Raw genomic sequence first — 55,713 nt, forward strand, 5'->3', positions numbered from 1 at the left:
GCAGACAGTCCCCGATCGAGGGCGCTTCAACGCCCTGAGCGGGAAGCGCAGCGCCGCTACAGCGATTTCCCGCGGGCGTCGACCGGGAGTGCTCCCATGATGGTGCCGGCCGAGGTGATGAAGACGCGGTCGAACAGGTTGGAGACGACGCATGTGTGGTTGGGCAGCACATGCACCCGGTCGCCAACCTTGGGCGGGACGGGGCATCGAGACACATCCACCAGCCCGTGTTCCTCGTTGAGCTGGTAGATGTGGGCTTCGGGGTGCTCGAGGATCACGCCGAAGCCCTCGAGCCCGAGGAGGTCGGAGGTGAGAGCCTTGGTCCCGGCATCAAGGATGGCGCGCTCCGGCGTTGGGCGGCTGACCACGGTGGCCAGCACCGTCATGGCACATTGCTCCAGCGTGGCCGCGCCGCGGGCGACCAGCGATCGGTCATTGTAGATGTAGGTGCCGGCTCGATACTCGGTCACCGGGCCAAGCCCCTCGGGCTTCCACATGTCCGGCGTTCCGCCGGAGGAGACGGCGGGCACATCGATCCCGGCCGCCGTGCAGGCGGCGATGGCCGCGTTGAGCGCCGCCTCGGACTGGAGCCGCTTGCCGGCTGCCGGATAGGTCATCAGGCCGCCGAAGGTCACCCCGGCGGTGCGCCCGATCTCGGCGGCGAGGGCAGCGATGGCCTGCGGATCGGCGAGGCCGCAGCGGGCGCCGCCGGTGTCGCATTCGACGAACACGCGGATGGTCGTCCCGGCATCGCGGGCCGCACCGGCTACGGCGGAGACCACGTCGCTGCTGTCGGCCACAACGGCCATGCCGGCGCGACGCGCCACCGCCCCCAGGCGGGCGAGCTTGGCCGGCCCGAGGACGTTGGTGGTCAGGAACAGGTCGGTGATGCCGGCATCGGCCATGACCTCGGCCTCGCCGACGGTCTGAACCGTGACGCCCCTGGCGCCGAGTTCGATCTGCCTCAGCGCCCAGGCCGAGGCGCGATGGGTCTTGATGTGCGGTCTGTTGGCCAGGCCGAGCTCGTCGCAGTGACGCTGCCAGCGCGCAAGGTTGGCGTCGGCGATATCGGCGTCGACCAGCACCGCCGGCGTTTCGATCGTCTCGAGCGTGCGCTCGATCGGCATGAGCGCCGACTGGATCGATTTGGGAAGCGTCATCTGCGTCTCCGGATGGTTCAATAGTCGGCGTTGACGCCGAGCCCCTGCTCGGTCGCCCGCCTGACGGCGAGTTCTGCCACAACAAGATCCTGCAGCGCCACGCCGGTGCCGTCGAACAGCGTGATTTCATCGGCGCCGCGGCGCCCCTCGATCGCGCCGACGACGACGCTGCCAAGGCTACCGCGGATGTCCGTTTCGCCGATGAGCCCGGCGCCGTAGGCGTGCTGACACTCGCCGATGGTGATGGACTGCGCCGTCTCGTCGACGAAGATGGCGGCCGCGGCAACGAGCGCCGGGTCGAGCTCCTGCTTGCCCCGGGTGTCGGCGCCCATGGCGCTGATATGCGTGCCGGGGCGAATCCAGCCCCGTTCCACGAGGGCCTGCTGGGACGGCGTCACCGTGATCAGCACGTCGGCCGCGCCGGCGACCGCCTCGCGCTCGGCTTTCGGTTCGTAGCCGAGGCCGAGTTCGCGGACGATGGTGCCGAAGCGCTCGAGGTTGTCGGGCGAGGGGTCCCAGGCGACCACGCTCCGGATCGGCCGGACCGCCACGGTGGCCCTGAGCTGGTAGGCCGACTGCGCGCCGGTGCCGATGATGCCGAGCGTCTGTGCGTCGGGCCGGGCAAGGTACTTGGTGGCTATGGCGCTGGCGGCCCCAGTACGAACGCCCGTCAGGTAGTTGGCGCTGACCAGCGCGGAGGCCCGGCCGGTCTCGGGGTCGAACAGGAGGGTGGCCGACTGGTGGTTGGTGAGACCCCGGCTCATGTTGTGCGGCCAGTAGCCGCCCGCCTTGAGGCCGAGGAAGGGCGCGCTCACGTCGGCGCCCGTCTTCACGCCGAACACTGCATCCTGGTAGCCCACCACTTCGCGGACGACGGGGTAGTTGCGCGCCTCGTTGCGCGCCATCGCGGCGAAGGTCTGCTCGACCGCGCCAATGGCGTCCTCGACGCTCACGAGGCGGCGTGCCAGCTCCTCGGATATGATCAGCATGGCTTGCTATCCTGCTCAGTCGTTGCGGGATTCGAGGATGAACTCGTCGATCATGACGTTCATGCCGGCGGTCAGGCCGCCGTCGACGGGCAGCACGGCCCCGGTGATGTACGAGGCCTCGTCGGAGCCGAGGAAGGCGACCGCCTTGGCCACGTCCTCGGGCTCGGCGACGCGGCCGAGCGGGTACCAGCGCGCCAGCTTCTGGAACACTTGCGGATCCTTCTGCTGGCGGATGGCCCACGTGATGTTCTCGGTCCGCACGGAACCGGGACAGACGGCATTGCAGCGGATGCCGTCGCGGCCGAACTCGCTCGCCACGGACAGCGTGAGATTGGTGATGCCGGCCTTGGCGGCGCTGTAGCTGGGGTTGCCGAAGTAGCGCAGCCCATTGACCGACGAGATGTTGACGATGGCGCCGCCGCCGCCGCGCTGTCGCATGGCCGGAACGATGGCGCGGATGCAGTGGTAGGTGCCGTTGAGATTGACGTCGACCTCGTTGTGCCAGGCCTCCAGGGTCATGCCCTTGAGGTCGCCTGCAGCGGTGAAGGCAGCGTTGTTGACGAGCAGGGTAATCGGACCGAGCTGTTCCGCCGCCTCGTCGAAGGCAGCCTGCACCGACGCGGCATCGGCAATGTCGGTCCTGACGAAATGCGCCCTGGCGCCGGCTTGCCTGAGCAGGTCGACGGTCTCGCGGCCGGTCGCCTCGTTGATCTCGGCCACCGCGACGGCGGCCCCTTCGCTGGCCAGTTTCCGGGCGATGGCCCGCCCGATTCCGTGTCCGGCGCCGGTAACGATCGCTGTTGTCTGTGCATGCCGTGTCATCTGGTTACCTTCGAGTCTAGCCGCAGCAGCGAGCGGCGGGGCAGGTTCAGTCTTGTCGCCCCCATGGCCACCTGTCGATCAGCAATACGGTCGAGGCTCCTTCCGCGCCAATGCGCAGCGCACATGGCGGGATCAGGAATCCGCATTCGAAGGACCTGCGCGAGGCGCCTAGTCTGGCAGCCAGATGCTGGGTTGGCCGACGCGTTGTCGCCATCCGGCCCGTTGTTTTTTCAAGCTCAGGAATCGGTGATGAAGAATGTTCTTGTGACCGGCGGCAGCGGCAAGGCTGGCCGAGCCGTTTGCCGGGATCTTGTTGCCCACGGCTATGACGTCCTCAATGTCGACGTGCAGCCGAGCGCGGACCCTGTGTGCCCGTTCTACAAGGTCGATCTTGCCGATATGGGCCAGGTGATGGACGCCATGCAGTGGACGGGCGGCAAGGACCACCCGTTCCGCAAGTTCCGCAGCCCGGACGCGGTGGTGCACTTTGCGGCAGTCCCGGCGCCGGACCTGGTGCCCGAGGAAGTGGCGTTCCGCAACAACGTCACCTCGACCTACAATGTGTTCGACGCCGCCATCCGCGCCGGCGTCAAGCGCGTCGTCTGGGCCTCGAGCGAGACGACGCTGGGCCTGCCACTCAGCCCGCAGAACCCGCCTGCCTATGCGCCGATCGACGAGGATCATCCGATGCGCCCGGAAAGTGCCTACGCGCTTTCCAAGGACCTCGGCGAAGAGATGGCGCGGCAGATGCAGCGCTGGAATCCCGAGACCTCGTTCATCGGCCTGCGGCTCTCCAATGTCATGGAGCCCAAGGACTACGCGCGGTTCGCCGGCTGGCAGGACGATCCGCATGTTCGCGAGTGGAACCTCTGGGGCTATATCGACGCGCGTGACTGCGCGCAGGCGGTGCGCAAGGCGCTGGAGGTCGACTTCAGCGGGGCCGACCACTTCATCATCGCCAATGCCGATACGGTGATGAACGCCGACAGCGCCGAACTGATGCGCCGGGTCTTCCCGGACGTGCCGCTGCGCAAGTCCCTCTCGGGCACCGAGACGCTGCTGTCGATCGACAAGGCTCGTCGCGTGCTCGGCTATGAGCCGGAGCACTCCTGGCGCCCTGGCAAGTAGTCAATCGCAGCCACCCATCCTGCGTCCCCGCAATGGCGCTTCGCCGATGGCGAAGCTGCCACTTTTTTCGCCAGTGGGGTGGGCTGCTCAACTATGCGGCCGCGTCATACCGGCATGCCAGAATAGTATTTCTGCCCAAACGCGTGGCGTCGCAATCTGAAGTCACTGCCGAAGCGGCTGGAAGTCGTTCCGAAATTCGACACCAGAACAGCGGGCGTGGCAGATGGAGAACGGCTAAAGATGAAGTCCCAATCATGGAAGGCAATGGCGACCGCTGCGCTCGCCATTGGCGCCCTGGGAGCAATTGCTCCCGTGCAGGCGCAGACCCGCGTCGACTTTACCGTCGCGGAGTATAGCTCGAAGACCGGTCCCTACTACGAGGAGGTTGCCTCTGCCTTCGAGAAGGAAAATCCGGGCATCGACATCAATATCCAGGTCGTCCCCTGGGACACCCTGTTGCAGCGCCTGACCACCGACATTGCCGGCGGCACCGCCCCGGACATCTCGATCATCGGCACCCGCTGGCTGCTCGACTTTGCCGCGCAGGGCGTGGCCGAGCCGGTGGACGGCTACCTGACACCCGAGTTCAAGTCGACGTTCATCGACACCTTCATGGCTCCCTCGGTCATCGACGGCAAGATCATGGGCCTGCCCGTGGCGGCCTCGGCCCGCGCCATGATGGTCAACATGGACCTGTTCGAGAAGGCCGGCGCCACGCCGCCGACGAACTGGGACGAGTTCTATGCGGCTGCCAAGAAGCTCGCCGCCCTTCCCGATACCTTCGCCTTCGGCTTGCAGGGCAAGGAAATCGAGACCGACGCCTACTACTACTATTCGCTGTGGACGCACGGCGGCGACATCCTCAAGGCGGACGGCACCAGCGGGCTCGATACGCCCGAGGCGCTCGAGGCCGCCAAGCTCTACAAGACGATGATCGACGAGGGTCTGACCCAGCCGTCGCCGACCAACTACAACCGCGAGGAAGTGTTCAACCTGTTCAAGCAGGGCAAGGTCGGCATGATCTTCACCTTCCCCATGCTGATCCCGCAGATCAAGGCCGAGGCCCCCGACCTCAAGTACAAGATCCTGCCCTTCCCCGAAGGCAAGGCCAAGGCCACGTATGGCGTGACCGACACGCTGATGATGTTCGCCGATTCCGACGTCAAGGAAGCGGCGTGGAAGTTCATCGAGTTCGCCTACAAGGACGAATGGCGCACCAAGTTCGACCATGGCGAGGGCTTCCTGCCGGTCACCAAGGGCGTTGCGGCTGAAGACTACTACACGACCGATCCGGATATCTCGGGCTTCGCGGCGGGGCTGCCCTACGCCAAGTTCGCTCCGACCATCGAGTACTGGGAAGAGATCGCCGACACGACGGTTCGCACCATGCAGCAGATCTACCTCGGCCAGGTTACGCCCGAGGATGGCCTGAAGGCGGCTGCGGCAGAGATCAACGCGATCCGCGCCAAGTAAGACGACTTTGAAAGCAGCGGAGGTGGCGTGAGCTGCCTCCGCTCCCTTTTTCGGGCGTGCAGCCCAAACTCCTGGTCCGTTTTATGCGAGCTGCCCTCCGAGCAACGCCCTTCCTGATGATCCTGCCCAGCCTGCTGCTGGCCATGTTCATCATCGGCTACCCAATCATCGACCTGGCCTGGACGTCATTGCAGCAGGTCAGTCGTTTCGGCCAGCTGCGCGGGTTCAATGGCTTCGACAACTTCGCCGAAGTATTCGGCGACCCGCTGTTCTACGACTCGCTGTGGCGCACCTTGATCTGGACAGTCGCCGTCGTCGGCGGTGCGCTGCTGATCTCGCTGCCAGTGGCGATGATGCTCAACGACGAGTTTTTCGGCCGTGGCGTGGCGCGGGTCATCATCATGCTGCCATGGGCCATTTCGCTGACCATGACGGCCGTGGTCTGGCGCTGGGGTCTCAACGGTCGCGCTGGCTTGCTCAACGCATCGCTGATGGATCTCGGGATCATCGCCGAGCCCATCGAATGGCTGGCGACCGCCCCTCTTGCCTTCACCGCCGAGATCCTCATCGGCATCCTCGTCTCGGTTCCGTTCACGACCACCATCTTCCTGGGCGGCCTGTCGTCGCTGCCGCAGGATGCCTACGAGGCTGCCATGGTGGACGGCGCGGGCTGGTGGGGGAGGTTCCGCTACATCACGCTGCCGCTGATGAAGCCGTTCATCAACATCGCGATCGTGCTCAACGTCATCTACGTCTTCAACTCCCTCCCCATCATCTGGGTGATGACGGAGGGCGGCCCGGCCAACGGCACCGATATCCTGGTGACGTATCTCTACAAGCTCGCCTTCCGCTTCGGCCAGTTGGGCAAGGCTTCCGCCATATCGCTGATCATGTTCGGCGTGCTGTTCGCCTTCACCATCCTCTACGTCATCCTGGTGATGCGGGCGGAGAAGGAAGAGGGCGTCAAAGAAGAGGTCTCTGCAAGTGTCGAAGGTTAAGAAGACCATCGTCTACTGGCTGCTGCTGCTGCCGCTGGTGGTCGTCATCCTGTTCCCGTTCGGCGTGATGTTCGTCACCGCCGTGCGCCCGCGCGCCGAGCTCTTTGTCTATCCGCCGCGCTGGACCTTCAGCGAGTTCCGCTGGGACAACTTCGTCGACATGTGGGTCAAGACGAACTTCGGCGGCGCGCTGATCAACAGCCTCTACGTCAGCGTGGCGTCAACGGCCCTCGCGCTCGTGCTCAGCATTCCGGCTGCCTATGCCCTGTCGCGCTATCGGTTCGGTGGCAAGGGCCTCTACCGCAACTTCCTGCTCGTGACCCAGATGATGTCGCCGATCGTGCTGGTCCTCGGCCTGTTCCGGCTGATGGTTCAGTTCGGGCTGGTCAACAACCTGAACTCGCTGGTGCTGACCTACGCAGCCTTCAACATGGCCTTCACCATCTGGATGCTGCAGAGCTACTTCAACACCATCCCGCGCGAGCTGGAGGAGGCTGCGTGGATGGATGGGGCGAACCATTTCGTCAGCATGACGCGCATCTTCCTGCCCCTTGCCGTGCCGGCAATGGTCGTTACCGGCCTGTTCACGTTCATCAACAGCTGGAACGAGTTCGTCCTGGCGCTCACGATGATCCGCAACCAGGATCAGTACACGCTGCCGGTGCAGATCTTCTCGCAGGTGGCCGGCCGCTACCAGGTCGAGTGGCACCACGTCATGGCGGGCACGGTGCTGGCCACGGTGCCGGTGGCGATCGTCTTTTCGTGGCTGCAGCGCTTCCTGATCAAGGGCATGGCGCTGGGCGCGGTGAAGTAAGGCCCGGCCCTCGGCCCCGGCCGGTCACGCGGCTGGAGTCGGAGACCGGGCCCAATGAGAAGCGGCAGCGACAGATTTCCTTCCCGTCGCTGCCGCTTCTTCTCTTTGCAGGCCTGATGTAGCTGCCTACCAGCCGTTGATCCGTGGCCAGGTGGCGACCGGATCCATCCCCGAACCGTCGACCACATGATAGGCCTCGTGCATGGCCGCGGTCATGCACGCATGGTTGGGCAGGATGCGGACCCGCGTCCCCACGGGGAGCTGGTCGAAGGGGAAGGGGCCATCGGAAACGAGCATTCCGTGCTCCTGGTAGACATGGCCGACCGTCACGCCGTCGATGCGCCGGGTCGCGTTCACATCCATGACGAGGCCGAAGCCGATATCCTCGGCCAGTCCCGGCGCGCCTGTGCTGCGGTCCTTGGAGAGGGCGAGCGCGCCGGCATCGACAAGGGCGCTGTTCATGTCGGGCCGGTGGCCGATGATCGTGGCCAGGACGGAAACCGCGATGTCCTCGCGGCTGAGGGAGGCGATTTCGGACTGGAAGACGTCGCCGAACATGTAGACGCCGCACCGCACCTCCGTGATGCCCTCGAAGGACACGCCGTGCGTCGCGGTGGGCGTCGATCCCACGCTGACCACCGGCGCCGGCAGGCCGGCCGCCCGCAGGCGCTCCGCCGCCGTGGTCGCGCAGAGGCGCTCCTCCTCGGCGACCTTGCGGATCGCCTCGAGGCTGCGGCCCTGGTAGGAGTGCCCGGCATGCGTCAGCACGCCGGCGAGCCGCAGCGCGGGCAGGTGGTGGATGACCTTGCCGAGCTCGATCAGCGCGGTGGAGTCGGCCATCACGCCGGCGCGCTTTTCACCCGAGTCGAGTTCGATCAGCACGTCGAGCTCGATGCCCAGCGTGACCGCGCGGCTGCTGATCTCTTCAGCGACTGCGATCTGGTCGGTGATGACCGTCAGCTGCACGCCGCGCCGGATCAAGGCGGCGACGCGCTCCAGCTTGTCGGGGATGATGCTCACCGCATAGGTGATGTCGCCGATGCCGTGGCCGGCAAAATACTCGGCCTCGCGCAAGGTCGAGACGGTGACACCGCCAAAGTTCCCGGCCAGGGCGAGGCGAACGACGTCGATCGACTTCGAGGTCTTGGTGTGCGGCCTCAGCCGCACGCCCAAGGCGCGGAAGCGATCGGTCATGCGGGTGGTATTGCGTAGCAGCGCCGCCCGATCGAGAATCAGGGCGGGCGTTTCAAGTGTATTCAGGCCCAATTCGGTTCCTCCGTGAGGCTGGGTGGGCAGTCCTCAAGAACGAGGCCAGGTGACGTCGCGGTCGATCGGGAAGACCGGCCGCGGCAGGTGCTTGAAATCGAAGCGCGACAGTACCGGGGAGCTCAGTCCGGGCGCATCGACCTCGATCACCTGGTCAGCACGGAAGAACTCGTCGAAGCCGGCCCGGAAGTGGCCACGCGACTTGACGATGACCGATCGCGCCTTCGCGATGTCGATGCCCATCATCTCGAGGAACACGGGATCGGCGCACTGCGTGCGAATGGACACAACGACCACCTGGACGCCGCCCAGGTCGAGCAGCACGGTGGTGCCGAGGTTGAGCCGGCGTCCGGCGTAGAAGCCGCGGCGGCCGACGCAATCGCCGTCGCGAATCCTCAGGACCGTGGCATCGGCCTCGAAACGGCGGGAGAAGCTGTCGGGCTCGACGCGATTGAACACGGCCCTGAACCGGGCGCCTTCGCCACGGTCCATCGCTTCCTGTGCCAGCGCCGGGTCGTTGAAGATGCCAAGCACGGCCCCCTTGGCGCCGGACTTGACGAGCGCCTCGAGAATCCAGGTGGTGTTGCCGTTGGCGCCGCCGCCCGGATTGTCGGCAACGTCGGCAAGGATCACGGGCTCGGAGTCCGCGTCCTGACCCGAGCGCACCGCGCGGGCCACGGCCTCTTCGAGCGTGGTGAGCCGCGGCACGTAGCGCTCGTGATCCTTCCAGGCATAGCGGGCAATGTCCTCGGCAACGCGTTGCGCCGCTTGCTTGCCGCTGCGCGCGGTGACGATGATGGCGAGCCCGTTCTTGGGGGTGTCGGCGTAGGCAAAGCCGCCCAGGATCGAGATGTTGACGATGTCGGGGCCAAGCCGCGTCTGCCCGTAGTTGATGAGGTCGGCGTAAGGGCCCGTCTCGGTCAGCAGCGTCACTGTCGGCGGCGTTACCGGCAGGCGGATGATGGCCGCCGCCGGCCGCAGCCCGTAGAACATCTCGTTGAGTGCGTCGGCGGCGTCCTTGCCGCGCGCCACCATGTCGACGTGCGGGTTGGTCTGGTAGGACACGATGACATTGGCCATCTCGACCATGCGGTCCGAGACGTTGCCGTGCAGGTCGAGCGTGGCGACGACCGGAACGTCCGGGCCGACGATCTGCCTGACCATCGAGAAGATGACGCCGTCGGGGTCCCGCTCCTGCGTGGTGATCATGGCGCCGTGGTTGCAGATATAGACGCCATCCAGCGCCCCCGCCGCCTCCAGGCGGGCACGCATCTCGACCAGCACTTCCTCGAAGAATTCGTGATCGATCGGCCCGCCGGCTTCGACGAGCCCGATGAGGATCGGCACCGGCTCCCATTCGATGGTGCTGTTCATCGTGGCACAGAAGCTCAGCAGCTCCGCCGGGACCTTCGACTCCGAGCGGTTGAGCTCGGCGCGGAACTCCTCGCCGGCGACGTACAGCCGCTTCAGGAAGTCGTCGCGTCCGGTGACCGGCGCGAAGCTGTTGCTCTCCAGCATGAGGCCCAGCAGGGCAACGCGTTTCTTGGGCTCAACTGAGAACATCTGCTGACTCGTGACCTATTGTGACCCACGAGTATCAATGCCTGCCGTTCAAGAACCAATGCCGGCTTCGCCTTGCATGATGCGTCTTTCGCATCGTCACCAGGTGCCCGACTCTTCGGCCTCCAGCAGTTCCCAGAACTCCTCGGCAGTTGCCGGAAGGGGCTCGCGAGGGCGAAACAGGCGGATCTCCACGGGGATGAACCAGGTTTCGTCACCAGCTGCCACGAGCCCCCCGGTGACTAGGTCTTCATGAATGCTGCTCTCCGGCAGCCAGGCCAGGCCACGCCCGCTGCTGCTCATGTTCTTGAGCACGGCAGCCAGATGCGAAACGAAGACCCGGTTGAGGTAGACCGGCGCATCGAGATGGGTGAGCATGTGCTCGACGGCCCGGCCGATGGCCGATGTCTCCGAATAGGCCAGATAGTGCACCGGGTCCTCCGCCGTGCCGGGGAGGCGATCGATCGGTTGGCCTGTCGTGTCGGGCAGGGTGACGGGGATCAGCGTGTCCCGGCCCACCACTTTCGACGTGAAGTGGGTGGGCGGCAGGTGCAGGTCGATGGTCGGGTGGTAGTGACTCAGCATGAAGTGGCAGTCGCCCTTGAGCAGCGACTGCACGCAATCCGCAAACTGGTTGGAATCGAGGCGGGTGTTGAAGGTGTGGCTGCGCGCTTCGATGCCCCGCAGCCAGGTAGGGAAGAAGGTCAGGGAAAGACTGTGGGTCGCCGAGAACCGGACGGTGTTGGCCAGGGTTTCACTGACCTGCTTGGCCTCGTCGCGGCCCTGGTACAGGCGCCGCAGGACATCCTCGGCCACCGGCCGGAACCGCTCTCCCGAGGGCGTCAGCCTGATCGGTTGCGCCGTGCGGTCGAACAGACTGGCGCCGATCCATTCCTCAAGACTCTTGATGCGCCTGCTAAAAGCAGGCTGAGTGGTGTACCGGGCCTCTGCCGAGCGCGAGAAATTGCGGGTGTCGACCAGGCTGAGAAAGTCTTCGAGCCAGCGGATTTCCATTACGAGAGTGCGTCCAGCATCATGATAGGCGTTTGGCAAAGACCACGCCGAGCGACTTGTCCATGCGGTCGATGGTCGCCGTCAATGCCTTGCGCTTGGGCGGCCCGGCCGCGTGACCCTACGCATGCGCCGGTGTCATAGGGGCATACGGTATTCACATTCGCCCTTGCCGGTGACGCAGGGTAGGCTCCGGCGAAATTCTCGCAGCAGATCCGACAGGTGTTCCTTGACTGACAAAGTTCGCGACTACTGGCGCAATTTCGTTGGCGGGGAATGGGTCGACGCGGCTGACGGCGGCCGCATAGCCGTGCTCGACCCGGCGAGCGGGGAGACCATCTGCGAAGTGGCGCGGGGGAGTGCCGCCGATATCGACCGCGCGGTGGCCGCCGCCCGGCAGGCCTTCGAGAGTCGTGTCCTGCTGGCGATGACCCCGGCCGCTCGCGGCGAGCTGATGTTCGAAATCGCCCGCCAACTCGACGGGCTGGCCGACGAGATCGCCCTTGTCGAGATGCGCGACAACGGCAAGACGCTGCAGAACGGCTACAAGGAAGTGGCGCTGACGCAGCGCTACCTGCGCTACTATGGCGGACTCGCCGACAAGCTCGAAGGACGGCAGATCCCGCTGGGCGAGGGCCTTCTCGACTACACGGTCCATATGCCCTACGGCGTCTCGGCGCAGATCGTGCCGTGGAACGGTCCGCTGCCGGTCGGAGCGCGCTCGGTTGCCTGTGCGCTGATCACCGGCAATACCGTTGTGCTCAAGTCGCCCGAGGACTCGCCGCTGAGCCTGTTCCTGTTCGCCGAGGCATGCGAGCGCGCTGGGGTGCCCAAGGGGGCGCTCAGCATCGTGTGTGGTTACGGCCGCGAGGCCGGCGCCGCGCTGGTGGCGCATCCCGACATCGACCACATCGTCTTCACCGGCTCGGTCGAAACCGGCAAGAGCGTGCTTCGTGCGGCGGCCGAGCGGGTGATACCGTGCGTCATGGAACTCGGCGGCAAGTCGGCCGGCATCGTCTATGCGGATGCCGACCTCGATCTCACGGCCCGCAATGCGGCGCGCGGCATCTTCACCCACTCGGGCCAGATCTGCTCTGCCGCCTCACGCCTCATCGTGCACCGCTCGATCCACGACCAGCTGGTGGAGAAGCTCAAGGCGCAGGCAGGCATGCGCACCGTCGGTCCGGGCGCCGAGGGGCGCGACATGGGCCCGGTGATTTCGGACCGGCAACTGCTCCGCATCGAGGGGCTCTGCCAGGCCGGCGTCGAAGAGGGCGCCACCCTCGTAACCGGCGGCAGCCGGCTCGACCAGCCGGGCTACTTCATGCCGCCCACCATATTCTCGGGGGTGACACCTCGGATGCGCATCGCCAACGAAGAGTTCTTCGGTCCGGTACTCGTCGTCATTCCGTTTGATACCCCGGAAGAGGCCGTCGAGATCGCCAACGGCACGGATTACGGTCTCGCCGCGGGCGTCTTCACCCGCGACCTGCGGCTCGCGCATTGGACGGCCGACCGGCTGGTGGCGGGGCAGGTCTATGTCAACGATTGGTGGGTAGGCGGTGTCGAGACCCCGTTCGGTGGCACCAAACGCTCCGGCTATGGCCGGGAAAAGGGGCAGGAAGCGCTCCTCGGCTACGTGCAGACCAAGAACGTCGGCATTCGTTACTGACCGTCAACTGCGGAGATCATCATGTTCGACGAATTCAAGGGCAAGGCGGTTCTCGTCACGGGTGCCAGTTCGGGAATCGGCGCAGCGGTGGCCCGCAGCTTCGGCAGCTACGGCGCGAAAGTGGGGGTGCACTACAACAGCCATCCCGCAGCGGCGGAAGCCGTGGCGGACGAGATCCGCAGCGTGGGCGGCGATGCGTTCACGGTGCAGGCCGACGTCACTGATCCCGCAGCCGTAGCGGAGGCAGTCGAGGCCGTTGCAGCTCGCTTCGGGCGGCTCGACATCCTCGTCAACAATGCCGGATCGATGTTGAAGCGGGTGCCGCTCGTCGATGCCTCCTTCGAGTACTACCAGCAGGTCATCGATACCAACCTCACTTCCGTCTTCGCGATGTGCCGCGTGGCGATTCCGATCATGCGCCGGCAGGGCGGGGGCAACATCATCAACGTGACCTCGATCGCCGCCCGCACGGGTGGTGCGGCTGGCGCCGGCATCTACGCTGCCGCCAAGGCGGCGGTCAGCACGTTGACGAAGAACATGGCCAAGGAGGAGGCGGCACACGGGATTCGCGTCAACGCGGTGTCGCCCGGCGTGATCACCACCCCGTTCCACGACAGCGTGTCGTCCCCGGCGCAGATGGAAGCGGCCCGCTTGGCAATTCCCCTGGGTCGGCTGGGAACCCCTGAGGACTGTGTCGGTACATTCCTCTATCTCGCTTCCGACGCCCTGAGTCGCTACGTGAATGGCCAGGTCATCGAGGTGAACGGCGGCCAGCTCATGCCGTGACCTCCGGTCCGGCAATGGGGCCCCAGCTGCGACGGGAGCTGACGCCGTTGGTGCGCGTGCATGCCGCGCACGAAGCACGTCGGTGCCGCGTCGCCGATTCCGGATGCCTAAAGCGTCGGTCCCTCGCCCGATGAAGTCATCGGCGTGCGCCGTAGCGCATCGAGACGGAAACAGCGCCTCCTTCAATCGCCAGTCGTCACCCTGCGAGCCGAGGACGTGCCAGAGCTGGAGCATTGCGCCCGCGCCGATGTGTATCCCGTTCACTCCGCGCCCAGACCCAGCCTGCCACGCCCAGGCCCGTGCGGCTCCTGCCGAACCTCAGCCGTGTCCGTGTCGATGGTGGAGATCGGGGTAGTGCGGGTGCGTGTGCCGTAGCGGCTCGTGCCGGTGCCAGTGGGAGTGCGGTTCGGTCACTGGCCCATCGTGCTGGTGCTGATGATGCTCGTCATGGACATGGCGATGCGCATGCTCAAGCACGTCATGCGCATGGTCATGGTCGTGGCGTTCGGTCAGGTGCATCCACAGCCCGAACGCCATTAGTGCAGCAGCGCCGAGCAGGCTCGGTGTGACAGGCTCGCCCAGCAGCACCAGCGCCAGGGCAGCGCCGATGAACGGTGCCAGCGAGAAGTAGGCCCCCGTGCGGGCCGTGCCGAGATGCCGCAAGCCCAACATGAACATCACGAGGCTTACGCCGATGCCGAAGAACCCGACTACGCCCCCAGCGAGAAGGAAGCCCGCCGATGGCACGATGGCTCCCGTCGCAAGGGCGAGACCGAGGTTGACCGCTCCCGCTACCAACCCCTTGATCATCGCGATCTGCACGGGGTCCGCGGACGAGAGCTTTCGCGTGAGGTTGTTATCGATGCCCCACGCGAGGCAGGCTCCAGCGATCAGCACGGCCCCTGCGTCGAACCTCACCGACTGGCCGCTCCACGTCAGCAACACGGCCCCGGATAGGATGGCGAGGGCCCCGAGGAGCAATCGTCGGTCCACGTTCTCCCGGAACACAAGCCACGCGATGGCCATGGTGGCGAGCCCCTCAAGGTTCAGCAGCAGGGACCCGGTCGAGGCGGACGTGAGCGAGAGCCCGAACATCAGCAGCAGAGGGCCAATGACGCCGCCGAAGAGGACCACTGCCGCCAGCCATGGGAAGTCCTGACGGGCAAGGGGGGCTTCGACAATCGGCAGCCCAACAGCCCTGCGGAGGACATGGAAGAAGCTCAAGCCGACCCCAGCGCCGAGGTACAGGATACCCGCCAGCATCCATGGGTTCACCGCACCGAGCAGCAGCTTCGACAGCGGAGCTGAGGCACCGAAGAGGACAGCGGAGCCGAGGGCAAGCGGCACGCCCGGCCAGAGGTGGGACTTGGTTGGGGTCGTGGACATGGTGGAGAGGTACTACGTCCCCTCGCTCAAAGTCACCTGCTCACGAAGGAAGAGCTAGCTGGAGAGGTGCACCCCTGCAACCGTAGTGGCGTCATGGGGTACGCAGATGGGGTACATCGCGGGGTACGCACCGGGGCCGTGAGGTTCCGTAAGGTCTTGAAACTGCTTGTCTTATCGGGGTGATCAAAGCGATGGTGGAGCTGAGGGGACGCTCGTCACTCTCGGATTGGCCGTTGAAATACCTTTGCATTTTCTGTCTCTGTTCGTCTTTTGTGTAGCAGTGGTGTGGCGCAATGCAAGCGTCTTCTCCAGTCGTTTGACCGATGGTTGGATAGGTAGCGATCTGAGGATTTTGCGAACGGCAGGACGATCTGATGGAGAAAACGTGCGTTTCAAACTACCCGTTGAGGTGCAACATCTGGTGCACGCCCGGAACCTGCTACGGAAAAGGTATGAGCATCTCGGACTGACATTTACGCCATACGGCAACCTCGTCGACGATCTTGGCGAGGCCGTCACTTCCGAGCTATTCGGGCTGCGGCTCGCACACACGCGGGGCCTTAAAGGTAATCGATGCCGTCATCAGCGGGAGGGGTAGGCACAAGAAATCCGGGCGAGGGCCGCATTCTACTAGCGCAAGAAAGGTTGAGGCGTAGCCGCTGCGCATCGTCAAAGCTGGATCGGCCAACACATCAACGGACAAACCCCCGGCAGATCGCTCCGCTGGGGGCTCATAGTACGTAAATAACGACTGCGTTACGGTCTTGCCGCTCCGCTAGAAGTGGAAGTTGAAACCCGCCCGAACGATAGCAGCGCTCGACGAAACTGCATAGGCGTCAACATCGTCGTCGTAGTCATCGTCAACATAGGTCGTGGGTAAACCGACGTAGAGACCCTCAACTTTGACGCTGACGTTGTCGGAAACCATATATTCAACGCCTACACCAGCGGCCAAGCCGAATTGCAACTCCTCCAAGCAGTATCCGTCATAGTCCCCGCAGTCGTTCTCAGGAGAGTAGTCCCCCTTGAAATTCACTTGAACCGCCGCCAACCCGGCCGTTGCGTAGAACAGAGTCTTGTCCACCGCCAGCCCAGCGCGCAGCCGAACTGTAGAGTACCAGTCCCACATCCTCTCATGGTCGGTGTCGTAGAGATTGTCATAGAAGCTGGCCCCCAAGTTTGACCAGTTCAAGTCAGCCTCAATGCCCACAACCCCAGAGCCGAATTGTGCGTTCATGCCAACCGTGCCACCAGCACTGAAGCCCCAGTCAGACAGATCGACGCTGCCATATGATATGTTCTCGTCGAAGTCTGAGAAGGTGGAGGAGAACAGACCGCCGCCGACCGTTCCGCCCACGTAGAAACCACTCCAATCCTCTACACCGGCTGCGACGTCAGGAACGTAAACCTCGTCCATCAGGTCAGCAGCGTACGATGCTGAAGTGGTAAGCAGCAGCGCTGCGATAGCCCCAGAAAAAGCCTTCATGAGAAACCTCCAGTTCTTTCAATTTGGAATTTAACCCGATCTACGACCCAAAGCTGTAACCAAATAGCCACATGCTGGTCTCATTCGAGGCGACAGCAGCGGAGGCGGGTACGGCGCACGCGGCGCCGTTGGGCAGCAAACGATGCCAAGTCACTGGAGGGCCGGTAGCGACGTCTGAGGTCGTGTGAAACGGACAGACCCTACGTAGGCGGCAGCAGCCAGTGTGGAGTGGGTTGCCGGGAGTAGATTTCTCGCCTTGGCTGCTGGTGCCAGCCAAGATTGAAGGCGTTGTCCCGAGTGAAGAACGTGAGGCGGTGGTAGTTGATGTTGTCATTGATCCACCAAGCCAAATCTTTCCAGCTATCTGCGGATGTCGCTCGGTCATTGAACCCCGGTGCAACAACACAGGCGGCCGCACCCTTGTGACCGTTGGCGTCCACGCGATCCCAGATGTGATAGGAAAAGTTCTTCTCGTTGCTGGCGCACTGGAGCCCATTTTTCGCACCGAAGTCGTTGAGCTTGGCTGAGCGGAAGCCAGATCGCACGACGATCGGCCCAAACTGCTTCACCAGCGGCTCCAGCACCTCGGCGCAGAGCTTGGTGCCAACCTCAATGGCGAGGTCCGGATCGTCGGGGGCGTTCGGGATGCCGAAGGCCACTCCGATTTCCGAATAAAGGAACTGCCGCATGTAGAAGTTCTGCGACAGGCGGATGCGGCCAAGCTTGTCAAGTTTCCAGTACAAATCGTTCATGAACTAGTGTGCGCTAAAATCTTGTCTTTGCTATGTTTTTTCGCCGAACCGCCTACTCACTGCCAAGCTGATGCAGGAAAGGTCGGAAGGTGTTGACCGCCGTGTTGGCGGTCCTGCAGAGCCAATTGAGCAAGGCGTCATCCTCCTCGGCGCGACCCGGATAGAGGATCGACACCGTCGCGCTGAAGGCGGAGGCGGAGTGATCTTCCTCCAGTGCGAGGGGCAGGCCCAAGCGGTCCTCAAGATCGGGCAGAGACTCTTGGATGGCTGCTAGCGCCTTTCGCCCTTCCTCGCCCTTCAGACGAAAGAACAGCCCTGCCGCGCCTTCTCTGGTGCGGTACGCTGTCATGCTGTCAGCCGGGGACGGCAGTGCCATGCGCACCCAACCGGTTCCGCCATGACGCGGCTTGGGCTGGTCGGGATGATCGAACTGGACCGTATCGATAAATCGCTGCCAGAAGCGGCGCTTGGCGTCCTTTTGAGCATTGGCCTTCGGGTCTACGACGGCTTCGGCATCCTCATGGCTGCTCTGCTCGGTATCGAGCAGCACCGGCAGACCCTCCGGCGAGACGATGATGCGATGTTCGATGACCTCAGTGCGGAGGGGGACGCTGGGAACGACGATGGTCTGTCCCTGCCCATCTTCCCAAAGCTGAAACTCCACGAGGGCCAAGCGGGAGGCAAGACCGCTGCTCTGGTTGAGGTGGGTAGCGATGGCATGAACATCGGAGCGAATGCCGTCGCCTGCGATAATCAGGGCAAAGTCACCAAGGGCCAAAGAGCGGGACACACCATCGACGAAGATTGCCTCCTCCAGTTGTGGAAAGGCCTTTCGGGCATGCTCATAGAGGGGGTTGGGTCCGCTCCAGCCGAGAGCGACCTTGAGGCGTGCGGTCAGGTCCGCGTAGGACCACTGGCGCAGCAGGGAGGCGTATTCGAGGATTTGGGCGATCACCTCACGGCGGGCCTGTGGGTTGCGCCACAGCTTGCACTCGACCAAAACGAGCCGCCCTTCGGCACTGACGCCGAAAATGTCGAGATAGACCGTACCGCCCACCTTGGGGATGCTCAGTTCCCGGCAGATCGGCACGTAGCCGAAAGTGCCCGGCGTCACGGCCGCTAGGGGCACCAACTCGGGCTTGGCGAAGAGAAGGCGTTGCAGCCACTTCTCATCGTGTCCGACCTCGGCGGCGGGCTGAAGCGATGACCTTTTCAGCCAAGTGCCATGATCGAAATCGTCGCCGTCGAACACCAGTGAATGCAAGGCCGCCCCCAAATCACGAAACGCTATGCAACATAAAGCGTGACTGCCGGTAAACAGCATTTCTACAAGTCAGGCAAAATGGTGCGACACATCTGCTCCGGCCGATGGTCGTGGCCATGCACAGCAAGCTCGACGTACTCAGAAGCGCAGTCGGCCAGCGGATCAGGTCCGCGCGCCGGTCACGGGACATCAGTCAGGAAGACTTGGCGGCGACAGTTGGCAGGTCAACCGCTGCGCTGTCCAACATCGAGCGAGGCGCGAGCCTGCCACCTCTGGATACGCTGTTTCAGATCGCCGAAGCGCTCGACGTTCCTATCTCAGCCTTCTTCGCGAACATCGACACGTCCGCGAGCCCGAAGCGTGTGGAGCTAGATGCGGAGATGGCCATGCAACTCCGCGCCCTGCGTGACGATCAGATGGCGACGGCGTTGCGCGTGGTGAAGGCACTGCGTGAGCCTTAAGTTATTGCACCCGCTTCGGTCCTTCGGGGACCCACAGGTTCCGCCTATGAAAGTGGCCAAACGTGCACGCGCGGGTGCGCCGCGAACCCGCCAGCAGGTTACGCGAGGGGGCCGGTGACGGCCACTCGCAGCGAAGCAAGCAGACCTTCGTAGGCTGGCGCTACCCCATATGTTCGCCATCTCTCCCGTTGAACGGTTCGCACGCGATGTAGAACGCCATCTAGGACAAGTTGCTCGCATGCTGCTCGAACCGGTCGTGTCGCCGCTTCTGCCACGCGACCCGTTTCTAAGAGTGGCAGCAGAAGCCACGCCAAGGGGAGCCCATGTTCAGCGCATCTACTAGTGACAGCGTTGATGAAGCCGACCATGGCGTAAGGCCCGGAGCGGGGATGTGTCGCCGGGATCGACGCGAGTGAGGCTAGGAGCGTATTCAGACGAACGGACGCTCGCTCATTCACGAAGCGAAGGAAGTCTCCCACGTCACTGAGGGTCCTGTTCGGCAGAACGCTGGTCCGCGCTAGCCGCTGGTATCGCGCACGGATTTTTCCTGTGTGCCGAAGTTCGATCCTCAGTCGTGTGGCCGACTTGGCATACAGACCTAAGGAGACGTTGGATTGCAGGGGCACGGCATAGCTCGTGCTGTTTGCGTGGGTGGTCCTTGCGGTATTCTCTCGCATCTCGGTGAGCCTTTCCCCGACCTCCCTCGCTACCTGCCTTGCGTCGTGCTCCTCAAACTCCCAAGTGCTCTCGGCATGGCGCACGGTCCAATTCGACCAAAGGACTTGCAGGTCTAGCCCCGTATCGCGACAGCGGAGCAATTCCCGTTCGACAAGCAGGGCAACCAACTCAAGGTAGCGGGTCGTCACGGCGACCCAGTCGGCACGCAGCGCATGCTGGACGCGGACAGGGAGGATGAAGTTGTCGTTGCCGTCCAACGTCAGCCGTGAAGCTTCGTGCCGTGTTCTACGGTTCACCCGCAGGTCGCGTTCGGCTGCTTCGATCGTTGGGTCTTCGGCGGGCTGTACTCCGCGATGGGAAAAGAAGCGCAGAGGGTTGAGGTCAAGTTCGATGCCCACATGCCAGTGACCGTCACCACGTGGCCGAAACCAGAGGGTCCCTCCGAACAGCCACTGGTCCGTTCCCCGGAACTTCCTGACCGTGAGACGGAAACCTGAGGCGCCGTATCCTTCCGAATGAACCTGAAACACCTGCCCGTCGGCAGCGGCCTCCAAGGCTACTCGAACCTGTTTGGTGGTAGCGCGCCGAACAAAGGAGCTAGGGAAGGATATTACGAGTTTGTCCGTCCAAGCCCTATCGGGTCGGAAAGTGAACCCCGGTGCAAAATAGGGGAGGGCACGTACTGGCCTGATGCGCGTAGTGCGAGTGTGCAAGTTGGCCCTGACGGCTAGTCTTGTTTACCGTCTATAGAACGGGCCGACGTTGCAGACGCAAGCATGAAGGTGCGGCTACGCTGCGCTGGAGGCGAGAACCCTGTATACCGACGCCCTGCCAACGCCCAGCCGCTTGGCAATCTCAGACGGACTCACGCCCTCCCGGTGGAGCAGGAAAATCTGGGCGGCCTTTGCTTGAACGGTCGGCTTCCGCCCCCGGTACTTCCCCTCCCTCTTCGCCTTTGCGATGCCCTCGCGCTGGCGTTCCAGCATGATGCCTCGCTCGAACTCTGCCATCGCCACCATCATCTGCACGAAGAACTTGTCCTGCGGAGACTTGGTGTTGATGGCCCCCTTTCCAAAGCTGAGAACCCTGAGCGAAACCCCCTTCTTCTCCAGTCGCTGTACTATGTCGTTCAAGTGAGCCGACGACCGGGCCAGCCTGTCCACCTTGGTCACGACAAACTCGTCGCCCTCGCGCACAAACTCCAGCGCTGCCTCTAGCTGGGCGCGCTCGGCCACAGAAGAGACCTGCTCCGAAAACATCCTCTCTACGCCTGCCCCCAATAGATCGCGCTGCTGAGCTTCCAGCCCTGCTTGCTGTTCGGCTGTCGAGGTTCGTGCGTATCCAACGAGCATCTGTCTGTCTCACTAGCATCAAAGACACTATAAGACTTTGTCTCAAAATTGCAACCGGTATTTCCGTGAGACGCCTTGGCGCTCATCGATCGCGTCTCCCTAGCTCCCGCCCGTGTGAGAAGGCAAAGCCGCGGCTAAGCGGTCTGGAACAGAGTTGGTGCTACGCTGCTAGATCAACCGAGACCGCTACATGGCCAGCGGTTATCGACGTCAACATAGAGGCTGTCGCTATGTCACCGGTAACGAGCCGCTGGGCTTGGGAAAGCTCTTCTTTGATACGTATCTTGTCGTCGTCGGGCACAAGAACGACCCGTTGAAGTATGCTCGCAGCATCCAATCCAACGTGTTTGCGCAGAGCTAACTGAAGTAGGTGCTTGTTGGTAAGCCTCTTTCGCGCGCTGAAAATGGCAAACTTATAGGCGAAATCCCGCTCCCTACGAGAAAAAAACACCCGACTTGGGATCGCCCTTTTGAAATTGAGAAGTAGCACTTGAGGAGACTGCTCGGAATGTGTCCGCCAACTCAGCGCAAGAACGCGAGCTAAATTGGCGTAAGTCTGTTCCTTGGCATCCAAAACGATCCAATAATTGGAAAGGAAGGCTCGCTGTCGGGGAGAACTGCGGTCAAAGGAGCGCTCCAGTTCGCCGGTTAAGTGCGCCTTCAAATCATCAAGGTCAGCCAGAGGCTTTCCGTTCCACTTCTTGGCAGAGGCGATCTCGTCCGCTCCGACACCCAACGACCGGAGGGTAGCAGCCACCGCCGCCACGTTGTCTGCACTTCGATGAAAAAGCTGTGTCCATTCCCGCCCGTTCGGCGCATTTAAGTCAGCGACCAGCCCAAAATCCGCCGTCTCAGCGCTGTCCCCGCCGAACAGGTAGACGAGTTCGTCTTCTCCCTCGCCGACCAATTTGGCCTCGGGCGTGCGCACGAGGTCCTGAATGCTGCGATGTATGAACAGCGATGTGTCGCTAAGAGGCATTGCACTCATTCCGCTCACTATACACTACCTTGGATATGGTTACGGCAATGGCAATTGTCTCGTCGTCGATTTCGATCAGCCCCTGTACCCCGTCGCGCCGCTCCCAGTACACGACGCCGTTCGGGAGTTCTGAGGTTGGCTCGACATCGGTCCAGAACTCGATCCCCTCCTTGTCCACACAAGGTAACGGCCCGGAACCGCCATCGCACAGCGGCAGCTTGTAAGCCTTTACCTTGGGGAAGGCGCCGCCGATTTTGATCGCCTTTCCCCAAATCTGACCCGATGCAAGCTGCTTCTTCGCGGTCTCATAATCTTGGGTCTTGCCATTCTTAACCCGATGAAAAGGACCATACCTAAACGGCATTCCGTAGTCCTTCGAACTTACTTGGGCACCCGGACGGCAGGATAGAGATGCGAAAGATCGAGGCCATCATACTCTATACGATTAAGCTGCTCGCGAGAGAGCTTCACTAGGTTGTCAGTGCCGTAGTGGTCACCGAGCCCTTTTGCCGACCAGCCGCCGATCTTCACCGCTACGTCATGGCTCACTTCCGCTCGCCGCATAGCGCTGCGGAACGTGTGTCGAAGGCTGTGAAATACCTTTCGACTGTCCGTTACTCCAGCCTTTTTCCGGTATCTGGAAAACCACCGCGAAACGGGTGCGGCGATGTAACCGTGACGGTCAGGCTTAAGCGAGGGAAACAGTCGCCGACTGGAGCCCTCTGGCAGCCGCTGTGCAAACTCCCAAAATCCCAGCCTGATTAGCTCATCAACGATCGGGATGGCTCTGAGCGCAGCCTCGGTCTTCTGCGAGCGCACGATTTCCTCCTCCTCGCGGTCCGAGTACTCCGTCTCATCCCACACGTCCCACATCGTCACGATGCAAGGAATGCCGCCTATTTTGGTGACTTCCTTTCTCGTTAGCTGACAAATCTCACCCAGCCGCAGCCCTGTGAACAGCGAAACAAGAGGCACCCAGTAGCGCGGATCGTCCGGCAACTCCCCTGAGATTGGCGGTGGTTTCGCCGCCCCGTTCTTCCGGGCTAGCTGCCGGTATTGGCTGCCAAAAACCTTAAGAAGGTCGTGAGGCGCGAACTCCAACCGGCCGGGCCTCCGAGGGCCAGTCGGCTTCTCCGCCAAACCATGTGCGACGCTCTTGCCGACGTAGTCCTCTTTTTCTGCCCACCGAAAGAACGCGGCCAGATCAGACAGATAGCCATATAGCGTGTTTGCCGCGATCGGCTTGAGCCCGAGCCGCGCCGCCTCTGCTGAAGCTTGCGGCGCTGACAGACGAGCCAAGTCAGGCTTCTTCCTCCAGTTGGGAGGCAGGCGCCTGAGCACCTGTTCAAACCGAGCCGTTTCATCACGCGTTACCGCAGACATCGGCTTGGAGACATCGAAACAGTCTTCGATAAGGCTCCAAATGTAGTCGTAGCCGTTGATGGTCTTGGAGCTTCTTGCGTTCTGCTGCTTCTTAGCCTTGTACAGCGTGTGAACGTCCCTCAGCGATACCAGCCGCCGGGGGTTGGTCTCGCTGGGACGGGCAGGCTCAGGATGGGACAGCCGACCAGCAGAACCGACGAACATTGTATCTGTCTCGTCCGGTGGCAGGACCCCAAACACCCGCCGCTCCAACGCCGACTTCTCGGCGCGTCTGAGATAGCCGCCAAGTATGAAAGCGGCGTTCGGATCGCCTATATACCCCGCCTTCTCTAGCGTGCTTTCCGCTAGCGAGAGGAAAGGAGCTTCAGACAACGGGTTTCCGTTAGTCAACTCTATGAGGTCGTCTCGCCAGTTCGACACCATCGTTTCGTGATCGGCCCCCAGCGCTTCAAGCGCGTCGTCGATGGCCGTCTGTCGGCGGCCGAAGTATTGGAGGGCGAGCGCCCTTAGATCATCGTCGGTCGCCTTTGGTTCCTCTGCGCTCATGCGGGACAAGATCGCGTCGAGGACATGGGCAACATCATGAGCGGTTTTCAGATACCGGCGCTCTGCCTCGCGACGATCTCCCGTGCGGAGCGACCGCATGATCAACTCACGCGCTGTTCCATCTTCGTGAAGCAGTTCGCGCCATTCGTGGAACGGTGCACCGGGGTTCACTGACAGCCGACCCCATCGCTCGGGGTTCGAGGTGATGCGGTTGCGCACGTCCTCCGGGACGCGTTTGCGATAATAGAAGACCGACCCTCGGAGCATTAGGCCGGGATACTTGCCCATGTCGTCCATACCCAATGTGTAGCAGGGTTGTGGAGCAGCGAGGACAGAAAATGCTTGGATTTCAGAGGTTTTTGAGCGGGATCAACGCTCTAGTCGGAACTGGTGGAGCTGAGGGGAATCGAACCCCTGACCTCATCATTGCGAACGATGCGCTCTCCCAACTGAGCTACAGCCCCGCTCCGATCGGGGGGCTTGTTAGCCGATCCGATCGGTTTGGGCTAGTGGTTTTTTCTCGTCGCTGGTGGTGCCCGGTCACCGGCATCCGTCCCCATCATACGGGTCTGGGCAACGGGGAGGACAAGTGCGCCGCTGTACGGGAGAAGCGCCGAGGGCCGGGCTAGACGCTGGCCCAGGTGCCGGTCTTCTCGCTGGCAAAGATCGCGTCCAGCACCTTCATGTGCCTGATGGCGTCTTCGACGCCCCATTCGAGGGGCTTGTTGTCGAGGATGGCGCGGCAGAAGGCGTTGGCCTGCTCGGTGTACTGGTCGCAGGGCGGGATGATCTCGCGGCGGGAAAGGCTGCCGTCCTGGGCATAGCCCTGGTCGATGAGGATGGCGGTGGCCTTGTCCTCGGGGGCGTTGAAAGGAATGAGGATTTCGACGCGGCCCCTGGTGCCGATGAGCTCCAGCGACTGGCTGCCGACCGACTGGGTGGAGCAGATGAAGCTCGACTGGCGGCCGCCGCCGAAATCGAGCAGTACCGAGGCGAGGCGGTCGGTCTTCATCTGCGGGTCGCGATCGACGAGCGCGACGGCGCGGGTCGGTTCGGACTCGAACAGGAAGCGCGAGGCGGTGACCGGGTAGCAGCCGATGTCGTAGATGCCGCCGCCGCCGATATCGGCCTGGTTGCGCACGTTCGTTGGGTCGGTGAGGTAGTAGGTGAACACGCCGCGGATGGCGCGCAATTCGCCCAGTTCGCCCGAGCGGGCGATCTCGCGGGCGCGCAGCCATTGCGGGTGGTGGCGCACCATGAAGGCCTCGTAGAACACGATGTCCTTCGGCATCTGGCGCAGCTGCTCGGCCTCCATGGCATTGAGCGCAATGGGCTTTTCGCACAGCACGTGCTTGCCGGCGCGCGCTGCGGCGAGCGTCATGGGGACGTGCAGGTGGTTGGGCAGCGGGTTGTAGATGGCGTCGATGCTGGGATCGGCGAACAGCTCCTCGTAGGAGCCGTAGGCCTTCGTCTTGCCGGTCAGGCCGAGCTCGGCGATGTAGGCATTGGCCTTGTCGAGATCGCGCGAGGCGACGGCGGCAACTTCGCTGAGCGGCGATTTCATGATCGCCGGGGTAACCTTCTTCAGTCCGATATTGGCGGTGCTGAGGATGCCCCAGCGAATTTTCCTGTCGGCCATGATGCCCTCCCTCGATCGTGCGTCGAACCTAGCGGATGGTCAGCCCCGCTGCCATACTACTTCCGCGACTTCGCCACGCCGATGAACGGATCCTGAACCGTCGTCAGGCGGCCTGCCCGGCGGCCCAGCCGGAGGCCCAGGCCCACTGGAAGTTGTAGCCGCCGAGCCAGCCGGTGACGTCGACGCACTCGCCGACGAAATAGAGGCCGGGGACGGTGCGGGCCTGCATGGTGGTCGAGTCGAGGCCGGCGGTGTCGATGCCGCCGAGCGTGACCTCGGCGGTGCGGTAGCCTTCCGAGCCGGTGGGCTTGATGGTCCAGCGGCGCAGCGCGTCCTCGATCTTTCCGAACGACTTGTCCGAGATGTCGCCCATCATCGTGGTGATGCCGATGTCCTCGGCCAGGATCTGGGCCAGGCGCTTGGCGAAATGCTGCGACAGGACGGTCTGGAGTTGTACCTTGGGCGTGCTGGTGCGGGCGTCGCGGAGGATTTCGGTGAGGTCGCCATTGGGGAAGAGGTCGATGACGATGGCATCGCCCTCACGCCAGTAGCTCGAGATCTGCAGGATCGCGGGGCCGGAAAGACCGCGATGGGTGAACAGCAGCGCTTCCTCAAAACTCCTCTTGCCGACCGAGATGCGGGTCGGGTCGACGGCGATGCCGCTCAGTTGCGCCATCCACTCGAGGATGCGCGGCTCGAAGGTGAGGGGAACAAGGGCCGGGCGCGTCTCGGTGACCTTCAGCCCGAACTGGGTGGCGAGCTGGTAGGCGAGGCCGGTGGCGCCCATCTTGGGGATCGACTTGCCGCCGGTGGCGACGATCAGCGCGCCGGCGGTGAACGAAGCGTCCTCGGCGGTGACGGTGAAGGTGGCGTCGGCGTGGCTGACGCCGGTGATCACGGTCTCGAGCCGGAGGGTGGCTCCGGCCTTGCGCAGCTCGGCGAGCAGCAGGTTGACGATCTGCTGGCTCGAGCCGTCGCAGAACAGCTGCCCGAGGGTCTTTTCGTGGAAGGGGATGGCGTAGCTGTCGACGAGCGCGATGAAGTGCTCCGGGGTGTAGCGGGCAAGGGCCGACAGCGCGAAGCGCGGGTTCTGGCTGATGAAGCGGTCGCGGCCGGCCTTCACCGTGGCGTTGATGTTGGTGAAGTTGCAGCGCCCGCCGCCGGAGATGCGGATCTTCTCGCCGGCGGCCTTGGCGTGATCAAGCACAAGCACCTTGCGGCCGCGCTTGCCGGCCTCGATGGCCGCCATGAGGCCCGCGGCGCCGGCGCCGAGGACGATGATGTCGTAGTGGGTCATGGCGCGGGGATACACCGGGACGCGGGTGGTGGATAGGGGCGATGGGATGGACACTATCGAGCCCCAAGCTCGGATGACATCCCGGCTTTCGCCGGGATGACATCGAGTTTTTGGGGGCGTCGAGCTCCTACTGCCGACGTAGGCAATTTCCTATACCCGATTGACTATTTGCGATTTCGGCGTAGATAACGCGGCGCCGTAGAGACAAGGATCGGGCGCGATGCGCAGCGAACTGGACATGACCGTGACTGCCGGGGTGGCGAAAGCCGCCGGCACGGTCATTGCAGCTCTCATGGCGGCGACCAAAACCACCAAAACCCCCTGAGCCGATCCCCGGGCCTCTCCCGCCGGGGAGCGGCCTGAGCCATGCGTGCCGCGGACCGATCCGGTCCAGCGCGGGGGACTGAAGGCAAAGAGGACCAAGTTCAAATGGGTTATCGCGTCGCTGTCGTCGGGGCCACGGGCAATGTGGGCCGTGAAATGCTCAATATCCTCGCCGAGCGGAAGTTTCCCGCTTCCGAGGTGATCGCGCTGGCGTCGGCCCGCTCGCAGGGCCAGGAAATCAGCTTCGGCGACAAGCGGCTCAAGGTGCAGAACCTCGAGAACTTCGACTGGACCGGCGTCGACTTCGCGCTGATGAGCGCCGGCTCGACCGTCGCCAAGGAGTGGGGCGAAAAGATCGGCGCCACCGGCACCATCGTCGTCGATAACTCGAGCTTCTGGCGCTACCATGCCGACGTGCCGCTGGTGGTGCCCGAGGTCAACGCGCACGTGCTCGACGAATACATGGCGCGCAACGACCGCAAGAACATCATCGCCAACCCGAACTGCTCGACGGCGCAGATGGTGGTGGCGCTGAAGCCGCTGCACGACCTCGCCAGGATCAAGCGCGTGGTGGTCTCGACCTACCAGTCGGTGTCGGGCGCCGGCAAGGAAGGCGTCGACGAGTTGTGGGCGCAGACCAAGGGCATCTTCGTCAACGACAGCCCGACCCCCAAGAAGTTCTCCAAGCAGATCGCCTTCAACGTCATTCCGCATATCGACGTGTTCATGGAAGACGGCTCGACCAAGGAAGAGTGGAAGATGGTGGTCGAGACCAAGAAGATCCTCGACCCCAAGATCAAGGTGACGGCGACCTGCGTGCGCGTGCCGGTGTTCGTGGGCCACTCGGAGGCGATCAACCTCGAGTTCGAGACCCCGATCTCGGCCGACGAGGCGCGCGATGCGCTGCGCGAGGCGGACGGCGTGTCGGTGATCGACAAGCGCGAGACCGGCGGCTACGCCACCCCGATCGAGGCGGTGGGCGAGTACGACACCTATGTCAGCCGCATCCGCGAGGACGTGACGGTTGAGAACGGGCTCAACATCTGGGTGGTGAGCGACAACCTGCGCAAGGGCGCGGCGCTCAACACGGTGCAGATCCTCGAGACGCTGATCGCGCGCAACCTGGTGGAGCAGAAGGCGGCGTAAGGCTGTCGCCTTCGACCATCGTGCTCCCACCCCTCATCCGGCGCTACGCGCCACCTTCTCCCCGACGGGGAGAAGAACAGAGGTGGCTCGATGGGGCCGCAGCGTATTCCTCTCCCCGTCGGGGAGAGGGTGGATCGGCCGCAGGCCGAGACGGGTGAGGGGTTAAGCCACTGACCTCGCTGTAGAGATCGTTGCATGCCCATCCGCCACATCCTGCTCGCCATTGCCGTCGCCGTCGTCTGGGGACTGAGCTTCATTGCCATCCGGTGGGGGGTGGACGAGGTGGCGCCGTTGCTGCTGACGGCGTTGCGCTATGTGTTTGCGGCGTTGCCGGCGGTGTTCCTGGTCAAGCGCCCGGCGGTGCCGCTGCGCCTGCTGGTCGGCTACGGCCTCGCCATCGGGGTGGGGCAGTTCGGGCTGCTGTTCATTGCGGTCAAGCTGGGCATGCCGGCCGGGCTCGGCTCGCTGGTGATCCAGCTGCAGGTGTTCTTCACCATCTTTCTCGCCTTCGTCTTCTTCGGCGAGCGTCCGGGCTGGGCGCAACTGGGCGGTGCAGGCGTGGCGCTCGCCGGCATCGGCGTCATCGCACTCGACCGGCTCGAGGGTGCGGCGCTGCTGCCGCTGCTCATGACCATCGCGGCGGCGGTATGCTGGGGGCTGGGCAACACGGCCGGCAAGAAGGCGGGGCGGGTCGACATGCTCGGGCTCGTCGTGTGGTCGGCGCTGGTGCCGCCGATTCCGCTGCTGCTGGCTTCGCTGCTGCTCGACGGGCCGGGCGCCATCCCGCTGGCGCTCGAGCATATCAGCTGGCGCGGGATCGGGGCGATCGCCTTCATGTCCTATGTCGCGACGCTGTTCGGCTTCGGCGCCTGGGCCTGGCTGCTCAGCCGCTATCCGGCGAGCCAGGTGACGCCGTTCGCGCTGTTCGTGCCGGTGGCGGGCATCGCCAGCGGGGCGCTGCTGCTCGGCGAGGCGATCACGCTGCCTGAGATCATCGGCAGCGCGCTGGTGTTCGCGGGCCTGCTGATCAACGTGTTCGGGCCGCGCCTGAGCAAGCGGGCGGCGGCGTGATCAGCCTGCGGCCGGCGACACCGGCGGATGACATGCAGATCGCGGAGCTGTTCGCGGTATCGCGGCGGCTGCTGACCTTCCTGCCCGATCTCCACACGATCGAAGAGGACCGGGTGTTCGTGCGCGATCACATGCTGCGCGACTACCAGGTCACGGTGGCCGAGCGTGACGGCAGGATCGTCGGCTTCATGGCCGAGCTCGAGGGGTGGATCGAGCATCTCTACGTCGATGCGGGCCAGCTTCGCTCGGGCGTGGGGAGGACGCTGATCGAGGCCGCCCAATCGCGCAACGAGACGCTGCAGCTGTGGTGCTTCGCCGACAACCTGCGTGGCCGGGCGTTCTACGAGCGGATGGGGTTCGAGGCGGTGAAATTCACCGACGGCGCCGCCAACGAGGCCAAGGCGCCGGACATCATGTACCTGTGGGAGCGGGATTCGGTCAGTGGCTGAAGCGGAGCCGATGGTGTGCTGGGCTGGTCTCGGCGGCAGAGCGCGGACCCCGTGCCTCGGCTTGGCCTTCCCGCTGGGTAGCTGGCCGCCTCAATGAATGCGCAGCTCCGGCGCGCCAGGAACGGTCCGTAGCGCGGTCAGGGGGCCAATCGTAGAATCAGACGTCCGGCCGATAGAAGTCGCCGTCGTCGTTCATGACCCAGAGCTCGCCAGTCGAGATGTCGAACCAGGCGCCGTGGACGGCGAGCTTGCCCTCTTCCTCGAGCTTCTTGACGTAGGGGAAGGTCCTGAGGTTGGCGATCGAGTTGCGGATCGAGAAGCGCTCGAGCATGGTCTGGCGCTCCTTGTCGGTGAGCAGCGTGTATCGCGACACCGCGTCGGCAACCGGGGACAGCATGTTCATCCACTTGCCGATGAAATCGCCCTGGGCCAGCGGGCCGGCGGCGGGATCGAGGGCGGCGCGGATGCCGCCGCAGCGGCCGTGGCCCATGACGACGATGTTCTTGACCTTGAGCGCGTTGACGGCGAACTCGATGCCGGCCGAGGTGCCGTGCTGGCCGCCGTCGGGCTGGAAGGTCGGCACGAGGTTGGCGACGTTGCGCAGCACGAACAGTTCGCCCGGGCCGGCCGAGAAGATGGTCTCCGGCGCCGCGCGGCTGTCGCAGCAGGCAATGATCATCGTGGTCGGCGACTGACCCTGGTCAGCCAGCTCCCGGTAACGGCCCTGCTCCGCGTCGTAGCGGTCGGACATGAACGACTTGTAGCCGTCGAGCAAAAATGCTGGAAACCGATGCATGCCGCAGCGATTAGCTGTTTGCCGCGGCATTTTCAACGCCCGGCATTATCGGGCAGGGGGGCATAGGAGTATTGCATGCTGATTTATCGATTCCTCTCGGGCGAGGACGACTCTAGCTTTTGCCACAAGGTGACCAAGGCGCTCAGCGAGGGCTGGGTGCTGCATGGGTCGGCCACCTATGCGTATGACGCACTGACCAAGACGATGAAATGCGGCCAGGCCGTCACCAAGGTGGTGTCGGACCAGCCCTACGATCCGGACAGGAAGCTGGTCGACTACGTCTAGCCATCGGGTTCCTGCGGGCGATGCGGCGTCCGCGGGGGCATAAATGCAGGATGAACGTCCGGTTCAAGGCCGGTTCCGGGGGCACTCGGTAGAACGAACCCATGACGCGCAGGGATGCGCCACGCTTGAGGTTCGAAAATGCAGATCAAGACCGTTGTCGCCGCCGTCGGACTTGCCGCCGTAGCCCTGCCGCTGGCGGTGCTGGCGAGCCAGCCGCGCCTGCCGGTGCGGCCCTCGCTCGATACGGCGAAAGTGCTGTCGCTGCTGGTGCTCGATCCCTACGCGGAAACGGACATGAAGGTGCGGCTGCCGCAGGGATACGCGACGCTGGATGTGGATGGGGATCCGTTCGGGGAGTGAGGCGGGCTACTGCCCCTCACCCCGGCGCTTCGCGCCACCCCTCTCCCTCAAGGGGAGAGGGGAGACTCACACGATCCCCTTCAGCCGCACGTGCTGCAGCAGCATGATGGTCTTGGCGTCGGCGATCTCGCCGGTGGCGATCATGCCCAGTGCATCGTCGATAGCCAGTTCCAGCACTTCGATGTCCTCGCCCTCGTCCTCGAGGCCGCCGCCGGCCGAGCGCGGGGTGTCGGCGTCGTACTCGGCGATGAACAGCGACAGCTTTTCGGTGACCGAGCCGGGGCTCATGTAGGCGGACAGCACCAGTTCGACGTCGTTCACGTGGTAGCCCGATTCCTCTTCCGCCTCCTTGCGGGCGGTCTCGACCGGGGTGTGGCCGTCGAGCTTGCCGGCGACGACCTCGATCAGCCAGCCGGGCTCGCCATGGGCAAAGACCGGGAAGCGGAACTGGCGGGTGAGGATCACGGTGCGCCGGGCGCGGTTGTAGAGCAGGATGCCGGCGCCGTCGCCGCGATCGTAGGTCTCGCGCACCTGGCGCTGCCACTCGCCGGTGGAGCGGCGCAGCTCGAGCGTGGTCTTCTTTACGAGGCCCCAGTTGTCGGACAGGACCACCTCGTCGAGCACCCGTACCCTGCTGTTCACCCTACCCCCCGCTGCCGGAACCCGCGCCGGAACCGAAGCTCTTGCCACGCGTTGCTGAACCCAATGTGAACACCGGCTTCACGGCAGGGCCAGCGAGCCGGGAATAGACATAACACCAAGCAGCGGAACCCGGGGACATGACCTCCACCGGGCGCCCGCACCAAGGACGAAAGATGGACCAACTCGCAGCACGACCTATCAAGCCGCCCGTGCCAAGGGTGTGGCGGGACAGGTTCGAGCGAAATGGTCCGTCCGAACGGCAAGACGTGCCGTCGGTGCTTTCGTCCGCCACGACAGCGTCCGGCTACCGCAGCGCGCGGGTGTTGAGCCTGGTGCTCGCACTCGAGGCGCTGCGGGCCGCGCCGGACGCGTTCGAACCCCGCCCCTGATCCGGATGACCCCGGTGGGGGCGAGACCGGTGGAGCCCTAGAACGAAAGCCCAATCGAAGGCATAGGCTGGGCCTTTGACCTTCGGGCAAAGCGCCGCTAGAAGTCTCGAACCATTCCAAAACTGGAACGCCCGCCATCCTCCCTCCGGCGGGCGAGGCGCGAGATCAGCATGGCTCCCACTTCACGGCCGCTTTCGCCGCATCTGTCGATCTATCGGTTCACCCTCACCATGACGATGTCGATCGTGCACCGCGCGACCGGCATCGCGCTCTATGGCGGCACGCTGCTGCTGGTGCTGTGGCTGGCCGGGGCGGCGCTGGGCGGCGGATTCTTCGACTTCGTCACATGGCTGTTCGGCACCTGGCTCGGGCAGCTCGTGCTGTTCGGCTACACCTGGGTACTGTTCCACCACATGCTGGGCGGCGTCCGGCATTTCGTCTGGGACCTGACCAAGGCGATGGACCCGGCCGGGCGCGAACTGGCGGTGCGGCTGCAACTGGGCGCCTCGATCCTGCTGACGCTCGTCGTGTGGGCAATCTTCGTGTGGTTCAAATGAGCGCAGAAAAGCCGACCCAGGCGCAGATCCAGACGCCGTCGACGCACTATGGCAATGCCAGGGCCTCGACGCGGCACTTCATCACCCAGCGCGTCACCGGCGCGCTGAACATCGTCTTCACGCTGTTCGTCGTGTGGTTCGTCGTGTCCCTCGCGGGCAAGGCGCCGGCCGAAATGATCGGTCTCGTGCGCAACCCGTTCGTCGCGATCGGGCTGGCGCTGCTGGTGGTCAATGTCGCGATCCACATGCGCAACGGCATGCGCGACGTGATCGAGGACTATTTCGACAAGGGCGAGCACGGGCCGGAAATGCTGGCCAACAACGTGTTCACCGGGTTCTTCGTGGTGGCGGCGCTGGGCGCCCTCATCAAGCTCGTCTTCTGGGGTTAGCCGCATGGCCGCTTACGAGATCATCGACCACGAATTCGACGTGGTCATCGTCGGTGCTGGCGGCGCCGGCCTGCGCGCCACGCTCGGCATGGCCGAGCAGGGGCTTAACACCGCCTGCATCACCAAGGTGTTCCCGACCCGCTCGCATACCGTCGCGGCGCAGGGCGGTATCGCCGCTTCGCTTTCCAACATGGGCCCCGACAACTGGCAGTGGCACATGTACGACACCGTGAAGGGGTCGGACTGGCTGGGCGACAATGACGCCATGGAATACCTGGCGCGCGAGGCGCCGGCCGCGATCTACGAGCTCGAGCACTACGGCGTGCCGTTCTCGCGCACCGAGGAAGGCAAGATCTACCAGCGGCCGTTCGGCGGCCACATGACCGAATTCGGCGACGGCCCGCCGGTGCAGCGCACCTGCGCCGCGGCCGACCGCACCGGCCATGCCATCCTGCACACCCTGTACGGGCAATCGTTGCGCAACAACGCGCAGTTCTTCATCGAGTATTTCGCGCTTGACCTGATCATGGGCGCCGACGGCTCGTGCCAGGGCGTGATGGCGTGGAAGCTCGATGACGGGACGCTGCATCGCTTCCGTGCCAAGCTGGTGGTGTTGGCGACGGGCGGCTATGGCCGCGCCTATTTCTCGGCGACCTCGGCCCATACCTGCACCGGCGACGGCAACGGCATGGTGGCCCGGGCCGGGCTGCCGCTGCAGGACATGGAGTTCGTGCAGTTCCACCCCACCGGCGTCTATGGCGCGGGCGTGCTGATCACCGAGGGCGCGCGCGGCGAGGGCGGCTATCTCACCAATTCCGAGGGCGAGCGCTTCATGGAGCGCTATGCACCGAACGCCAAGGACCTGGCGTCTCGCGACGTGGTTTCACGCTGCATGACGATCGAGATCCGCGAGGGCCGGGGTGTCGGGCCGAAGAAGGACCACATCTTCCTCCATCTCGACCATCTCGACCCCAAGGTGCTGCACGAGCGGCTGCCGGGCATTACGGAATCGGCCAAGATCTTCGCCGGCGTCGACCTGACGCGCGAGCCGATCCCGGTGCTGCCGACGGTGCACTACAACATGGGCGGCATCCCCGCGAACTATCACGGCGAAGTGCTGAACCCCGTCGCGGGCGATCCGGATCGCATCGTGCCCGGCCTGATGGCGGCGGGCGAAGCGGCCTGCGCCTCGGTGCACGGCGCCAACCGGCTCGGCTCGAACTCGCTGACCGACCTCGTGGTGTTCGGGCGGGCGGCAGCGCTGCGTGCCGCCAAGGTGGTCGACAAGGGCGCAATGGTGCCGGCGGCGAGCAGGTCCGAGGACGAGCGCATCCTGGCCCGCTTCGACCGGTTGCGGCACGCCAATGGGGGCTCGCCGACGGCGGTGGTGCGCGAGAAGATGCAGCGCATCATGCAGGAAGACGCGGCGGTGTTCCGCACGGCCGAGACGCTGCAGTCGGGCGTGCGCCGGATCGGCGAACTGTGGGGGGCGCTCGATGACCTCAAGGTCTCGGATCGCTCGATGATCTGGAATTCGGACCTCGTCGAGACGCTGGAACTCGAGAACCTGATGGCTTGCGCCGCGACCACGGTGGTTTCGGCCGAGGCCCGGCACGAGAGTCGCGGCGCCCACGCGCGCGAGGATTTCCCGAGCCGCGACGACGTCGAGTGGCGCAAGCACACGCTGAGCTGGGTCGACGCAGCGACGGGCAAGGTGACGCTCGGCTACCGGCCGGTGCACGTCGATCCGCTGACGCCGGAGAGCGAGGGCGGCATCAGCCTCAAGAAGATCGCGCCGAAGGCCCGGGTGTACTGATGTCGTCGGCGCCCGGCTATTCCGGCACGCCGCTGCCGCAGAAGCTTGGGCTCAAGGATGGGCAACGGGTGCTGTTCGTGGGGTTGCCGGCGGAACTGGGTGAGCTCAAGGGCTCGCGAGCGTTTGCGGAAGTACGCGATGCTGGTTGGGACGGCTGGCGCGGGTCAACGGGCTGGGATTTCGTCCATGGCTTCACCGCGTCGCGCGGGGTGCTCGAGGACAATGCGCGGCCGCTGATGGAAGCGATCGACCGGAACGGGACGATCTGGATCTCGTGGCCGAAGAAGGCAAGCAAGGTGCCGACCGACATCACCGAAGATGTGATCCGGGAAGTGGTGCTGCCGATCGGGCTGGTCGATATCAAGGTGGCCGCGGTCAGCGACGTGTGGTCGGGTTTGAAACTGATGATCCGCAAGGAGTTGCGGTGAGGAACGGGGCGAAGGCGATGAAGCAGGTTCTGGTGGCGCTGATGGCGCTGGGCGTGATGGCGGGCGGGGCGCTCGCGGCGGCGCCGACCGAGGCGCAGAAGGCAGAATTCTACAAGACCTGCATGGGGATCGCACAGGACAATGCGCTCTGCACCTGCAAGGCCGACGCGGCGATGACGCTGATCGATTCGGAATTCATGGCGCTGGTCATCGCCTCGATGAAGGGCAAGTCGCCGCCGGAGGACAGCTACAAGGCCTATAACGCCTACGTCGCCAAATCCAACCAGGTCTGCAAGCCGAACTACTGAGGCGTAACGTGTCGAACCCCCTGCCCAAAGCCACGGGACTGATCGCCGGAGCCCTTGCCACGCTCATGCTCGGCGCCTGCGGCCTGTCGCCTGAAGCGCAGCAGGTGGCCGATGCCTGTGCCAAGATCCCGCACACCACGGCGGAGAGCTGCCAGTGCTATGCGAAGGAACTGCAGAGCAAACTGAAGCCCGAGCTGATGCGGCTCGCGGCCTATGCGCAGACCGACCCGGCCAAGCTGCTCGACCCCGCCGTCATCGGCAATGTGAGCGCCAACGACGTGATCGCCGTCACCCAGACGTCTGCAGCGGCGCTGCAGACCTGCAAGATCGTGTAGGAGCCAGCCAATGGCCGAACTGACCCTCCCCAAGAACTCGCGGATCGTGCCCGGCAAGACCTGGGCGAAACCGGCGGGCGCAACGCGGCTCAAGGAATATCGGATCTACCGGTTCGATCCGGACAGCGGCGAGAACCCGCGGCTCGATACCTATTTCGTCGATCTCGACGATTGCGGGCCGATGGTGCTCGACGGACTGCTGTGGATCAAGAACAAGGTCGACCCCACGCTGACGCTGCGCCGCTCGTGCCGCGAGGGCATCTGCGGCTCGTGCTCGATGAACATCGGGGGCGCCAATACGCTCGCCTGCACCAAGGGCATGGACGATTTTGCGGGCCACATCAGCGTCTATCCGCTGCCGCACATGCCGGTGGTCAAGGACCTCGTCACCGACCTCACCACCTTCTACGACCAGCACCGCTCGATCCAGCCGTGGCTGAAGACGACCTCGCCGACCCCCGAGAAGGAATGGCTGCAGTCGCGCGACGACCGGGCCAAGCTCGACGGCCTCTACGAATGCATCCTGTGCGCCTGCTGCTCGACTTCGTGCCCCTCGTACTGGTGGAACGGCGAGAAGTATCTCGGCCCCGCCGTGCTGCTGCAGGCCTATCGCTGGCTGATCGACAGCCGCGACCAGGCGACCGCGGAACGGCTCGACAACCTCGAGGATCCGTTCAAGCTCTATCGCTGCCACACGATCATGAACTGCGCCAAGGTCTGCCCCAAGGGGTTGAACCCGGCCAAGGCGATTGCCGAGATCAAGCAGATGATGGTCAAGCGGGAGTTCGCATAAGCTGTACGTCACCATTGCCGAGATCGAGGACCCGTCCGTCGCGCGCGTGCTGATTCCGGCACTGAGGGCGCACGGCTTCCATCCCAAGGAGGGTGGCGAGAGCGGCCTGCCGGGGCTGCCGGGAGTGTACGGACCCAGGGGCATTGCCGTGGAACTGCCGGAGGAAGAGGCGGCCGACGGCAAGGTGCTGGCCGAAGCGCTGATCGCGGAGATGCTGCGGCGGTAGGCTTTCCGTCGTTCGCAACACACAGGGAGTCATTCCCGCGAAAGCGGGAATCTCCGTTTTCGGAGCGCGCGGCCAACAGAGATCCCCGCTTTCGCGGGGATGACCCGGTGGGAGTCACGTGAACTCGAGGCAACCTCATGCCATGTTGCCCCGGCCCGGACCCTAAACCTGCCACATTGGTATCGCTCAAGGGGAAGCTGGGCTTTGGCGGTTGACGGCTTCGGTATCGAGGCTGTATCGCCGGTCACTCCATCTTAACCATTGGCGGAGCAGGGCCGATGATCAGTTCGAAGCGCGCCAGCGTTTCCCTCGCGATGTTCGCCGCAGCGGCTCTGGCGTTGAGCGGCTGCGCGTCGAGCGGCGTGACGACCGCCAGCACCGCCTATACCGAGAACATCACCCCGATCCAGAACACGCCGGTCGCCAGCACCGACCTGAACGCCCTGCCGGGCACGCAGGTGCAGCCGGGCTCGCTCGGCGCGCCGGCCCCGCTGGTGCCGGGTCAGGCCGGTGCGGCCGCGCCGGGGACGATCGGACAGCCGGTGCAGGTGGCCAATGCCGACGGCTCGTTCGCGACGCTCGATGCGCCGGGCGCGGTGCCGACCAGTTCGGTGCGCGACCTGACCACCGGATTGACGGTGGAAAAGCTCCTGGGCGGCTGGACCGTGGTATCGGGCGCCGCGCAGTGCAAGCTCAACCTGACGCAGACGACCAAGTCCGGGACGTCGCGCTATCGCGCCTCGACGCCGGGCTGCGCCATGCAGGGGCTGAACGTGGTCTCGAGCTGGCAGCTGGTCGGCAGCCAGGTGCAGCTGTTCGACGAGAACGGCGACATCGTCGCCTCGCTGATCCTGTCCGGCAACCGCTTCATCGGCACCCTGGCCGGGGGCCAGGGCATCTCGATGGTCGGCTAGGTCTTGTCCAGCCGGCGGAAGGGGCCCGCAGGCACACCGGTCACCGACAGGCTGAAGGCGCTGACCGCGAGCGGGGCACTGGCGCCCGATCCCTTGCAGCTGCGCGCGGCGGCGGCGCTCGACCGGGTGGCGACCGAGCTCGGCGCGCAAGGATCGCGCGGGCTGCTGTCGGGGCTGTTCGGCGGGCCGGAGCCGGTGCGCGGGGTGTACCTGGTCGGGCAGGTCGGGCGCGGCAAGACCATGCTGATGGACCTGTTCTTCTCGCTGGCGCCGACGGAGCGGAAGCGGCGCGTGCACTTCCATGAGTTCATGGACGAGATGCACGCGGCGATCGCCGCGTTCCGCAAGTCGCGCAAGGGCCGGGCGGAGGACGCCGACCCCGTCGCGGCGGTGACCAAACCGCTGCTCGAAGAGGTGCGGCTGCTCTGCCTCGACGAGTTCCAGGTACAGGACATCACCAACGCCATGCTGCTCGGCCGGCTGTTCGACCGGCTGTTCCGGGCCGGGGTGACGATCGTTGCGACCTCCAACACGCGGCCGGACGATCTCTACGAGAACGGGCTCAACCGCCAGCTGGTGCTGCCGTTCATCGCCGAGCTCAAGCGCCATGCCGAGGTGGTTGAACTCGACGGGCCGACCGACTACCGGCGGCTGAAGTTCGAGGGCGAGGCGGTCTATCGCTTCGGGACCGGGCCGGAGGTGGATGCGGCGATGGACCGGCTGTGGCTGAGGCTCACCGGCGGGCTCGCGGGCAAGCCGACCGAACTGGTATCGCTGGGACGCCGGATCGCGGTGCCTCACGCGGCGATGGGGGCGGCGCGGTTCGACTTCGCCGACCTGTGCGACAGGCCGCTGGGGGCGCGCGACTATCTCAGGCTCAGCCATGCCTACGAGGCCGTGATGGTCGAGCACGTGCCGCAGTTCGACCGGCTGCAGTCGAACGCGGCCAAGCGCTTCATCCTCCTGGTCGATACGCTCTATGATCGCGGCGTGAAGCTGGCGGCGAGCTTTGCCGTGCCGCTCGACGAACTCGGGCAGGACGACAAGACGAAGGCCGAGTTCGCGCGCTGCGTGTCGCGGCTGATCGAGATGCAGTCGGCCCAGTACCTAGCCGCGGCGCCGCGGAACGAGCAGTCGCCTGCAGCTCCCTCACAAACAGGCGCGTTACCGCCAAACGGCTGACTTGCCCCCGTCACCCTGGAGGGTTAATAGGGGCGCGCAATTTCCAGCATAAGCAAAACGGGGTTCGTGGATGGCGCGCAAGAAGATCGCTCTGATCGGTGCGGGGCAGATTGGTGGCACTCTGGCGCTCCTGGCCGCCACCAAGGAGCTGGGCGATGTGATCCTGTTCGACATCATGGATGGCGTGCCGCAGGGCAAGGCGCTCGACCTCAGCCAGTCCGGCCCGGTGGAAGGGTTCAACTCCACCCTCAAGGGCACGTCGGAATACAAGGACATCGTCGGCGCCGACGTGGTGATCGTCACCGCCGGCGTGCCGCGCAAGCCGGGCATGAGCCGCGACGACCTGCTCGAGATCAACCTCAAGGTGATGGAGCAGGTGGGTGCCGGCATCGCCAAGTACGCACCCGATGCCTTCGTCATCTGCATCACCAACCCGCTCGACGCCATGGTGTGGGCGCTGCAGAAGTTCTCGGGCCTGCCCGCCAACAAGGTGGTCGGCATGGCCGGCGTGCTCGACTCGGCACGCTTCCGCTTCTTCATCGCCGAGGAAGTGAACGTGTCGGTGCAGGACGTCAGCGCGTTCGTGCTGGGCGGCCATGGCGACACCATGGTGCCGCTGCCGCGCTACTCGACCGTCGCCGGCATCCCGCTCCCCGACCTCGTCAAGATGGGCTGGCTCAGTAAGGAAAAGCTCGAGCAGATCATCCAGCGTACCCGTGACGGCGGCGCCGAGATCGTCGGCCTCTTGAAGACCGGCTCGGCCTTCTACGCCCCGGCCGCCTCGGCGATCGAGATGGCGGAGAGCTACCTCAAGGACAAGAAGCGCATCCTGCCCTGCGCCGCCTTCCTCAAGGGCGAATACGGCGTGAAGGGCACCTATGTCGGCGTGCCGGTGCTGATCGGCGCCGGCGGCGCGGAGAAGATCGTCGAGATTTCGCTCTCGGGGTCCGAGCAGAAGCAGTTCGACAAGTCGGTCGCGGCCGTGAACGGCCTCGTCGAGGCGTGCAAGAAGATCGCGCCGAAGCTGGCGTAACACGGTCCGCCCATGTGGCAGGTCAAGGCCCCCTCACCCGACGCTTCGCGTCGACCTCTCCCCCAAGGGAGAGGTGGTGAAGGGGCAAGCACCTGCCACAGCCTCACCTCTCCCTCGGGGGAGAGGTCGGATTGCGCAGCAATCCGGGTGAGGGGGCCTTCTTCCAATCTGTCCCTGGAGACGGCGCAATGAACATCCACGAACACCAGGCCAAGGCCCTGCTTGCCACCTATGGGCTGCCGGTGGCCAAGGGCGTCGCGATCTTCAAGCCCGAAGAAGCCGAGGCGGCGGCAGCCAAGCTGCCGGGGCCGCTCTATGTGGTAAAGAGCCAGATCCATGCCGGCGGGCGCGGCAAGGGCAAGTTCAAGGAGCTGGGCCCCGACGCCAAGGGCGGCGTGCGGCTCGCCAAGTCGGTGGCCGACGTGGTTGCCAACGCCCGCGAGATGCTGGGCCACACGCTGGTGACCAAGCAGACCGGCGCGGCCGGCAAGCAGGTCAACCGGCTCTATATCGAGGACGGCGCCGACATCGCGCGTGAACTCTACTGCTCGCTGCTGGTCGACCGCACCGTCGGCCGCGTCGCCTTCGTGGTTTCGACCGAGGGCGGCATGGACATCGAGGCGGTGGCCGAGCATACGCCCGACAAGATCGTGACCGTGCCGATCGACCCGACGACCGGCGTCACCACCGACGATGTCGAAAAGCTCGCAGATGCGCTGAAGCTCGAGGGCGCGGCGCGCACCGATGCGGGCCTGGTGTTCCCGGCGCTGTATCGCGCCTTCGTCGAGAAGGACATGAGCCTGCTCGAGGTCAACCCGCTGATCGTCATGACGAACGGCCATGTCCGGGTGCTCGACGCCAAGGTGAGCTTCGACAACAACGCCGCCTTCCGGCATCCGGAATGGGCCGAGCTCCGCGACCTCAGCGAGGAGGACGCCAAGGAGATCGAGGCGTCCAAGTACGACCTCGCCTATGTGGCGCTCGACGGCAATATCGGCTGCATGGTCAACGGCGCCGGCCTCGCCATGGCGACGATGGACATCATCAAGCTCTACGGCGCGGAACCGGCCAACTTCCTCGACGTGGGCGGCGGCGCCAGCAAGGAGAAGGTGACGGCGGCGTTCAAGATCATCACCGCCGACCCGGCCGTCAAAGGCATCCTGGTCAACATCTTCGGCGGCATCATGCGCTGCGACATCATCGCCGAAGGCGTGATCGCGGCGGTGAAGGAAGTCGGCCTCAAGGTGCCGCTGGTGGTGCGCCTCGAAGGCACCAACGTCAAGGAAGGCAAGGCCATCCTCAATTCGTCCGGCCTCGACGTGATCAGCGCCGACGACCTCGACGACGCGGCGCAGAAGATCGTCGCGGCGGTGAAGGGTCGCGGCTGATGCAGCAACGGGCCGCGATCGCGATGGGTGTGGTGGCGCTGTGCGCCACAGCCACGCCCGCGCTCGCGGTGCCGACGGCCTATGACACGGCGTTCGTGAAGGCGTTCGAGGCGGCGTGCGTGCCGGGACGCCTGAGCTATCAGGCGAGCCGGGATGCGGCGCTGGCGGCGGGCTGGACCGAGGTGGCGCGCGACGTCCATCCGGAACTGGCGGCACTGCTCAAGCTGAGCGAAGCGGCGGCCCTCGATCCCGAATTGCAGGCCACCTACGAGATGACGGTCTATGGCAGAGACCTCGGCGGACTGCCGCACCATCTCGTGGTGGCGCGCACGAGCGCCGTGATCTCCGAAGGCAGCGACCCGTTCGTGCAGGTCGGGTGCTACCTCTACAATCTCGATGCCACCGCCCCGCTCGATCCCGAGCCGGTGACGGCCCTGATCGGCCAACCGATCAGCGCGACGCGCGAGGAAGGCGGAGCGATCAGCCACGTCTGGGGGCCGCCCTGTCCGATGCCGCGCACCGGCGACACCTATCTCAGCTTCGTTGCCGAGGGCAGCGAAGTCGCCGCGACGGTCCCGTTCACCGGGATCGTGCTGAACTTTTCGACCTCCGAGCTGCCGGCCGGCGAGCCGGCGCCGGAACCCTACTGTTGATTGCCGACAGCCCCCTGTAGCGAGCGAGTCCGAAGAACATGTCCATCCTCGTCAACAAAGACACCCGCGTTCTGGTGCAGGGGCTGACCGGCAAGACCGGCACGTTCCATACCGAGCAGGCGCTCGCCTACTACGGCACCCGGATGGTGGGCGGCGTGAACCCCAAGAAGGCCGGCGAAATCTGGACGTCCGGGTTCGATGCCTCGGCGACGCTGCCGGTGTTCGCCTCGGTGGCCGAGGGCAAGGAGCGCACCGGGGCGACCGCTTCGGTGATCTACGTGCCGCCGCCGGGCGCGGCCGACGCGATCATCGAGGCGATCGATGCCGAGATCCCGCTCATCGTGTGCATCACCGAGGGCATTCCGGTGCTCGACATGGTCCGGGTGAAGGCCAGGCTCGACAAGTCGAAGTCGCGGCTGCTCGGGCCGAACTGCCCGGGCGTGCTGACGCCGGAAGAATGCAAGATCGGCATCATGCCGGGCTCGATCTTTTCCAAGGGCTCGGTGGGCATTGTTTCGCGCTCCGGCACGCTTACCTATGAGGCTGTGTTCCAGACCACCAACGAGGGCCTCGGCCAGACCACTGCCGTCGGCATCGGCGGCGATCCGGTAAAGGGCACGGAGTTCATCGACGTGCTCGAGATGTTCCTCAAGGACGAGGCCACCAAGTCGATCATCATGATCGGCGAGATCGGCGGCTCGGCCGAGGAAGACGCGGCGCAGTTCCTGATCGACGAGGCCAAGCGTGGCCGCAAGAAGCCGATGGCCGGCTTCATCGCCGGGCGCACCGCTCCCAAGGGTCGCACGATGGGCCATGCTGGCGCCGTAATTTCGGGCGGTAAGGGCGGCGCCGAGGACAAGATCGCGGCGATGGAGGCAGCAGGCATCAAGGTGTCAAGTTCCCCTGCCAGAATTGGCCAAACCCTCGCAGAAGTTCTAAAAGGCTGAGCGAGGGTTACGAACGGATGGCGAGGCGCGGGCAGACCCCGCGCCTTAACGTCAAACAAAGGACTTAGCGGGCATCTAGGCCCGTGCGCGCAAGGCCCGGTCGAGCACTCCCGGGCACCATGAGAAGGATGGCGGGGCCCAACGCCCTGCGACGGACATGACCCGACAAGAAAAGAACGAACAGTTCTTGCTCTCTTCTTTCCTCTACGGCGGCAACGCCGACTATATCGAAGGGCTATATGCCCGCTACAAGCAGGATCCGAATTCGATCGACCCGACTTGGGCCAGCTATTTCGGACGCCTCGAGGATACCCCCCAGGACATCGAGAAGAACGCGCAGGGCCCGAGCTGGGCGCGCAGCGACTGGCCGCAGGCCGCCAATGGCGAGCTGGTGTCGGCGCTCGACGGCAACTGGGGCGAAATCCAGGTGAAGGTGCAGAAGGCCGTGGTCGAGAAGGCCAGGGCCGAGCAGGCGCCGGCGCCGAGCGCCATCGACGTGCTGCAGGCGACGCGCGATTCGATCCACGCCATCATGATGATCCGCGCCTACCGCATGCGCGGACACCTGCATGCCGACCTCGATCCGCTGAAGATGAAGGAAGACGAGCCGGCGCCCGAGCTCGATCCCGGGACCTACGGCTTCACCGAGGCCGACTACGGCCGCAAGATCTTCATCGACAACTACCTGGGGCTCGAATACGCGACGATCCCCCAGATGCTGGAGATCCTCAAGCGCACCTACTGCTCGACGGTCGGCGTCGAGTTCATGCACATCTCCGATCCCGAGGCCAAGCAGTGGATCCAGGAGCGCATCGAGGGCCCGGACAAGTCGATCACCTTCACGCCCGAGGGCAAGAAGGCGATCCTCAACAAGCTGGTCGAGGCCGAGGGCTTCGAGAAGTTCATCGACGTCAAGTATACCGGCACCAAGCGCTTCGGGCTCGATGGCGGCGAAGCGCTGATCCCGGCGCTCGAGCAGATCGTCAAGCGCGGCGGGGCGCTGGGCGTCAAGGACATCGTGCTCGGCATGGCGCATCGCGGGCGCCTCAACGTGCTGACGCAGGTGCTGGCCAAGCCGCACCGCGCGCTGTTCCACGAGTTCAAGGGCGGGGCGTTCTATCCCGAGGAAGTCGAAGGCTCGGGCGACGTGAAGTACCACCTGGGTGCTTCGGCGGACCGCGAGTTCGACGGCAATTCGGTGCACCTGAGCCTGACCGCCAATCCCAGCCATCTCGAGATCGTCGATCCGGTGGTGCTGGGCAAGGCGCGCGCCAAGCAGGACCAGCGCTCGGCGGTCAACGGGCATTTCCTCGTCGACACGCGCCAGACCGACCGCTCGGTGGTGCTGCCGCTGCTGATCCATGGCGACGCGGCCTTTGCCGGCCAGGGCGTGGTGGCCGAGTGCCTGGGGCTTTCCGGCCTCAAGGGGCACCGCACCGGCGGCTCGATCCATTTCGTCATCAACAACCAGATCGGCTTCACCACGGCGCCGATGTATTCGCGCTCCTCGCCGTACCCGACCGACGTCGCCAAGATGATCGAGGCGCCGGTGTTCCATGTGAACGGCGACGATCCGGAAGCGGTGGTCTATGCCACCAAGGTGGCGGTCGAATACCGGCAGCGCTTCGGCAAGCCGGTGGTCATCGACATGTTCTGCTACCGTCGCTTCGGCCATAACGAAGGCGACGAGCCGAGCTTCACCCAGCCGCTGATGTATTCCAAGATCCGCGGCCACGAGACGACGCTCGACATCTACTCCAAGCGCCTCGTCGCCGAGGGCCTGGTCACCGCCGACGAAGTCGACCGGATGAAGGCCGACTGGCGCGCCAATCTCGAGAAGGAATTCGAGGCGGGGCAGGACTTCCGCCCCAACAAGACCGACTGGCTCGACGGCGTGTGGAAGGATCTGAAGCGCGCCGATGCCGAGGGCCCGCGCCGCGGCGACACCGGCGTCGAGGTGGCCGAACTGGCGCGCATCGGCCAGCGGCTGACGACGGTGCCGGCCGGCTTCAACGTGCACAAGACGGTGAAGCGGTTCATGGACAACCGGCTGGCCGCGATCGAGTCGGGCGAAGGCATCGACTGGGCGACCGGCGAGGCGCTGGCGTTCGGCACGCTGCTCGCCGAGGGCCATCCGGTGCGGCTGTCGGGCCAGGACGTGGAGCGCGGCACGTTCAGCCAGCGCCACTCGGTGCTCAACGACCAGGAGCGCGACGGCGAGACCTACACGCCGCTCAACAACGTGGCCGAGAACCAGGAGCGCTACGAGGTCATCAACTCGATGCTCTCGGAAGAGGCGGTGCTGGGCTTCGAGTACGGCTATTCGCTGGCCGAGCCGAACACGCTGACGCTGTGGGAGGCGCAGTTCGGCGACTTCGCCAACGGCGCCCAGGTGGTGGTCGACCAGTTCATCTCGTCGGGCGAACGCAAGTGGTTCCGCATGTCGGGCCTCGTGATGCTGCTGCCGCATGGCTATGAAGGCCAGGGGCCAGAGCACTCGTCGGCGCGCCTCGAGCGCTACCTGCAGCTGTGCGCCGAGGACAACATGCAGGTCGCCAACTGCACGACGCCGGCGAACTACTTCCACATCCTGCGCCGGCAGATGAAGCGCGACTTCCGCAAGCCGCTGATCCTGATGACGCCCAAGTCCCTGCTGCGCCACAAGAAGGCGGTCTCGGGCCTGGTGGAGTTCGGGCCGGATTCGACCTTCCATCGCCTGCTCTGGGACGATGCCGAGTCGCCGGGCGTGCCCAAGACGACGATCAAGCTCGCGCCCGACGCCGATATCCGGCGCGTCGTGCTGTGCTCGGGCAAGGTCTATTACGACCTGCTCGAGGAGCGCGAGAAGCGCGGCATCAACGACGTGTACCTGCTGCGGGTCGAGCAGCTGTACCCGTTCCCGGCCAAGGCCCTGCTGGACGAGCTCAACCGGTTCAAGAACGCCGAGATCGTCTGGTGTCAGGAAGAGCCCAAGAATATGGGCGCCTGGGCCTTCGTGCAGCCCTATATCGACTGGGTGCTCGACCAGATGGGCCGCGGCGGCGACCGCCCGATCTATGCCGGTCGCGCGGCGTCGGCGGCAACGGCCACGGGCCTGATGCGCAAGCACCTGCAGGAACTGCAGCAGTTCCTCGAGCAGGCGCTGGGAAAATGACGACGACGGCGGGGCGCCAGGGCTCCGCCACCGAGATTAATGGGTCGCGGGAGCGCGCGGCAAGTTGAAGGACCAGAACTGATGGCGACTGACATCCGGGTGCCCACGCTGGGCGAGAGCGTCACCGAAGCGACGATCGGCCAGTGGTTCAAGAAGGTTGGCGACACCGTCGCGGCCGACGAGCCGGTGGTGGAGCTGGAGACCGACAAGGTCACGATCGAGGTGCCGGCGCCGAGCGCCGGCGTGCTCGAGTCGATCACCGCAAATCCGGGCGACACGGTCAATGTGGGGGCCCTGATCGGGGCCATCGCCGCTGCCGGTTCGGCCGTTGCCGCGGCGCCGGCACCGGCCAAGCCGGCCGAGGCAGCGCAGCCGGCCGCCGTCGCGGCGCCGGCGTCCAAGCCGGCAGGCGGCAACGGCGCGTCCGTACCGCCGGCCCCGAGCGCTGCCAAGCTGATCGCCGAGGGCAACCTGAACGAAGCCGACATCAGCGGCTCGGGCAAGCGCGGCCAGATCCTCAAGGAAGACGTGCTGGCCGCGATGGCGAGGCCGGCGCCTGCGGTCGCTCCGGCCGTGGCGGTCGCCGCCCCGGCGGTCGCGCCCGCCGCGAAGCCCGCACCGGCCCCGGCGCCCGTGCCGGCCCAGGCGCGCGGGCCCGTCGCCGCCGCCGACGAAGGCCGCGAGGAGCGGGTCAAGATGACCCGCCTGCGCCAGACCATCGCGCGCCGGCTGAAGGAAGCCCAGAACACCGCCGCCATGCTGACCACCTTCAACGAGGTGGACATGAAGCCGGTGATGGACCTTCGGGCCCAGTACAAGGACCTGTTCGAGAAGAAGCACGGCGTGAAGCTCGGCTTCATGGGCTTCTTCACCAAGGCGGTGACGCACGCGCTGAAGGAAATCCCGTCGGTGAATGCCGAAATCGACGGCGACGACCTGATCTACAAGAACTACGTCCACATGGGGATCGCCGTGGGCACCGACAAAGGCCTCGTGGTGCCGGTGGTGCGCGACGCCGATTTGAAGTCGATCGCCGAGATCGAGAAGGAAATCGGCCGGCTCGGCAAGCTCGCCCGCGACGGCGCGCTGTCGATGGCCGACATGCAGGGCGGCACCTTCACCATCACCAATGGCGGCGTCTACGGCTCGCTGATGTCGACGCCGATCCTCAACGCGCCGCAGTCGGGCATCCTGGGCATGCACAAGATCCAGGAGCGGCCGGTGGTCGTCGGCGGCCAGATCGTCATCCGCCCGATGATGTACCTGGCGCTGAGCTATGACCACCGCATCGTCGACGGCAAGGAAGCGGTGACGTTCCTGGTGCGCGTCAAGGAAAGCCTCGAGGCGCCGGAGCGGCTGGTCCTCGATCTCTGAGACGAGGCCGCAGGACGACGTTCAGGGGGCTCGCCGGTGGCGGGCCCCTTTTGCTGTCAGATGACTACGATGGGCGAGCCCGACGGGACGCGCTGGTAGAGGTCAATGACATCCTGGTTGAGCAGCCGCACGCAGCCCGACGAGATCGCCTTGCCGATGGTGCGGGCGTCCATGGCCCCGTGCACGCGGTAGATCGTGTCGCGACCATCCTTGAAGATGTAGAGCGCGCGGGCCCCGAGCGGGTTCTCGAGGCTCGGCTGCATGCCGTGGCGATAGGGTTCGAGCTCGGGCTGGCGGGCGATCATCTCGCTGGGCGGCGTCCAGGTCGGCCATTCGCGCTTGAACTGGACGACGCCGCGGCCCGACCAGGTGAAGCCGTCGCGGCCGATGCCGACGCCGTAGCGCATCGCCATGCCGTCGTCGCGGACGAGGTAGAGGAAGCGGTTCGCCGTATCGACGACGATGGTGCCCGGACGCTCGCCGGTCGGGTCGGGCACGACCTGGCGCCAGAACTGCGGCTCGACGAGGTCGATGCGGGCGGCCGGGATCGGGAAGCGCTCCTCGGGCAGCGCCGCATACATGGCGAGCACGTCGTCCGGGATGCGGGCGGTCTCGGCCTCGAGCCGGGGCGCGCCAGTGGCGGCGCAACCGGCGAGGGCGAGGGCGGCGAGGCTGGCGGCACCGGCGAGCAGGGCGCGGCGGCCGAGAACGAGGTCAGTCATGGCAAATGTCTCTCGGGCGGCACGAGGCCGCTTTGGGTCAGGGAGGAGGGTGGTGGCGGGCGGCTAACCCAGACGGGGCGGGGGAAGTTCCGTCGCCGCGGCGAGCCCGTCGCGCAGGAGCTGGTCGGCGAGGCCGCGGGCCCATTGCGAAACCGTGGCCCGGGTCAGCTCGACGGCGATGCGATCGAGATGCGGCCGATCGGGCAAGACGCGCTTGCCGCCCTGCATGTCGCAGGGGTTGGGCAGGGGAACGCTGGCGTCATCGGCAGCAACGCTCACGGCCTGGGGGCCGCCATGGGCGACGCACAGGCCGGTGGCGACGCTGGGGCTGACAAGAGCCAGCAGCGCCACGAGAATCGCGAGCAGGGAGAGCAATCGATGCATGACCAGCGCGATAACCCTGCGAATGCGGCAGGCAAAGGGCGCCTCACGCGCGCGTGAGCGGGCACGGCGCCGTGAGCCGGCGGGTGATGCATATTGGCAACAGATGCGTTTGCCGAATCCTAACCGGGACGGGCGCACGTTCGCGCCATGACCTACGCCGCGCACGCCGACGCCGAACTCTCCGCCCAGATCGCCAACTGGCAGCGTGAGCTCATGGCGGTGCGGCGGCTGGCGCCCAGGACGCTCGAGGCCTATGTCGGCGACCTCGGGCAGTTCGTGCGATTCCTGTCGCGCCACATGGGCGGGGAGGTGTCGGTCAGGATGCTCGGCGAACTGCGGGCGGCCGATGTGCGGGCGTTCCTGGCGGCGCGGCGGAACGAGGGGCTGGGGTCGCGCTCACTGGCGCGGGAACTGTCGGCGCTGAAGAGCTTCTTCGGCTTTCTCGAGCGCGAGGGGGTGCTGGCCACCGAGGCGCTCAACACCATCCGCACCCCGCGGCAGGCGCGAGGCCTGCCCAGGGCGCTGACCGTGATCGAGGCCAAGGCGACGATCAGCGCTACGGACGAGCTGGAAGATACGCCGTGGGTGGCGGCGCGCGACATGGCAGTGATCTCGCTGTGCTACGGGGCCGGCTTGCGCATCTCCGAGGCGCTGGCGGTGACCCGGTCGGACCTCGAGGCGAGCGCGCTGCGGGTTACCGGCAAGGGCGGCAAGACGCGGATCGTGCCGCTGATCGCAGCCGTCCGACGGGCGATCGACACCTATCTCGGGCTCTCGCCCTACACGCCGGGGCCGGACGAACCGCTGTTCCGCGGCAAGAAGGGCGGCGTGCTGTCGCCGCGGCTGATCCAGCTCAGGATGCAGCAGTTGCGCGGCGCGCTGGGGCTGCCGCCGTCGGCGACGCCGCACGCGCTGCGGCACAGCTTTGCCACCCACCTGCTCGGCCGGGGCGGGGACCTCAGGACGATCCAGGAACTGCTGGGCCACGCGTCGCTGTCGACGACGCAGATCTATACGGCCGTGGATACCGAGCGGCTGCTCGAGGCCTACCGGGCGGCGCACCCGCGGGCGTGAGGACTGGCAGGCGTGCGCCATGTCGCTCGGCGCTTCGCTTCGAGCGCGCATCGCGTCGCGATGCGGGACCCCTCATCCGGCGCTTCGCGTCACCTTCTGCTCAAGGGAAGAAGGAGGCCCCAACCCCCCATTGAGCGGACAACGAACGCAGCGTTCACTGTTCGTCGCCCTTTACTGGGGCAGGGCGGCGGCGTACCTATCGCGGCATGTCCGCTTGCATCCTAATTATCGGCAAAACCTGCCTTCGGCCCTTCGGGGACCGGGACGCGACGGCTCGTATCTGACCCTTCGACGCTCACCGGCCCCGCCATCAGGCGCGGGATGAACCGGTGATCTGATGGCAGGGCCAAAACCGGACCCGCCAAGATGTCTTCCGACGCCGCCTCTTCCACTCGCTTCGACTACCGCAACCATGCCTGGGCCGGCTTCGCGCTTGCCCTCGCGGGGGCGGCGTTCTTTGCCACCAAGGGCATCGTGATCAAGCTGGCGCTCGCCGAGGGCATCGACCCGGTGACGACGCTGACCTGGCGCATGATCGTCGCGGTGCCGATCTTCCTTACCGTCGGCATCATCACCTACCGGCGCAAGCTCGCCGCGACGCCGGCCGGCGCGCCGCCGGCGCTGACCCTGCCGGTGCTGGCCCAGACGCTGGGCGTCGGCGTCATCGGCTACTACGTCGCGAGCTATCTCGATTTCGCGGCGCTCGGCTACATTTCGGCGCAGCTCGACCGGCTGATCCTGCTCACCTATCCGTTCTTCGTGGTGCTGTTCGGCGCGGTGTTCTTCCGGCGCCGGATCACCGGGCCGATGGCCGGGGCGCTGGTCGTCAGCTACGCCGGCATTGCCATGATCTTCGCGCACGACATGGCGATCGAGGGCGACGACGTGCTGCTCGGGGCCGGCCTGGTGTTCGGCTCGGCGGTGGCCTACGCGGCCTACCAGATCATGGCCAAGCCGCTGATCGACCGGCTCGGGGCGGAACTGTTCACCTCGATCGCGATGAGCGCGGCCGGGCCGGCGGTGGTGACGCACTTCCTTGCCACACACCCGGTCGGCGCACTGGCGGTGACCGGCAACGGCTTCCTGCTGATGCTGGCGATCGGAACGATCTCGACCGTGGTGCCGGCCTATTGCATCTCGGGCGCCATCGGGCTGATCGGGCCGGAGCGCACGGCGATCATCGGCAATATCTCACCGCTGGTGACGGTGGGGCTCGCGATCTTCATCCTGGGCGAGGCGTTCACGCCCTGGCACGCGCTGGGCACGGTGCTGGTGCTGGGCGGGGTGTGGCTGTTCACGCGCCGGGAGAAGCCGAAGGTGAAGGTGCTGGAGGAGAGTACCGCCTGAAGCCCGCGGCGACCGGCCTAGTTGTCGCGCTCTGGTGTGTTGTGTGCTGCGAGCATGGCATCGATGACTAGCTCAAGCGGCGTGAGGTCGTTCTTGTATACCTCCCAGAGCATCCTTGCGTCGGTGCGATGATAGGCGTGCCGCAGGACGTTGCCGAGGTCCCCTACCTGGCGCCACGGTATGGCCGGGCCGTATTCGTGCTTCCACTGATCCGGGATAGATCGCGACGCCTCACTGAGGATTTCGAGAAACCGTTCGAAGGCAGCCCTGACGACGACGTCGGCGTACATGGAGTCGAATGTCTGGTTCTCCAGGAGCTGCCGGATTGCCAGAATGCTCTGCTTCACGTCGCGGACGCGGAATACAGAGCGATCGGCCATCAGAACACCGGAACCTGTTCGCGGGCGGCTTCGGCTGCGAAGCCTGGTTCGAGGCTGCGTCGAACAAACAGGTTGGCAGGAAGCCCAAGCCGGTCCTCGACCTCATGGGTCACCCCGACGAGGTCGATCAAAGAGAAGGGAAGCCGTTCATCGATGTCGACGATGAGGTCGACATCGCTGTCGGGTCGGTTGTCGCGCCGCGCGCGCGAGCCGAACAATGCGATGTGCACCACCCCGCGACGCTCGAGCCGAGGCCGGAGCGCCCGCAACTCGTTCAGCAATGCGTCGCGGGCGATGTTCCTCATGGGCGTCAGATGTGGATCGCCCCGTCTCCGCACATCAGCGCGGCTTCCTTGATCGCTTCGCTGAGCGTGGGGTGGGCGTGGGTGGTGCGGCCGAGGTCTTCGGCGGAGCCGGAGAACTCCATCAGCACGGCGATCTCGTGGATCATCTCGCCGGCGTTCCTCGAAATGATCTGGGCGCCGAGCACGCGGTCGGTGGCGACGTCGGCGAGAATCTTCACGTAGCCCTGCGTCGCCAGCATGGCCTTGGCGCGGCCGTTGGCGGTGAAGGGGAACTTGCCGGTCTTGTACTCGATGCCGGCGGCCTTGAGCTCGTCCTCGGACTTGCCGACCCAGGCCACTTCCGGGCTGGTGTACATGACCGAGGGGATGAGGCCGTAGTTCACGTGCGGCTTCTGGCCGGCAATGATCTCGGCGACGGCATGGCCCTCGTCCATGGCCTTGTGGGCCAGCATGGGGCCGGCGACGACGTCGCCGATGGCGTAGATGCCGGGCACGTTGGTCCGGAACTGGGCATCGATACGGACGCGGCCGCGCTCGTCGAGCGCCACGCCGGCGCCCTCGAGGCCGAGGCCCTCGGTGGTCGGCTTGCGGCCGACGGCGACCAGCACCGCATCGGCCTCGGCATAGCTCGCCTCGCCGCCGGCGGCGGGCTCGAGGCGGGCGCGCAGCGAGCCGTCGGCCTGCTTGTCGATGGCGGTGACCTTGGTCGAAAGCCTGAACTCGATGCCCTGCTTCTGCAGCGTGCGCTGCATCTGGCGGGCGGCCTCGCTGTCGAGGCCGGGCAGGATGCGGTCGAGGAACTCGACGACCTGCACCTTGGCGCCGAGGCGGCCCCAGACCGAGCCGAGCTCGAGCCCGATGATGCCGCCGCCGATGACCAGCAGGCGCCGGGGTACGTCCTTGAAGGCGAGCGCGCCGGTCGAGGAGACGACCCTGTCCTCGTCGATCTCGATGCCGGGCAGGCTGACCGGCGCCGAGCCGGTGGCGATGATGATGTTGCGGGCCTCGATGGTGGTGGGTGCGCCGGTCTCGGGCGTCACCAGCACCTTGCCTGCGGCAGGGATGGAGCCGGTGCCGCGGAAGGTGGTGATCTTGTTCTTCTTGAACAGGAATTCGACGCCGCCGACGTTGGCGGCAACGGTATCGGCCTGGTGCTGCAGCATCTGCTTGAGGTTCAGCTGCGGCGTCACGTCGATGCCGAACTGGCGGAACTGGTGGCCCGCCTCGTCAAAGAGCTCGGAGGCATGCAGCATGGCCTTGGACGGAATGCAGCCGATGTTGAGGCAGGTGCCGCCGAAGGTCGGCCATTTCTCGACCACGGCGACCTTCATGCCCAGCTGCGCGGCGCGGATGGCAGCGACATAGCCGCCGGGGCCCGAGCCGATTACCGTGAGGTCGAAAATGTCCGCCATGATGTCTCCGAGAAGCTCTGTGCGGCCTCCCAGCCCCGGGCGCCGTCCGCTGCCGATATAAGGCCCAAGAACGGGTTAAACCACCCGGCTTGCGGATGAAACCCCTCGTGGCGAGGCGCCATGCAAAATCCGCATGAATCGTCGGGTGGTGCATTGGGTCACGGTACGACGGCGCGGCCGCCGGTGACGGCGAGGGTGGTGCCGGTGACGTAGGAGGCGTCCTCGGAGAGCAGCCACAGGATGGTCTGCGCCACCTCATCCGCCGTGCCGGGGCGGCCCATCGGGATGGTGGAGGCGAGGCGCTGGACCCGGTCGGGCTCGCCGCCCTGGGCGTGAAAGTCGGTATCGATGATGCCGGGGCGCACGCCGTTGACACGGATGCCTTCTCCCGCGACCTCGACGGCGAGGCCGACGGTGAAGGTATCGATGGCGCCCTTGGACGCGGCGTAGTCGAGATAGGCGCCAGGAGCGCCGAGCTTGGCGGCGGCCGAGCTGAGGTTGACGATGCCGCCGCCCTTGCCGCCGTGTCGGGTCGACATGCGTCGCACCGCGGCGGCCGAGCAGAGCATGGTGCCGAGCACGTTGACGCGCAGGATCTCGGCGATGCGGTCGGGCTCCATGGCATCGAGGCGGGCGACGGGGGCGATCATGCCGGCATTGTTGACCAGGGCCCTGAGCGGCCCCATGCGGTCGGCGGCGCGGAAGATGTGCTCGATGTCCTCCTCGCGCCCGACATCGCCGCGCACGGCCACGGCCTCGCCGCCGGCGGCATGGATGGTGGCGCAGACGGCCTCGGCCGCCGCGACGTTGCCGAGATAGTTGAGCACCACGCCATAGCCGCGCGCGGCGGCGAGCCGGGCGACGGCCGCGCCGATGCCGCGGCTGCCGCCGGTGACGACAAGGACCTGTTCGGCCATGATTTTCCTCCCGTTTGGGAGAGCTTACGACGGGTGGGGTGGCCCAGAAAGACCAATTGCGCGCGATGACCCGGTGGCGGTTTCAGCAATGCCAGGGGTTCGCGCCAGTTTGCCCTTGCAATTGCCTCTGCACGCGTGAACAAAGCGGGCACAGATGGAAGAGCTTCCGGACATCGTGGCGGTGATGGTGAGCGTGTCGGTCGAGGGGCCGTACAGCTACCGGGTGCCCTACGGGATGAAGGTCCGGCGCGGCTCGATCGTCGCCGTGCCGCTGGTCGGGCGGCTGACGCTGGGCGTCGTCTGGGGCGTGCCCAGGGACAATTATGCGCACAACCGACTCAAGGACATCGCGCAGGTCTACGACACGCCGCCGCTGTCGGAAGAGCTGCTGAAGACGGTCGACTGGGTCAGCAAGTACACCCTGGCGGCGCCGGGGCTGGTGCTGCGCTCGGTGCTGCGCTCGACCGAGGCGCTGGAGCCGGAGCGGCCGATCACTGCCTTCCGGTCGACCGGGATCGAGCCGGACAAGCGGACGAAGTCGCGCGAAAAGGTGCTCGAGCTGCTGATGGACGGCGAGGCCTGGGCCAAGGCGGCGATCATCGGGGCGGCCGGGGTGTCGGCGTCGGTGGTCGAGGGGCTGGAGAAGGCGGGGGCGATCGCGCGGATCGAGCGCCCGCCGCCGCCGATCGCACTGCCGCCCGATCCGGATGCCGATCCGGCCGTGCTCAGCCCGGAGCAGGCCGGGGCGCTGGCGCAGCTCAGGCAGATGCCGGTCGACCAGTACGGCGTGGCGCTGCTCGACGGCGTCACGGGCGCCGGCAAGACGGCGGTGTTCTTCGAGGCGGTGGCCGACACGATCCGGGCCGGGCGGCAGGCGCTGGTGCTGCTGCCGGAGATCGCGCTGACCTCGACCTTCGTCGAGCGCTTCACCCGGCGCTTCGGCACGCGGCCGGCCGAATGGCACTCGGACATGACGCCGGCGCAGCGGATGCGAACGTGGCGGGCGGTGCTGAACGGCGAGGTGCGGGCGGTGCTGGGGGCGCGCTCGGCGCTGTTCCTGCCGTTCCGCGAGCTGGGCCTGATTGTCCTCGACGAGGAGCATGACGGAGCGTTCAAGCAGTCCGACGGGGTGAACTATCACGCGCGCGACATGGCGGTGGTGCGAGCCAGGTTTGCCGAGGCGCGGGTGATCCTGTCGTCGGCGACGCCATCGGTGGAGTCGCGGAACAACGCCAATATCGGGCGCTACAAGCACGTGCTCCTGACCTCGCGCTTTGCCGAGGCCGGGATGCCGGACATCACACCGATCGA

At 65.4% G+C, this 55,713-nt stretch carries 55 protein-coding genes and 1 tRNA gene (1 of these 56 cut by a window edge); 31 read left to right on the top strand and 25 right to left on the bottom strand.

The window, feature by feature from the left end:
- Positions 1–56: 56 nt before the first annotated feature.
- From J0I99_RS14835 to J0I99_RS14845, 3 genes are read right to left on the bottom strand one after another with little or no spacing between them, the layout of a single operon-like run.
- Positions 57–1,160: an alanine racemase gene (locus tag J0I99_RS14835; protein ID WP_291398442.1), complete on the bottom strand. Its 1,104-nt coding sequence runs from the start codon at positions 1,158–1,160 to the stop codon at positions 57–59.
- A 17-nt stretch (positions 1,161–1,177) separates the two neighbouring features.
- Positions 1,178–2,149 carry an ornithine cyclodeaminase family protein gene (locus tag J0I99_RS14840; protein ID WP_291398443.1) on the bottom strand — a complete coding sequence of 324 codons (972 nt, stop codon included), beginning with the start codon at positions 2,147–2,149 and terminating at the stop codon, positions 1,178–1,180.
- Positions 2,150–2,164: 15 nt separating this feature from the next.
- Entirely contained in the window at positions 2,165–2,971 is an 807-nt protein-coding gene (locus J0I99_RS14845; RefSeq protein ID WP_291398444.1) for an SDR family NAD(P)-dependent oxidoreductase, read from the bottom strand.
- Between the two features lie 249 nt (positions 2,972–3,220).
- Between J0I99_RS14845 and J0I99_RS14850 the strand changes: the two genes are divergently transcribed.
- The 4 genes from J0I99_RS14850 (at position 3,221) to J0I99_RS14865 (ending at position 7,384) form a co-directional block, all read left to right on the top strand.
- Positions 3,221–4,099, top strand: coding sequence for an NAD(P)-dependent oxidoreductase (locus tag J0I99_RS14850; RefSeq protein ID WP_291398445.1), 879 nt, complete (start codon positions 3,221–3,223; stop codon positions 4,097–4,099).
- Between the two features lie 240 nt (positions 4,100–4,339).
- Positions 4,340–5,572, top strand: a complete 1,233-nt coding sequence (locus tag J0I99_RS14855) for a sugar ABC transporter substrate-binding protein (RefSeq protein ID WP_291389766.1) — start codon at positions 4,340–4,342, stop codon at positions 5,570–5,572.
- 83 nt (positions 5,573–5,655) lie between these two features.
- Positions 5,656–6,570: a carbohydrate ABC transporter permease gene (locus J0I99_RS14860; RefSeq protein ID WP_291389767.1), complete on the top strand. Its 915-nt coding sequence runs from the start codon at positions 5,656–5,658 to the stop codon at positions 6,568–6,570.
- Positions 6,551–7,384, top strand: a complete 834-nt coding sequence (locus J0I99_RS14865; RefSeq protein ID WP_291389789.1) for a carbohydrate ABC transporter permease — start codon at positions 6,551–6,553, stop codon at positions 7,382–7,384. The genes J0I99_RS14860 and J0I99_RS14865 overlap by 20 nt, the downstream gene beginning before the upstream one ends.
- A gap of 126 nt (positions 7,385–7,510) precedes the next feature.
- On the opposite strand, the gene J0I99_RS14870 is transcribed toward J0I99_RS14865, so the two are convergent.
- The 3 genes from J0I99_RS14870 to J0I99_RS14880 all read right to left on the bottom strand — a co-directional run bounded on the left by J0I99_RS14870 (position 7,511) and on the right by J0I99_RS14880 (position 11,224).
- On the bottom strand, positions 7,511–8,650 hold the full coding sequence (locus J0I99_RS14870; protein ID WP_291398446.1) for an alanine racemase: 1,140 nt from the start codon (positions 8,648–8,650) through the stop codon (positions 7,511–7,513).
- A 33-nt stretch (positions 8,651–8,683) separates the two neighbouring features.
- Complete coding sequence (locus J0I99_RS14875) at positions 8,684–10,213, bottom strand: M81 family metallopeptidase (protein ID WP_291398447.1); 1,530 nt, start codon at positions 10,211–10,213, stop codon at positions 8,684–8,686.
- A 96-nt stretch (positions 10,214–10,309) separates the two neighbouring features.
- Positions 10,310–11,224, bottom strand: a complete 915-nt coding sequence (locus J0I99_RS14880) for a LysR family transcriptional regulator (RefSeq protein ID WP_291398448.1) — start codon at positions 11,222–11,224, stop codon at positions 10,310–10,312.
- Between the two features lie 226 nt (positions 11,225–11,450).
- Between J0I99_RS14880 and J0I99_RS14885 the strand changes: the two genes are divergently transcribed.
- Together J0I99_RS14885 and J0I99_RS14890 are read left to right on the top strand one after the other, a co-directional pair.
- The gene (locus tag J0I99_RS14885; protein ID WP_291398449.1) at positions 11,451–12,893 is read left to right on the top strand and encodes an aldehyde dehydrogenase family protein; all 1,443 of its coding nucleotides are present in this window, start codon (positions 11,451–11,453) and stop codon (positions 12,891–12,893) included.
- Between the two features lie 21 nt (positions 12,894–12,914).
- The gene (locus tag J0I99_RS14890; protein ID WP_291398450.1) at positions 12,915–13,679 is read left to right on the top strand and encodes an SDR family NAD(P)-dependent oxidoreductase; all 765 of its coding nucleotides are present in this window, start codon (positions 12,915–12,917) and stop codon (positions 13,677–13,679) included.
- A 318-nt stretch (positions 13,680–13,997) separates the two neighbouring features.
- Here J0I99_RS14890 and J0I99_RS14895 read toward each other — a convergent pair whose 3' ends face one another.
- The 4 genes from J0I99_RS14895 to J0I99_RS14910 form a co-directional block, all read right to left on the bottom strand.
- Entirely contained in the window at positions 13,998–15,065 is a 1,068-nt protein-coding gene (locus J0I99_RS14895; RefSeq protein ID WP_291398451.1) for a DMT family transporter, read from the bottom strand.
- Positions 15,066–15,840: 775 nt separating this feature from the next.
- Entirely contained in the window at positions 15,841–16,551 is a 711-nt protein-coding gene (locus J0I99_RS14900) for an outer membrane beta-barrel protein (RefSeq protein WP_291398452.1), read from the bottom strand.
- Positions 16,552–16,751: 200 nt separating this feature from the next.
- On the bottom strand, positions 16,752–17,303 hold the full coding sequence (locus J0I99_RS14905) for a hypothetical protein (RefSeq protein WP_291398453.1): 552 nt from the start codon (positions 17,301–17,303) through the stop codon (positions 16,752–16,754).
- Positions 17,304–17,355: 52 nt separating this feature from the next.
- Positions 17,356–18,567 (bottom strand): hypothetical protein, encoded by a 1,212-nt coding sequence (locus J0I99_RS14910; protein WP_291398454.1) that lies wholly within the window; start codon positions 18,565–18,567, stop codon positions 17,356–17,358.
- A 116-nt stretch (positions 18,568–18,683) separates the two neighbouring features.
- On the opposite strand from J0I99_RS14910, the gene J0I99_RS14915 reads away from it, so the two are divergent.
- Complete coding sequence (locus J0I99_RS14915; protein WP_291398455.1) at positions 18,684–19,028, top strand: helix-turn-helix transcriptional regulator; 345 nt, start codon at positions 18,684–18,686, stop codon at positions 19,026–19,028.
- Positions 19,029–20,494: 1,466 nt separating this feature from the next.
- On the opposite strand, the gene J0I99_RS14920 is transcribed toward J0I99_RS14915, so the two are convergent.
- The 7 genes from J0I99_RS14920 to J0I99_RS14950 all read right to left on the bottom strand — a co-directional run bounded on the left by J0I99_RS14920 (position 20,495) and on the right by J0I99_RS14950 (position 26,902).
- A complete protein-coding gene (locus J0I99_RS14920; RefSeq protein ID WP_291398456.1) occupies positions 20,495–21,058 on the bottom strand; it encodes a recombinase family protein in 564 nt (187 codons plus the stop codon).
- A gap of 160 nt (positions 21,059–21,218) precedes the next feature.
- On the bottom strand, positions 21,219–22,037 hold the full coding sequence (locus tag J0I99_RS14925) for a hypothetical protein (protein ID WP_291398457.1): 819 nt from the start codon (positions 22,035–22,037) through the stop codon (positions 21,219–21,221).
- Entirely contained in the window at positions 22,027–22,401 is a 375-nt protein-coding gene (locus tag J0I99_RS14930; RefSeq protein WP_291398458.1) for a hypothetical protein, read from the bottom strand. Before J0I99_RS14930 ends, J0I99_RS14925 begins: the two co-directional genes overlap by 11 nt.
- Before the next feature lie 17 nt (positions 22,402–22,418).
- Complete coding sequence (locus tag J0I99_RS14935) at positions 22,419–24,254, bottom strand: site-specific integrase (RefSeq protein ID WP_291398459.1); 1,836 nt, start codon at positions 24,252–24,254, stop codon at positions 22,419–22,421.
- Between the two features lie 100 nt (positions 24,255–24,354).
- Positions 24,355–24,430, bottom strand: a tRNA-Ala gene (locus J0I99_RS14940).
- Between the two features lie 161 nt (positions 24,431–24,591).
- The gene (locus J0I99_RS14945) at positions 24,592–25,605 is read right to left on the bottom strand and encodes a Gfo/Idh/MocA family oxidoreductase (RefSeq protein WP_291398460.1); all 1,014 of its coding nucleotides are present in this window, start codon (positions 25,603–25,605) and stop codon (positions 24,592–24,594) included.
- 103 nt (positions 25,606–25,708) lie between these two features.
- Positions 25,709–26,902, bottom strand: a complete 1,194-nt coding sequence (locus tag J0I99_RS14950) for an NAD(P)/FAD-dependent oxidoreductase (protein ID WP_291398461.1) — start codon at positions 26,900–26,902, stop codon at positions 25,709–25,711.
- A gap of 429 nt (positions 26,903–27,331) precedes the next feature.
- Here J0I99_RS14950 and J0I99_RS14955 point away from each other — a divergent pair, with 429 nt between their 5' ends.
- The 3 genes from J0I99_RS14955 to J0I99_RS14965 all read left to right on the top strand — a co-directional run bounded on the left by J0I99_RS14955 (position 27,332) and on the right by J0I99_RS14965 (position 29,892).
- Positions 27,332–28,372: an aspartate-semialdehyde dehydrogenase gene (locus J0I99_RS14955; RefSeq protein WP_291398462.1), complete on the top strand. Its 1,041-nt coding sequence runs from the start codon at positions 27,332–27,334 to the stop codon at positions 28,370–28,372.
- A 195-nt stretch (positions 28,373–28,567) separates the two neighbouring features.
- Positions 28,568–29,443: an EamA family transporter gene (locus J0I99_RS14960; protein WP_291398463.1), complete on the top strand. Its 876-nt coding sequence runs from the start codon at positions 28,568–28,570 to the stop codon at positions 29,441–29,443.
- A 32-nt stretch (positions 29,444–29,475) separates the two neighbouring features.
- Positions 29,476–29,892, top strand: coding sequence for a GNAT family N-acetyltransferase (locus tag J0I99_RS14965; RefSeq protein WP_291389779.1), 417 nt, complete (start codon positions 29,476–29,478; stop codon positions 29,890–29,892).
- Positions 29,893–30,049: 157 nt separating this feature from the next.
- Here the strand turns inward: J0I99_RS14965 and J0I99_RS14970 are convergent, their stop codons facing one another.
- Positions 30,050–30,688 carry a carbonic anhydrase gene (locus tag J0I99_RS14970; protein WP_291389780.1) on the bottom strand — a complete coding sequence of 213 codons (639 nt, stop codon included), beginning with the start codon at positions 30,686–30,688 and terminating at the stop codon, positions 30,050–30,052.
- A 75-nt stretch (positions 30,689–30,763) separates the two neighbouring features.
- Here J0I99_RS14970 and J0I99_RS14975 point away from each other — a divergent pair, with 75 nt between their 5' ends.
- A complete protein-coding gene (locus tag J0I99_RS14975; protein WP_291389781.1) occupies positions 30,764–30,973 on the top strand; it encodes a DUF1737 domain-containing protein in 210 nt (69 codons plus the stop codon).
- Positions 30,974–31,111: 138 nt separating this feature from the next.
- Positions 31,112–31,333, top strand: a complete 222-nt coding sequence (locus J0I99_RS14980) for a hypothetical protein (RefSeq protein WP_291398464.1) — start codon at positions 31,112–31,114, stop codon at positions 31,331–31,333.
- A 66-nt stretch (positions 31,334–31,399) separates the two neighbouring features.
- On the opposite strand, the gene J0I99_RS14985 is transcribed toward J0I99_RS14980, so the two are convergent.
- Entirely contained in the window at positions 31,400–31,975 is a 576-nt protein-coding gene (locus tag J0I99_RS14985; protein ID WP_291389783.1) for an NUDIX domain-containing protein, read from the bottom strand.
- 559 nt (positions 31,976–32,534) lie between these two features.
- On the opposite strand from J0I99_RS14985, the gene sdhC reads away from it, so the two are divergent.
- From sdhC to odhB, 16 genes are all read left to right on the top strand, one after another.
- Positions 32,535–32,921, top strand: coding sequence for a succinate dehydrogenase, cytochrome b556 subunit (gene sdhC / locus J0I99_RS14990; RefSeq protein ID WP_291398465.1), 387 nt, complete (start codon positions 32,535–32,537; stop codon positions 32,919–32,921).
- A complete protein-coding gene (gene sdhD, locus J0I99_RS14995; RefSeq protein ID WP_291398466.1) occupies positions 32,918–33,310 on the top strand; it encodes a succinate dehydrogenase, hydrophobic membrane anchor protein in 393 nt (130 codons plus the stop codon). Before sdhC ends, sdhD begins: the two co-directional genes overlap by 4 nt.
- A 4-nt stretch (positions 33,311–33,314) precedes the next feature.
- Positions 33,315–35,126 (top strand): succinate dehydrogenase flavoprotein subunit, encoded by a 1,812-nt coding sequence (sdhA, locus tag J0I99_RS15000; protein ID WP_291398467.1) that lies wholly within the window; start codon positions 33,315–33,317, stop codon positions 35,124–35,126.
- Positions 35,126–35,554 (top strand): DUF3052 domain-containing protein, encoded by a 429-nt coding sequence (locus tag J0I99_RS15005; protein WP_291398468.1) that lies wholly within the window; start codon positions 35,126–35,128, stop codon positions 35,552–35,554. Before sdhA ends, J0I99_RS15005 begins: the two co-directional genes overlap by 1 nt.
- A gap of 17 nt (positions 35,555–35,571) precedes the next feature.
- The gene (locus J0I99_RS15010; protein ID WP_291398469.1) at positions 35,572–35,862 is read left to right on the top strand and encodes a hypothetical protein; all 291 of its coding nucleotides are present in this window, start codon (positions 35,572–35,574) and stop codon (positions 35,860–35,862) included.
- 8 nt (positions 35,863–35,870) lie between these two features.
- On the top strand, positions 35,871–36,197 hold the full coding sequence (locus tag J0I99_RS15015) for a hypothetical protein (protein ID WP_291398470.1): 327 nt from the start codon (positions 35,871–35,873) through the stop codon (positions 36,195–36,197).
- A 10-nt stretch (positions 36,198–36,207) separates the two neighbouring features.
- Complete coding sequence (locus tag J0I99_RS15020; protein ID WP_291398471.1) at positions 36,208–36,990, top strand: succinate dehydrogenase iron-sulfur subunit; 783 nt, start codon at positions 36,208–36,210, stop codon at positions 36,988–36,990.
- 46 nt (positions 36,991–37,036) lie between these two features.
- The gene (locus J0I99_RS15025) at positions 37,037–37,216 is read left to right on the top strand and encodes a hypothetical protein (protein WP_291389655.1); all 180 of its coding nucleotides are present in this window, start codon (positions 37,037–37,039) and stop codon (positions 37,214–37,216) included.
- 278 nt (positions 37,217–37,494) lie between these two features.
- Complete coding sequence (locus J0I99_RS15030) at positions 37,495–38,130, top strand: AprI/Inh family metalloprotease inhibitor (protein ID WP_291398472.1); 636 nt, start codon at positions 37,495–37,497, stop codon at positions 38,128–38,130.
- Positions 38,131–38,133: 3 nt separating this feature from the next.
- Entirely contained in the window at positions 38,134–39,312 is a 1,179-nt protein-coding gene (gene zapE / locus J0I99_RS15035) for a cell division protein ZapE (protein WP_291398473.1), read from the top strand.
- A 70-nt stretch (positions 39,313–39,382) separates the two neighbouring features.
- Positions 39,383–40,345, top strand: coding sequence for a malate dehydrogenase (gene mdh / locus J0I99_RS15040; RefSeq protein ID WP_291398474.1), 963 nt, complete (start codon positions 39,383–39,385; stop codon positions 40,343–40,345).
- Positions 40,346–40,533: 188 nt separating this feature from the next.
- Positions 40,534–41,733, top strand: coding sequence for an ADP-forming succinate--CoA ligase subunit beta (gene sucC / locus J0I99_RS15045; protein ID WP_291398475.1), 1,200 nt, complete (start codon positions 40,534–40,536; stop codon positions 41,731–41,733).
- On the top strand, positions 41,733–42,386 hold the full coding sequence (locus J0I99_RS15050) for a hypothetical protein (RefSeq protein ID WP_291393349.1): 654 nt from the start codon (positions 41,733–41,735) through the stop codon (positions 42,384–42,386). Before sucC ends, J0I99_RS15050 begins: the two co-directional genes overlap by 1 nt.
- 38 nt (positions 42,387–42,424) lie before the next feature.
- The gene (gene sucD, locus J0I99_RS15055; RefSeq protein WP_291398476.1) at positions 42,425–43,333 is read left to right on the top strand and encodes a succinate--CoA ligase subunit alpha; all 909 of its coding nucleotides are present in this window, start codon (positions 42,425–42,427) and stop codon (positions 43,331–43,333) included.
- Between the two features lie 157 nt (positions 43,334–43,490).
- Positions 43,491–46,487, top strand: a complete 2,997-nt coding sequence (locus J0I99_RS15060) for a 2-oxoglutarate dehydrogenase E1 component (protein ID WP_291398477.1) — start codon at positions 43,491–43,493, stop codon at positions 46,485–46,487.
- Between the two features lie 81 nt (positions 46,488–46,568).
- Positions 46,569–47,861, top strand: a complete 1,293-nt coding sequence (gene odhB, locus J0I99_RS15065) for a 2-oxoglutarate dehydrogenase complex dihydrolipoyllysine-residue succinyltransferase (RefSeq protein WP_291398478.1) — start codon at positions 46,569–46,571, stop codon at positions 47,859–47,861.
- A 56-nt stretch (positions 47,862–47,917) separates the two neighbouring features.
- Here the strand turns inward: odhB and J0I99_RS15070 are convergent, their stop codons facing one another.
- Both J0I99_RS15070 and J0I99_RS15075 read right to left on the bottom strand, forming a co-directional pair.
- A complete protein-coding gene (locus J0I99_RS15070; RefSeq protein ID WP_291398479.1) occupies positions 47,918–48,583 on the bottom strand; it encodes a L,D-transpeptidase in 666 nt (221 codons plus the stop codon).
- A 63-nt stretch (positions 48,584–48,646) separates the two neighbouring features.
- Positions 48,647–48,967, bottom strand: a complete 321-nt coding sequence (locus tag J0I99_RS15075) for a hypothetical protein (RefSeq protein ID WP_291393354.1) — start codon at positions 48,965–48,967, stop codon at positions 48,647–48,649.
- Between the two features lie 147 nt (positions 48,968–49,114).
- Here J0I99_RS15075 and J0I99_RS15080 point away from each other — a divergent pair, with 147 nt between their 5' ends.
- Positions 49,115–50,041, top strand: a complete 927-nt coding sequence (locus J0I99_RS15080; protein WP_291393356.1) for a tyrosine recombinase XerC — start codon at positions 49,115–49,117, stop codon at positions 50,039–50,041.
- 366 nt (positions 50,042–50,407) lie between these two features.
- Entirely contained in the window at positions 50,408–51,388 is a 981-nt protein-coding gene (locus J0I99_RS15085) for a DMT family transporter (protein ID WP_291393358.1), read from the top strand.
- A 17-nt stretch (positions 51,389–51,405) separates the two neighbouring features.
- Here J0I99_RS15085 and J0I99_RS15090 read toward each other — a convergent pair whose 3' ends face one another.
- From J0I99_RS15090 to J0I99_RS15105, 4 genes are all read right to left on the bottom strand, one after another.
- Positions 51,406–51,768 (bottom strand): HepT-like ribonuclease domain-containing protein, encoded by a 363-nt coding sequence (locus J0I99_RS15090; RefSeq protein WP_291393360.1) that lies wholly within the window; start codon positions 51,766–51,768, stop codon positions 51,406–51,408.
- On the bottom strand, positions 51,768–52,049 hold the full coding sequence (locus J0I99_RS15095) for a nucleotidyltransferase domain-containing protein (protein ID WP_291398480.1): 282 nt from the start codon (positions 52,047–52,049) through the stop codon (positions 51,768–51,770). Before J0I99_RS15095 ends, J0I99_RS15090 begins: the two co-directional genes overlap by 1 nt.
- Before the next feature lie 29 nt (positions 52,050–52,078).
- Positions 52,079–53,485, bottom strand: coding sequence for a dihydrolipoyl dehydrogenase (gene lpdA, locus J0I99_RS15100; protein ID WP_291398481.1), 1,407 nt, complete (start codon positions 53,483–53,485; stop codon positions 52,079–52,081).
- A gap of 158 nt (positions 53,486–53,643) precedes the next feature.
- Positions 53,644–54,402 (bottom strand): SDR family oxidoreductase, encoded by a 759-nt coding sequence (locus J0I99_RS15105; protein ID WP_291398482.1) that lies wholly within the window; start codon positions 54,400–54,402, stop codon positions 53,644–53,646.
- A 154-nt stretch (positions 54,403–54,556) separates the two neighbouring features.
- Here J0I99_RS15105 and J0I99_RS15110 point away from each other — a divergent pair, with 154 nt between their 5' ends.
- On the top strand, positions 54,557–55,713 hold the 5' portion of the coding sequence (locus J0I99_RS15110; RefSeq protein WP_291398483.1) for a primosomal protein N'. It continues 1,012 nt past the right edge of the window; the window shows 1,157 of its 2,169 coding nt (coding positions 1–1,157); the start codon lies at positions 54,557–54,559; its stop codon lies off the right edge, out of view.

The organism is Devosia sp., assembly GCF_017307495.1.
Classification (GTDB): domain Bacteria; phylum Pseudomonadota; class Alphaproteobacteria; order Rhizobiales; family Devosiaceae; genus Devosia_A.

Bases quoted from the DNA above. Each gene is read 5' to 3' on its own strand.
- J0I99_RS14835 (WP_291398442.1), bottom strand. From the start codon at position 1,160: ATGACGCTTCCCAAATCGATCCAGTCGGCGCTCATGCCGATCGAGCGC.
- J0I99_RS14840 (WP_291398443.1), bottom strand. From the start codon at position 2,149: ATGCTGATCATATCCGAGGAGCTGGCACGCCGCCTCGTGAGCGTCGAG.
- J0I99_RS14845 (WP_291398444.1), bottom strand. From the start codon at position 2,971: ATGACACGGCATGCACAGACAACAGCGATCGTTACCGGCGCCGGACAC.
- J0I99_RS14850 (WP_291398445.1), top strand. From the start codon at position 3,221: ATGAAGAATGTTCTTGTGACCGGCGGCAGCGGCAAGGCTGGCCGAGCC.
- J0I99_RS14855 (WP_291389766.1), top strand. From the start codon at position 4,340: ATGAAGTCCCAATCATGGAAGGCAATGGCGACCGCTGCGCTCGCCATT.
- J0I99_RS14860 (WP_291389767.1), top strand. From the start codon at position 5,656: ATGCGAGCTGCCCTCCGAGCAACGCCCTTCCTGATGATCCTGCCCAGC.
- J0I99_RS14875 (WP_291398447.1), bottom strand. From the start codon at position 10,213: ATGTTCTCAGTTGAGCCCAAGAAACGCGTTGCCCTGCTGGGCCTCATG.
- J0I99_RS14880 (WP_291398448.1), bottom strand. From the start codon at position 11,224: ATGGAAATCCGCTGGCTCGAAGACTTTCTCAGCCTGGTCGACACCCGC.
- J0I99_RS14890 (WP_291398450.1), top strand. From the start codon at position 12,915: ATGTTCGACGAATTCAAGGGCAAGGCGGTTCTCGTCACGGGTGCCAGT.
- J0I99_RS14895 (WP_291398451.1), bottom strand. From the start codon at position 15,065: ATGTCCACGACCCCAACCAAGTCCCACCTCTGGCCGGGCGTGCCGCTT.
- J0I99_RS14900 (WP_291398452.1), bottom strand. From the start codon at position 16,551: ATGAAGGCTTTTTCTGGGGCTATCGCAGCGCTGCTGCTTACCACTTCA.
- J0I99_RS14905 (WP_291398453.1), bottom strand. From the start codon at position 17,303: ATGAACGATTTGTACTGGAAACTTGACAAGCTTGGCCGCATCCGCCTG.
- J0I99_RS14915 (WP_291398455.1), top strand. From the start codon at position 18,684: ATGCACAGCAAGCTCGACGTACTCAGAAGCGCAGTCGGCCAGCGGATC.
- J0I99_RS14920 (WP_291398456.1), bottom strand. From the start codon at position 21,058: ATGCTCGTTGGATACGCACGAACCTCGACAGCCGAACAGCAAGCAGGG.
- J0I99_RS14925 (WP_291398457.1), bottom strand. From the start codon at position 22,037: ATGCCTCTTAGCGACACATCGCTGTTCATACATCGCAGCATTCAGGAC.
- J0I99_RS14930 (WP_291398458.1), bottom strand. From the start codon at position 22,401: ATGCCGTTTAGGTATGGTCCTTTTCATCGGGTTAAGAATGGCAAGACC.
- J0I99_RS14935 (WP_291398459.1), bottom strand. From the start codon at position 24,254: ATGGGCAAGTATCCCGGCCTAATGCTCCGAGGGTCGGTCTTCTATTAT.
- J0I99_RS14945 (WP_291398460.1), bottom strand. From the start codon at position 25,605: ATGGCCGACAGGAAAATTCGCTGGGGCATCCTCAGCACCGCCAATATC.
- J0I99_RS14950 (WP_291398461.1), bottom strand. From the start codon at position 26,902: ATGACCCACTACGACATCATCGTCCTCGGCGCCGGCGCCGCGGGCCTC.
- J0I99_RS14955 (WP_291398462.1), top strand. From the start codon at position 27,332: ATGGGTTATCGCGTCGCTGTCGTCGGGGCCACGGGCAATGTGGGCCGT.
- J0I99_RS14960 (WP_291398463.1), top strand. From the start codon at position 28,568: ATGCCCATCCGCCACATCCTGCTCGCCATTGCCGTCGCCGTCGTCTGG.
- J0I99_RS14965 (WP_291389779.1), top strand. From the start codon at position 29,476: ATGCAGATCGCGGAGCTGTTCGCGGTATCGCGGCGGCTGCTGACCTTC.
- J0I99_RS14970 (WP_291389780.1), bottom strand. From the start codon at position 30,688: ATGCATCGGTTTCCAGCATTTTTGCTCGACGGCTACAAGTCGTTCATG.
- J0I99_RS14975 (WP_291389781.1), top strand. From the start codon at position 30,764: ATGCTGATTTATCGATTCCTCTCGGGCGAGGACGACTCTAGCTTTTGC.
- J0I99_RS14980 (WP_291398464.1), top strand. From the start codon at position 31,112: ATGCAGATCAAGACCGTTGTCGCCGCCGTCGGACTTGCCGCCGTAGCC.
- sdhC (WP_291398465.1), top strand. From the start codon at position 32,535: ATGGCTCCCACTTCACGGCCGCTTTCGCCGCATCTGTCGATCTATCGG.
- sdhD (WP_291398466.1), top strand. From the start codon at position 32,918: ATGAGCGCAGAAAAGCCGACCCAGGCGCAGATCCAGACGCCGTCGACG.
- sdhA (WP_291398467.1), top strand. From the start codon at position 33,315: ATGGCCGCTTACGAGATCATCGACCACGAATTCGACGTGGTCATCGTC.
- J0I99_RS15005 (WP_291398468.1), top strand. From the start codon at position 35,126: ATGTCGTCGGCGCCCGGCTATTCCGGCACGCCGCTGCCGCAGAAGCTT.
- J0I99_RS15010 (WP_291398469.1), top strand. From the start codon at position 35,572: ATGAAGCAGGTTCTGGTGGCGCTGATGGCGCTGGGCGTGATGGCGGGC.
- J0I99_RS15020 (WP_291398471.1), top strand. From the start codon at position 36,208: ATGGCCGAACTGACCCTCCCCAAGAACTCGCGGATCGTGCCCGGCAAG.
- J0I99_RS15030 (WP_291398472.1), top strand. From the start codon at position 37,495: ATGATCAGTTCGAAGCGCGCCAGCGTTTCCCTCGCGATGTTCGCCGCA.
- mdh (WP_291398474.1), top strand. From the start codon at position 39,383: ATGGCGCGCAAGAAGATCGCTCTGATCGGTGCGGGGCAGATTGGTGGC.
- sucC (WP_291398475.1), top strand. From the start codon at position 40,534: ATGAACATCCACGAACACCAGGCCAAGGCCCTGCTTGCCACCTATGGG.
- J0I99_RS15050 (WP_291393349.1), top strand. From the start codon at position 41,733: ATGCAGCAACGGGCCGCGATCGCGATGGGTGTGGTGGCGCTGTGCGCC.
- sucD (WP_291398476.1), top strand. From the start codon at position 42,425: ATGTCCATCCTCGTCAACAAAGACACCCGCGTTCTGGTGCAGGGGCTG.
- J0I99_RS15060 (WP_291398477.1), top strand. From the start codon at position 43,491: ATGACCCGACAAGAAAAGAACGAACAGTTCTTGCTCTCTTCTTTCCTC.
- odhB (WP_291398478.1), top strand. From the start codon at position 46,569: ATGGCGACTGACATCCGGGTGCCCACGCTGGGCGAGAGCGTCACCGAA.
- J0I99_RS15070 (WP_291398479.1), bottom strand. From the start codon at position 48,583: ATGACTGACCTCGTTCTCGGCCGCCGCGCCCTGCTCGCCGGTGCCGCC.
- J0I99_RS15075 (WP_291393354.1), bottom strand. From the start codon at position 48,967: ATGCATCGATTGCTCTCCCTGCTCGCGATTCTCGTGGCGCTGCTGGCT.
- J0I99_RS15080 (WP_291393356.1), top strand. From the start codon at position 49,115: ATGACCTACGCCGCGCACGCCGACGCCGAACTCTCCGCCCAGATCGCC.
- J0I99_RS15085 (WP_291393358.1), top strand. From the start codon at position 50,408: ATGTCTTCCGACGCCGCCTCTTCCACTCGCTTCGACTACCGCAACCAT.
- J0I99_RS15090 (WP_291393360.1), bottom strand. From the start codon at position 51,768: ATGGCCGATCGCTCTGTATTCCGCGTCCGCGACGTGAAGCAGAGCATT.
- lpdA (WP_291398481.1), bottom strand. From the start codon at position 53,485: ATGGCGGACATTTTCGACCTCACGGTAATCGGCTCGGGCCCCGGCGGC.
- J0I99_RS15105 (WP_291398482.1), bottom strand. From the start codon at position 54,402: ATGGCCGAACAGGTCCTTGTCGTCACCGGCGGCAGCCGCGGCATCGGC.